This window comes from Chitinophaga rupis, assembly GCF_900109685.1.
GTDB classification, from domain to species: Bacteria; Bacteroidota; Bacteroidia; order Chitinophagales; family Chitinophagaceae; genus Chitinophaga; species Chitinophaga rupis.
In genome coordinates, this window is record NZ_FOBB01000012.1 from 230,686 (window position 1) to 273,476 (window position 42,791).

The window sequence follows — 42,791 nt, forward strand, 5'->3', positions numbered from 1 at the left end:
TGCTACATCATTGGTAACAGTACCTGTTTTCGGGTTCGGCATCAGGTTACGGGGACCCAGGATCTTACCCAGCTTACCGATCTTAGGCATCACAGACGGGGTTGCAACGATTACGTCAACATCCGTCCATCCAGCTTCGATCTTCTGGATAAATTCATCCAGCCCTACATGGTCAGCGCCGGCAGCTCTCGCCTCGGCTTCTTTATCCGGGGTGCAAAGCACCAGCACTCTTTTGGTCTTACCGGTACCGTGGGGAAGCGTTACAGAACCACGGATAGCCTGGTCAGCCTTCTTAGGATCAACGCCTAAGCGGATATGCAGATCAACAGAACTGTCGAACTTAGTACAGTTAATATCTTTTACAAGCGTAGACGCATCCTTCAGGGTATAGACTTTGTTCTTGTCTACCTTTGAATTAGCCGCTTTTCTTTTTTTAGTTGCCATTTGTCAATGTTTTTGAATGGTTACTCCGTTAGAGCGGAGGTTTGACAGAATTAGTTTTCCCAGGGAGCTTTACCATCTACAGTGATACCCATACTGCGTGCAGTACCGGCTACCATGTTCATAGCACTTTCCAGCTTAAAGCAGTTCAGGTCGGACATTTTATCTTTAGCGATAGCCTCGATCTGTGCCCAGTTAACTTTACCTACTTTAACGCGGTTAGGCTCTTTGGAACCACTTTGCAACTTGGCAGCTTCCAGTAATTGTACTGCTGCGGGCGGCGTTTTAATAACAAAGTCGAAGGATTTGTCGGTGTACACGGTCAGCAATACAGGCAGTACCTTTCCCATTTTATCCTGGGTACGGGCATTGAACTGTTTGCAGAACTCCATGATATTCACACCTTTGGAACCTAAGGCAGGTCCGATTGGAGGTGCAGGGTTGGCTTGGCCGCCTTTTACCTGCAATTTCACGTACGTTGCAATCTCTTTTGCCATAAATGTGTGTTTTAATTTGGTGAAAACGTCCCGCGCAGGGCGGAACTCCCAAACTAAAAGGTGTTAAAATCTAACTGATTAATTAAATTTTGCCTTTTAAAGGGGATGCAAAGGTAGCTAATATAATTATTATGGCAAAAAGTTTTTGAAGTTGGGCACTCTTTTTGCTTAGGATATAAATTTTTTACAATTCTATTGCAATTCTCCACTTTTCGCCTCCCCTGGAATTTATTTTTTGTCTCCGTTATAGCTAACAAACCGGCTGCAAAAATACAAAATATTTCCCGGTTTTATACTGGCCTTCAGGTCCCCCTCCCCCGAAACAATTTCTTCATTAATGATCATTGTCCCGGATCACTCTCCTCCCACGGACTACTCCGTATTAATTATTAATCATTAATTCCCCGCCCGTCCTCCGGTCACCCTGTTGATTTTCAGTATCTTTAATATAAATACCACCTTTATGAAATGTCTATTGTTAACAGCCACCCTGCTGGTCCTGCTGCTACACCATCCCGCGCAGGCACAATCCGCAGATCAACAGGCTGCCCAAAAAGCATGGATGGATTATATGACCCCTACTGCTATGCATCAGATGCTGGCCAAATCAGACGGTGAATGGACCTTTACCATGAACTCCTGGATGGACCCCAATGCCGAACCCATGAAAAGCACCGGCAATGCAACCTACCACATGATCCTTGCGGCCGCTACCAGGAAATGCGCTGCACCGGCACCGTAATGAACATGCCTTTTGAAGGTATGGGCACCACCGGGTACGACAATGCCAAGAAGATCTTTGTGAGCTCCTGGGTTGATAATATGGGCACCGGCATGATGTACATGGAAGGCAAGTGGGACGAAGCCTCCAAAGCCGTTCACTTTACCGGCAAAATGTTAGACCCTACTACCGGTAAGGATTGTGATGTGAAAGAAATTTATAAGTGGGTAGATGACAATACCCAGCAAATGGAAATGTACACCGTAGTAAATGGTAAAGAAGTGAAGAACATGGAAATTACCTTTACACGGAAGTAGCTAAAAGTTTTAAAATGTAAAAGTTAAATGCAGCGGCCGTTAACCGCTGCATTTTCATTATTCATTTTTTAGCGGCGGCGGCGTGGCCCTGAAGCTGCTCAGCACTTTCGGCAGCAGGGGCAGTAAAGTGCTGAGGGTGGTTAACAGCACCAGCAGCTTCTTGGAAATATCTTCCTGCGTAGTAAAAATAAATAGTCCCACCAGCGCTACTATCACCAGCAAAGGCGTACGGATGGATTCCCACAGGCTGCGGGCATTATACTGCTTACGCAGTTCTACCGATTCTGCTGTATGGCGCTGCTCCAGCAGGAACTGCCGGAACACCGGGTCCCGGATCACGATCAGGCCATTATAAATACCCAGGGCGCCTTCTGCTCCCAGCAGGGTGCTGATCTCCATCGCATTTTTATAGTTCACCAGCCCGTCTGCCGCCAGGTCCAGCAAAATGATCTTCTGGCTGCCGGAAAGCCGGTTCCACTTGCTTTTGAAAAACACGGCCCGCTGGTATTGCTGCTGTATCATGGCTTTGGTTTCCTCATCCGTAAAGGGCAGCGTGTTTTTTTCCAATGTCTTATCCGGCTCAGCATCCCGGAAAATGCGTACAAAATCCAGCAGGAAAATGCGCGACACTGCGCTGCGGATCAAAAAAAAGATGCCCCCCAATAGCAGCAGTACCGGCAGTAACAGCATAGTAATATGCTGCCAGCCACTGAGGAACAGGTAACGTACCGGCGGCCGCGTAATGATCTGTATGGCCTGCACCTTATCCGGGTAGTTACCAGGGGCCATCCGGTAATGCAGCGCCAGCCCGCCCTTTTGCTGATCCCAGTACCAGGCCCCGTCTGCCGCCTGTTGCAGTAACGGCAAACTGGAAGGGTCCTCTTCATTATTCATATTTATCTGCCCTGACAGACTGCTGTAATACAGCTCCGGTACGTTCCGGGTATTAGCGGGCAGCTGGTCCCAGGGTTTTACCGGCATAATATGATCCCGGCCCGTGCTGTAAATACCCTGCTGCCAGCACCAGTGGGTGTAATAACCTTTTATAGGCGCCCCCGTATTGCGGAAGTTCTTTACCAGCCCTAACAAAGCCGGCCTGCGTTTTTCCAGGCAACGGGCCATGCACAGCTGCTGTCTTTTCACCGACTGTACAATTTCCCGGTTATGCGCATACCAGGTGAACACGGCCATGGGCATTACCCCCAGGCACAATGCCAGCAGTAATACAAACCAGCTGTAATGCATTAACGATACCGGCAGTTGCGGCGCAGCGGCTGTAGCTTCATTAGCCTGCGGCCAGCCCCACATGATAACCAGTATCAGCAGCAGCACACTCTGGAACAGCCAGAAGGCAGCCCCTCCCCCGCTTTGCCCAATGGCCAGCAGCCAGTATACAAACACACTGTAGCCCAGCATCAACAGCAGGTAAGCGGCTATTTTCCAGGAGTGGCTCCGGCGCCCGGGTTGCGAACAGGAATGGTAGGCATACAGCAGTATGAGGATATTTAGCGGCGAAATGAGGCCCAGCGCAAAGGTTACATAATCATCAAACCACTTCCCAAACACACCGCAGGTAAGCAGCACCACCAGGTAAAGCGCCAGGAACCATAAACCTTTGCGGTATATGGCATCATCTGCCTCCCGGGGAATGATCCAGGTGAAACGCGCCGCCAGCGGATCGCGGTACAGCAGCGAACGTTTGGAAAACCCATGGTGCAGCAGCAGCCAGCCGCACACCAGCAGAAAAGTAAAGAACGTGCACACCAGGGAAAACAGCAGTATGCGCAGGTTAACCGGCGTTATATAACCATTATTATAAAACGTAAGCAGGTAAAAGGAACGGCCTGCTACCGGGTGCATAACCAGGCGTTGCGACAGCGGATGTATATATAAGGAGTGGGTTTTGCCATAACAGTGCACATTGTTCAAAGTAGTATCCTGCCGGCTGTTAATGGCATCGTGTAAAGACCCTGCTTCAGCGGCTTCGTCAAAAAAGTTCTCTTTCAGGTTGCGGTCTGCTTCTGAATGAATGTATACCTTGCCCTTACTATCAATAATACAAAAGCCATAGCCCGGCGGCATTACGGTATTTAATAAGGAATACATGCGAGCTGAAAGAGACACCAGCGCCATAGAATCTATCCGGCTGCTTTCTACCAGGTTAATTACAAAATCGCCCCCGGACCAGCTATACACGGGATCCATCAGGGAAATGCCGGTATCTGCTCCATTGCCGGCCTGCTGCGCAAAAAAGCGGTAATAGTCCCTTTCCTTTACGCTGATAAGGTACAGGCTGGAGGTATCTGGCAGCTGTACGCGAAAACGCTGCATGCCCGTTCTGCTCACCCAGTTAATACGCTCAAAATTATAATAGGGCTTTCCGGATGGCGGCGTGAGTGGAATTGCGTAACGTGACTTTTTACTTCTTACCTGCACCACCAGTTTATTGGTTGTTCGTATACTATCGTTGTGCTGCAGCACACGCAGAAAAGAAGTGTCAAAGAAGCGCATTTGCTGCCGCATTTGCTGCACCTCTCCTGTCATACTCTGCTCAATCTGGCCGGAGAGGGTTCTTAACCCGATATTGGCCGTCATATATCCCCTGGCCAGCAGCAATACCTGTATCACGATCATGGTGATCACCGTAATCCCGCCGAAGATAGCCAGCGCCAGGTTTACCAGGTCGCTGAACTTTACCTGCTCATAAGCTCCCATCAGGTATATTTTCAAAAAGGGCAGGCTAATAATGATGAGCAGCAGCACAATAATAAGCGGGTACACCAGGTACACCGGAATGCTGCCCAGGCGCTGGCGGTAGTCTGTGTTCTTTATTAACCCGCCTAGCACCAGGCGCTCCTGCCCCATCACAAACGGGAAGCAGAACAGCTTGTAGGAAATGCCCTGTATGCTGATATCTATGATCTGTGAAAAGGTAGTGCCACGGTAATGCATCAGCAAACTATCCGGCTGCACCTGGTTATCCAGCCCCAGGCGCTCATCATAATACACCATGGTGCCGGGGCCATGATCCAGCTTTATCAGCAGGTAAGAGGTGAACAGCTCATGCCGGTAGTCAATAATGGGCTGTATCAGTTTTTCCACCGGTAGTACCAGTTTTATTGCATCCTGCTTTTTAGGGATAATGTGGTATTCCAGCAGGCTGCCTTTAATGTAAGTGCCGGCCCGTGTGGTATCCGCGTTCCGGCTAAAGCTGGCTTTTACCTGTTCCGGTAAGGCCTCCAGCGCCTTTTTCATGGCGGCGGAATCCTCTTTTGTCCTGGCATCGCGGAACTCACCGTTCACCAGGTTGGTGTAAAGTTTCAGCAGGTCGCTGTTGCGGGCTTTCATGTTCGCAGAAATACCGCTCAACACCTGGAAGGCGTACTGGTGCAGTCTTTGCCGGTTACCCGGAATGTAATAGAAATAGTAGGTGGCAAAGGCGGTGCCCAGCACAAATAATATAACGATCACAATAAAGGTATTGCGCCGCTGGGGTAACAGCGATTTTAACGGGGCGGCCATATGTGACAGAATTTTTGGGGTTATGAATGTCCTTGGCTACGCTCTAAAAGTTGATATAACTGGTATAAAGATATGGTTTTTTGATGAGAGGTGTATCAGTACGCTGTTTGGGGTTGTTTCTCCGTATTGTTTCTCCGCGATGAATTATTCTTATTATTAATTAGTTTTAATCAATAGCTCACCGGAAAAAAACTTTTTCTGTAACTCCAGTAATTCTGTCTTCCTTGTATTTACAAGTTCTTCATACTCTTTGGTAGTATTATTAAAAAAGTCGGGGTGAGAAATAGTACCCACCAGGTGATTTAATTGAGAAGTAAAGAACAGCATCACTGGTACCGGCATCAGGTCCGTATCCTTATAATCATCAATCACAGCCAGTAGCAGGGTTATAAATCGATGGTATTCATCATCATCCCATTCCCCTTCCATTCTTACTTTGTAAGAAAATTCATCTTCTGATCCCACATATTCAACATATTGTTTTAATGATTCTTTCATATTCATATACATGGTATGCGTTTCATTCGCCTTAGAAGTTACCATTCGCGATTTTATGACTTCGTTACGTTGTCTTTCATTTTTTTCAACCGTTCAGTCCAGAAACCATGCGGTAATAATGTATCCCTTCCAGACTGCACAAGCTGCAGTTTGGCTTCTCCATTATAAAAAGGATGCGAGAAAAGAATAGCAATCATTTTTAATTGTACACGGGGTTTGCCTGCAAAAAATGTGATCAGGCCTTCCAGCTCTGCCGGCTGCCGGAGCATATAAAAAACATACAGGTCTATAAAAAACTCTACCAGATACTTCTTTTTGGGGAACAACCTGGAAGGCCGGTCAAAATAGCTCTCAATCGCATCATTTTTAGTAGCCCCATAATATACGGATGCCTGAAGCTTTGCGTCGTTATCCCAGCTCTTTACAATATACTGGTCTATATTTTCCTCCAGCAGGCGGAAGAATTTTTTCTGGTCATGCTGATAAAGGTCAAAGAAAAGGGCAGGTGTTGTAAAAATCCTTGCCAGTAGATCTTTGTTTTTCCCCATATCCAGAAAAGATATGCAGGGGCTTGGATATAATATGCTTTGCAGTAAGGATAACACAATATCCCGGCTAAGGGACAAGGATTGTTCTGTAAATCTGCTCAAAGAGGGGAAATGACTTTTTTTATTAAAGATGGCTTCAAAAAGTATTTTTATCTGTTGATGAAGATCAATCTGTTCGCCTTTGTATGCAAAACCTTTACTATTTAGAACAAATGATCTTAGAAGATCTTCTTTACAGGGGTGAAAAAATAAAAAGAACCGGAATAGATCTGTTCTGTATAACTCCTGCTCATTTGGCAGATGCAACATCATGTTCTTAAAACAGAATAGTTTCAACCTGCGGTTAATAGCTGAAGGTTTTTTACTGTAACTAAGCGTATTCAGCACTATTTCTGTTAAAAACAGGTAATCACTATAGGCCTGGTCATGGCTGAAGCCTGCCAGTTCATCATATAATTCAGCCGATATAAAATCGTCAATAGCAGTATCTTCATAATAGCAGGAAAAAATCCCCTTTTGTTTTTTATTAACTAGCAGGCCGGCTTCCATTGGCTCTTCATGACCGATAGCGCGTAGATCTCTAAACGAAAGTAATGTGTTGATGTCCGGCCAATTATTACTGCTCAAACTCATCTCCAATAAAATATTTTCTGCATACAGAACCTGGGAATATTTGACATATTACTTCCAGAGGGGTACTCATTCAAGGAAAGCCCGGTAGCGCTTTTCATCAGGGTGCGCGTTCCTTTTCTCACTGAATATTTTTAAAGCTTCGCTAAGTGTTTTCCTGTTTGCGCTGCTGTAGCTGTCAGGTTCGCGATTGCCATCATCTTCCCATTTGCACACCCGGCAGATCTCATACTCGCCTTTTGTTTTAAGTGTTTTAAATCCACAGCAGGGACATTTATACAATTCTTCCTCTAAGCCCTCCACTTGTACTGTGATCCCGGTCAGATCAAATATTTCCTGTGAAAGAAAATCATTTTTTACGCCAATGTTTATTTCATTATAATAGGCTAAGACCTGTTCATTATAAGCTGCAGAAGCAGCATTACTTTCATCAAGATCTTCTACCATATCCAATAGAACATTTTCCCGCTCTTCATCCGTTAGCTTTATCAGGTAATGGAGTGATAAGAGCGTTAATGCTTCTTTTCTGTTTAATATAACCATGGCTATTGTTTTTTATTATCATGGACATCCACCGCCGCCTATTTCTCCTGCTAATTTTTTGGCGTCTTCAAATGCATCTGCACTACGTCCGTCATCAATATAATAGGTTCGTATTTCCTTTTGCTTTATATGCCCTACAAAAACTTCACCCGATGCAGGATCATGTTTGATCACAAAATTCCCTACCTGCTCTTCCTTCAGATGGTCGCCGGTTGCTGCTCCAAAGGCTTTGGCTCTTTTTAAGTATTCCGCTTGTGTAATATCACCAAATTCCTGCTGATCAATAACATGTTTTTGGAAGTGTTCTGCCAATTGCCCTTTAGAAAATCCTTTCCATTTTACAGCACTGGAAATAGCGCCATTCAATCCAAAAGGATCTATCCAGCTTATGGTATCAGGTACATACCCATAGAGTATAATACCTCCCTTCAACCCGATAGGGTCTTTGCTTATATACACTCCTTCTTCCGGGCTATAATACCGGAACCGGTTATAATACAAACCTGTTTCCACATCCTCATACTGACCGGGATAGCGGAAAGGTATCAATGTACGGTCGCCTGCTAACTTACGTACCTTACCATAAATATCCAACTCACAAGTCCATACCTGTTCACCAGCCTCATTATATGCTTCACAGGGCGTTCCAAGATGATCCTTTATAATAGAATATTGCTGTCCATTAATGATCTTAGCCGCCGGAGCAAAAGAACCTTCTTCAAACACCCAGGTGGTAAGCGTTTCAGCTGGCACTGGTTCCGGGTGGCTTTGTTGTATATCTCCCAGCTCGTCAATGGTAATAACAGGTTTTTCTTTTACCGGATAATACCATTCATGCAAGGGTACATTTCCATCCCAGACAAAACGGGTAATCTGGTCGCTGTATTGTTTCTCAATACGCCGGCCCAGGGGATCATAACGGAATGCTACCTGTTTACCATCCGGGCGCACTACTGTTTTTAAGGTACCATTGCCGTTCCATTCATATTCCCAGGTTGCATTTCCTGCCGGTGCAGCGGTTACTATTTTCTTAAGCAGGTTCCCTTCGTCATCATAAATGAAACGGGCATCCTGGGTTCCCAGTAGTTTCCCACCGGTATCATATTTACGGTCCTTACGTTCCTGTGTTTTATACAAGTTGCCGGTTTTATCAGGCAGCCGGTAATCATATTCCCCATCCTCATACTGTGCCCAGGCCAGGTTATCAAATTCGTCATGCCCGAATTTTAGGGTGCCGTTGCTTACTCCGTTAATGATCTGTTTTAACCGCTGGTTAGGATCCCAGCGATAATGCCGGCGGCGGCTGATACGCTGCTCACTGCTTACCGTATGACTTTCCGGCATGCCAGCTTTGTCATAGGTCCAGCTGCTTTTAATACCACCTGGCAACGTACGTTCTATTTCTAATCCCAGCAGGTTGCGTTCAATATGAGCGGTCCAGGGATTGTGCAAGCCGGTAGCCTGTGCATTCATGCCGGTTATATCACCAATATCATTTCGTTGCAGCTTTATATGCGCCCCTAAGCTGCTTTGCAGTCCGCTACGGCGGCCATAAAGTGAGTAAGTGCTATTCACTATATAACCATTCTGCCATTCCTGTGTTACACGCCCCATAATGTCGCGCTGCAGTTTAAGGGTGGCATGTTCGTTAGCAGCTTCTGTTAGCAAACCAACACGGTCATAGCTATACGTTTCCCAGCTACCGTCACTATATTCAGCACGGGCCAGAAGTCCATTGAGGTCATATTCATATTCCGTCCAGCGTTTGCCTGGCCGTTGCACTTTAATGACTTTACCGGCGGCATCCCGCTCATACCGTCTTACCAGGCCATCGAAACCGGTTTCCTGAATAATATCGCCACGATCATTCCGGGAGAACCGATACATCTCACCATGCTCGTTTACTACACCGGTAAGTTGTTCCGCTTTATTATATACATAATGTACCCGGATGCCATTTTCTTCACGCATCTTCATACTGCCTAATGGAGTATAGTCAAAACGTACGTTATGATGCTTATCCTGCGCCTGCAATATTTCATCATATGCATTATACTGGAATTGAATATGGTTCCCATCCGGTAAATCAATTGCGGTTGGCCTTCCCAGGAGATCATATTTAAAATGCTGTTCCTGTTGCAGTGGGCTGCTGGTTTGTGTACAACGGCCTAGTGTATCATAGCTCCATGTAGAACGTCCACGATCTGGTAAGGTTAATGCAGCAAGATTATGATCTTCATCATAGGTCAGTAATGTTTGCCGCCCCTGCTCATCTTCCACCCTGCTTACCAAATTCTCCTTATTATACCTGAAGATCGTGATCGCCCCATCTGCCTCCGTGATCGTATGCAGCAATCCCTTATGCTCCTCCTTCTTATAATAAATATACGTCCGGCCTGCGCCTTGCGGGTCTGTAGCCAATACCAGCCGGTCTTCTGCATCATAGCTGAATGTATATGTGCTGCCGTCGGGCTGTATCATCCCTGTACGGTTCCCTCTTTCATCATACGTATACCCGGTAACGTTAGCTTCTTCATCTATCTCCCGGTATATCTCAAAGTCCTCTGTGTATTCAAAGAATTGCGAATTACCCAGCGGATCCTTGATCTGTGTAACCACAAAATCCGGGGTATAGTAATAAGTAGTAGAGTGGCCTAAAGCGTTGGTAATAATGTTATATCCTTTTTCCGGGAAGTATTCCAGCCAGCCTTCCAGCAAGCCACCATCGCCCCAGGTGTGCACGCAGCGGGCCTTTGCACCGGCGCGTTCATACTCCCAGTAAAAACTTTGGCCGTTACGGTCGGTTTTAGCAATCATTAAATGATTGCGGTACTGGATACGGGTGGTTTGGTTCAGCGCATCGGTGATCTCTGACAGGTCGCCGGCTTCATTGTAAGCATAACGGATCATAACCTGTTCAGCACCGCGATGTTTGGCTGTTACGCTGGTCATACGGCCTTCGGTGTCATTGCTCACATGCAGGTGACGGCCGGCGCTGTCTATTACCTGTACCAGGTGGCCTTTATGATTGTGGTGAAAGCTGATCATAAAACCCGCCTCACTGCGAATAGAATACAAACGGTACTGTTCATCCAGCGGATGCAGCTTACGGAAGCTGTAATGCAAACGTTCTGTATGATCAAACAATCCGTATTCATCGTTGTCGGTACGGGTAAGCGTTAGTTTCTCATGCCGGTTATACTCACGGTCACCCACATACGGCAATTGATCAAACACTGCACTGCGGCCATCTCCCAGCAATACAACCGTTGCATCTTCCTCAACAAATTCCTGTACGCGCAGGTCATAGTTAAAATGCGTGCCATGGCCTAATACACCGGTATATTCACTATCGCTGTTCCAGGAGCGGGCCCATTTCAGTGGAATAGGGCCAGGCAGCTCAAAGTCAGTACCATCATAAATTACAATGCCCTGTACCAGATCTACCGGTTCAAAACCTTTTTTACACAGGGCCCTGCTCAGCTTATTACTGCCTATTTTTCCTTTCAGCGCATGATTAAATTTAGTGAGCGCCTTTTTGCCCACCTTGCCCAGTCCTTTCATCAGCGCGCCAAAGCCAAAGCTCATTACCAGGTTCAGTAAAGCGCCTGCCCAATCCGGCACATAAGGCCCGCCTACCATTACCGGTTTGCCGAACGACAATGGAATGGAGAATGAGGTGGGTAGGTACATGCTGGGAATGGGTTTCATTTTCTTTCCCGGCTGCAGAGATAAGGGTATGCCGATATCATTACAGGTCATCAGCATATGGCCGGAAGGGCTGAAGAGGTTTCCTTCCACTTTGGTGGTCTTACTGCCAAAAAAGTTCACAGAATCATGGCCTATCATTGGCGCCAGCAGAAAAGGCCCGCCCATGGGAATATGAAAGAGGATAATGAAGATACCACTGGTATCGCTTTTACCGCGGGGTACATGATTCACCTTGGTAGTAGCGCCAATAAAAGGAATATAATCCATGGGATCAACTACAAATCCAATATATGGGTGTGGTAAGGGTATGGGAAAACCAAACAATATAACGATATGGATATCCAACCCTATAACTGGCGTAAAATGCTTGTTGCTTACGAGCATGTCTTCGGCTTGTAGGTTAACGGTACGGGGTAAAAGGAACTAATAACTACAGTACACAAATATAGCAAAACGCCACAACCAATTGCTTGATTGTGGCGTTGCAAATAATATTCCGGCTCGTTTTTTTAGCTAATCTTTTCTACCTGCATGAAATTCAGCTCAACAGGGGTAGCACGGCCAAAGATCTTCACCGTTACTTTCAGCTTCTTCTTATCTTCTATCACTTCTTCGATCATACCGTTAAAGTCGTTGAACGGACCATCAATGATCTTAATGGTTTCGCCAACAATGAAAGGCTCGCTCATGGTAATACCCTGGTCGCTCATTTCATCTACTTTACCCAGCATTTTATTTACTTCTGCCTTGCGCAGCGCAATAGGATGTTCTTTTCCTAAAAAGTGTATCACACCGGATACATTACGTATAGACTGGATCACCTCATCGGTCATTTTACCATCTATTGCTTCGATCATCACGTAACCGGGGTAAAAATTCTTTTCGCGCATCACTTTCTTCCCTGCCTGTACTTTGTACACTTTCTCCACCGGCAGAAAAACCTGGGTAATTACGTTGCCCCAGTCGGAACGGCGCACCTCAATATCCAGGTACTCTTTCACTTTCTTTTCCTTGCCGCTAACAACACGTAGTACATACCACTTTGTTTCCTGGGTGGGTGCGGTATTGGTATTGGATGCATCCATTGTTAAAATAATTTATAGTATTGAGTTAGCACTACGTTGGAAAGTGCATCCATACCCCATACCAACAGGGTGATGATAACCGTAGCTACCAGCACGATCATAGTAGAGGATTGCAGCTCTTGCCAGGTAGGCCAGGACACCTTATGTACTAATTCATGATAAGATTCCTGGAAATATGTTCTGATCTTGTTCATGGTATAAAGTTAACCGTTATGGGTTATTGTAATGGTGAAAAGTGAACGGTAAAAAGTGAAGGTTTTTTGCTAATACCATTCACCCCTTACTATTCACTCTTTCATTGCTGTTTTTTAGCACGGGCAACAGGATTCGAACCCGTATCAACGGTTTTGGAGACCGCTATTCTACCATTGAACTATGCCCGTAAGAAGCCGTAAGTTGCAAATTGTTAGAAATGTAAGTTAATTTATTATTATGTAATTACAAACTAACTCCTAACGACTTGCAACTTACGGCTATATTAGAATTAGATGCTTATTTGATGATTTCAGTCACCTGACCAGCACCTACGGTACGGCCACCTTCGCGGATAGCGAATTTCAGACCTTTATCCATAGCGATGGGCTGGATCAGTTTAACGGTCAGAGACACGTTATCACCAGGCATAACCATTTCAACACCAGCAGGTAATTCAACTTCACCGGTAACATCAGTAGTACGGAAGTAGAACTGAGGACGGTATTTGTTGAAGAACGGAGTGTGACGGCCACCTTCATCTTTGCTCAGTACGTAAACTTCGCATTTGAATTCAGTGTGCGGAGTGATGGAACCGGGTTTGCAAATAACCATACCACGACGGATCTGGGTCTTTTCAATACCACGCAGCAGCAGACCAGCGTTATCGCCAGCTTCGCCTTCGTCCAGTATTTTCTTAAACATTTCCACACCTGTACAGGTAGAAGTCATTTTTTCTTCCTGGAGACCTACGATCTCAACGTTCTCACCCACTTTGATACGACCGCGCTCGATACGACCGGTAGCAACGGTACCACGACCTGTGATAGAGAATACGTCTTCTACAGACATCAGGAACGGCTGATCAACCGGACGAGGAGGCAGCGGAATGTAAGAATCCACAGCGTCCATCAGTTCGTCGATAGCACCTACCCATTTAGCATCGCCAGCCAGTGCGCCGGTTGCAGAACCTTTAATGATAGGAGCGTTATCACCGTCAAAGCCGTTTTTAGACAGCAGTTCGCGGATTTCGATCTCTACCAGTTCCAGCAGTTCCGGATCATCTACCAGGTCAACTTTGTTCATGAAAACAACAATACGAGGTACACCTACCTGCTTAGCCAGCAGGATGTGCTCCCTTGTTTGCGGCATCGGACCATCTGTAGCGGCAACCACCAGTATAGCACCGTCCATCTGCGCAGCACCTGTGATCATGTTCTTCACATAGTCAGCGTGGCCCGGACAGTCAACGTGAGCATAGTGACGGTTAGCTGTCTGATACTCAACGTGTGCTGTATTGATGGTAATACCTCTTTCTTTTTCTTCAGGAGCCGCATCGATCTCGTCATAACCTTTCTTCTCTGCCAGACCCTTGTTTGCCAAAATGGTTGTAATGGCAGCAGTTAAGGTAGTTTTACCGTGGTCCACGTGGCCGATGGTACCAATGTTTACGTGGGGTTTATCCCGCTTAAAGGTTTCTTTTGCCATTTTATTTTCTTTTTAGATGGTTTGTAAAGATTGTATTAATAGTTGTTAAAAACTGTTTTACAAACTTGCGCAGTTGATGAGAATTGAACTCATGTCTTTTTCCTGGCTGATTGAGTGACCCGGAACTTGCTCTGCCACTGAGCTACAACGCTTAGTTATAAAAACTTTGATCAGCAGGCCGTAAGGAATTACTGAAACAATGTTGGAGTGGTTGATGAAGAATTGAACTTACGATTTTCCGGTTCTCACCGAATGCGCGCAGATCGCAAATTAAACCCTGTTTCAAAGATGCCGGGTTAGGAGAAGGAACCCAATCCCCTGATACAAGGCAACTCTGTTTTATCAAAGACTCTTGAGCTGTTGATGAGAATTGAACTCACGACCTCTTCCTTACCAAGGAAGTGCTCTACCCCTGAGCTACAACAGCGAAAAAATTAATTTCAAAATTCCAATTACGAATGAAGGAATCGCTTCACATTTCATAATTGAAAACTCTGGGAGCGGGAGACGAGGTTCGAACCCGCGACCTACAGCTTGGAAGGCTGTCGCTCTACCAACTGAGCTACTCCCGCATAATATTTTCAAAAAACTATTTCCAAAGAACAATGCCTTTCAACAACTAAGTTCCGCCTCTGCGGGAAGCAAAAGCGGAACTCACCTTTGTCGGTGGGCAGGATAGGATTCGAACCTATGAAGTCGAAAGACAGCGGATTTACAGTCCGCCCCATTTGGCCACTCTGGAACCTGCCCAATTATTTTCTCCCAATCCATCCCGCCGGCTGCGGGAAGATTATCAGGAGCCAGCAGAGGGATTCGAACCCCCGACCCACTGATTACAAATCAGTAGCTCTGGCCAACTGAGCTATGCTGGCATACCAAGTAATTTATGCTTAGGTGTCCGTAAAGGAAGCGCAAAAATAACAGCTTTGTTGAATTCTCAAAATTGTTTTTTCAGCACCCGGAACCGCCAATAATTCTACCTGATGTGTTTTGGCTAAAATGCCCTACAGTAAAGAACTTTACTACCTTCACCAATCCCTTTTTGAATCGGGATGGCAAAGGTAGTAAAGAGGTTATTAACTTCAAAATATTTTTCAGGATTTACTGAAATTTCTTCTCTTTTTGGCGTTTGATCTGGGTTACAGCGGCATTGAAGGCGAGATCGAAGGATTCTTCAAAGGATTTTGTCTCGTACTTGACGAAAAGATCTTGGCGGGGTATTCGGATCTTAATCTCAGCTATTTTGTCTTTGATCTGGTGTGCTACATTGTCTAGCTTCAGGAAAACATCTACACTAACAATCCGGTCGTAAAAATTAGTGAGCTTTTGAACTTTTTTGTTAACATGATCAATCAGTTTTGAATCCGCATCGAAATGCACAGTTTGAATTTGAACGTTCATGACACTTAATTTTTTAATATTTAACAATCTCGGTTAGAATTGGTAAACATTCACTTCATAGGCTTTTTTTGTTTAAATGTGTGGGAAAGAACTCTATTACTAATGTAGTGCTTTTTATCTGCTTTTGCATTTTTAAAGCATAATAATTTGTTAATACCGCAAAAAAAAATGGTGACCGGGAGTTAGTGCTGGGCGCGCTTTTAGAAGTAAAAAGGTAAAAGGTAAAAAGCAAAAAAGGAACCGCGCAGCTGAAAGCGCAAAGCAGAAAGCGGAAAGCCTGAAGAAAGGCCTGAAACTGCAGCTGAAAGCCCAACTGAGGGCCCAATGGGGATAACGGGGTAAAGTACAAGCCTAAAAGAAGCCCAGGAACGGAGCCGAAAGCGCAAGGGAATAGGAGGCATAAAGCCCGGGAGAAACCAAACAGAAAACGCAAAGTAGAAAAGAAAATCAAGGAAGAGCACCAAAAAATCCGGGCAAAAGGCCCACAACGCCGAAAACACAGAACCCCGGCCCCTCATGCCTCCATCGCCATTTTGAACCTCCCCGCCAATCCTTTTTAATTTTTACTTTTTTACTTTTTACTTAAGATCACGCTTTCGGGTGCGCCTGTTTAAATACATTCTTCAGCTTTTCAATGGTATTATGCGTATACACCTGGGTAGCAGCCAGGCTGGAGTGCCCCAGCAGCTCTTTAATGGCATTAATATCTGCCCCGGCATTGGTAAGGTGGGTAGCAAAGGTATGCCGCAGCACATGCGGGCTTTTGCGTGTAATGGTGGTGATCTGGTGCTCCGTGAGATAGCCCCGTACCATATTATATACGTATTTGGGATATAGCTTACGGCCGCTTTTAGGGTGCACCAGCAGTACCACCCCTTCCGGCTGCTCCAGCTCCCGGCGCTTGCGGGCATTGTAGTCCTGTACCTGCTGCAGCAGCTCCCGGCTCACCGGAATGATCCTTTCTTTATTGCCCTTTCCCAGCACTTTAATGGTCAGGTTGCCGGTATCTACATTGCGCTCCTGCAGGTTGATCAGCTCCGACAAGCGGATGCCGGTATTATACAGCAGCTCAAAAATAAGACGGTGGGTATCCCCTTCCAGGTCATCGGCGAAAATAGGCGTTTCTTCCTGGCCACGGCGCAGGCTTTTATTGTCCTCCACGGCCTGCATGCCCTTTTCATCAATAAACCCGGGCAGGCGACGGCTTATTTTAGGCGCAGCAACTTTCACCATGGGGGTTTGTTTTACCCAACCCTGGCGAACAGTATATTTAAAAAAAGATTTAAGGGCGGAAATTTTGCGGTTAACCGTACGGGCCTGCTGTTTTTCTGCCATCAGGCTGGCCAGCCAGGAACGGATATGTAAATGCCCAATGGCTGTAAGTTCAGGTACGCCATCATATTGGGTCTGTAAATAATCAAAAAATTGACGGAGATCCTGCTCGTAGGCAACAGCTGTATGATCGGAATAACGTTTTTCCAGCTGTATGTAAGATAGGAACTTGGCTACGGCAGGGTGAAGTGGCTGCTTGCTCAAATACAAAAAATTTGATGATTGTAAAGTTATACAAAACCTTACAATCATCAAGTATTTTGAACGGATACTTTTATCCGATTAATCTTCAAATTTACCGCTGGCTAACTGCTGTTTGTAAACAGCTTTCAGCACCTGGTTACGACGCTTTACAGAAGGCTTGGTGAAAGACTGACGGGTGCGCAGCTGCAGCAGAATGCGCGCCTTCTCAAACTTCTTTTTATACTTCTTCAGCGCCTTGTCAATGTTTTCGCAATCTTTAGAATCGATGATTAACATAGTAAAAACTCCTTTAATAATTTTAGGGAGAGCAAAGATAAATCAATGTTTTAAAAATACCAAATGCAATCAGGTTCACTATTTCACATTTCCGGAGCCTGGAAAGCAAAGGTAAAGGTAATTTAACCGGTGTTCCATTCGGGTGTAACTGGTACCCTCCCCTCCTAAAACAGCCCCGTAATCCGTGTGCAACCCGTGCGCAACTCCTCCCCCCTACATAAAACCCTACCCATAACCCTCCCCTATCATTTTCCCATGTCCTTCTCATGTCTTTCTCGTGTCTTTCCCTACTGGATCCCATGTTTTTCCCTGGTCCATCCCTGGTGAAGTCCATGTCAAAGCCCTGATCTGATCAGTCTGAATAGTTCCTTGATCAGGCTGGGAGCCTCTTCTATATCATACCTCTTACTTCTTCCCTCCTTTTTCCTCCAAGTTGCTTACTTTTAAATACTAAAGTAAACGTTATGTTCACCGGTATCATAGAATCATTAGGAGAAGTAGTATCCACTAAAAAGGAAGGCAGCAACCTGGTTATCAGCATACAATCCAACCTAACGCCGGAGCTGAAGGTAGACCAGAGCATTGCCCACAACGGCGTATGCCTGACCGTAACCGGCCTGCAGGACAACACCTACGAAATAGTAGCCGTGGCTGAAACCCTGCAAAAATCCAACCTGGGCCAGCTAAGCCCCGGGGACCGGGTGAACCTGGAAAGGGCTATGGTGTTCAATGGCCGTATAGATGGGCACCTGGTACAGGGCCATGTAGACGGTGTGGGCGAATGCCTGTCCAAAACCTCACAAAATGGCAGCTGGGAATACCGTTTCCGGTACCCGGCCGATTTTGCCGCCCTGCTGGTGGAAAAAGGCTCCATTTGCCTGAACGGCATCAGCCTTACCATCTTTAACGTAACGGACCGGGAGTTTTCCGTGGCCGTGATCCCCTACACCTATCAGCACACCAATATATCTGCCGTAGCACCCGGTCATACCGTTAACCTGGAATTTGACATCCTGGGAAAATATGTGGCAAGGCAGCTGGCAGTAACCGCGAAGAATTAATTACGAATTGCATGCTCAACTTCACCCAGGCATTCCACGTCCGTTACCCTATTATCCAGGCGCCTATGTTCCTGGTAAGTAATGAAGCTATGGTTAAAGCCGCCATGGACAATGGCATTGCCGGTACCTTTCCATCCCTCAACTTTCGTAAGGAAGGCGAGCTGAAAGCCCTGCTGGACCGGTTAAATGAACACATTACTACCCATAACCCTGCCGGCAGCTATGGCGTAAACCTGATCGTTCAAAAAACAAACCCGCTATATGTAAAGCATTTACAGGTTTGTGCAGCAGCTAAAGTGCCCTTATACATCACCTCCCTGGGTAATCCGCGCCAGGTAATTGATGCCGCCCACAGCTATGGCGGTAAAGTGTTGTGCGATGTAACCAACCTGCAGCACGCAGAAAAGGCCGCCAAAGAAGGCTGCGATGGCTTTATTGCCGTATGCGCAGGCGCAGGCGGGCATGCAGGCCCCTACCCTATGCACGTGCTGGTGCCAGCCCTGCAAAAAGCCTTCCCGGATAAATACCTGGTAGCGGCCGGCGGTATTGCTACCGGCCAGCAAATAGCCAGTGCAATGATATTGGGGGCGCAGGCGGTATCCATCGGCACCCGTTTTATTGCCAGCATAGAAGCCAGCGTAAGTGATGAGTATAAGCAGGCCATCCTGGAATATGGCATGGAAGATATTGTGCTTACTGAGCGCCTGTCCGGTACGCCCTGCAATATCATCAATACCCCTGCCGCAAAAAAAATAGGCTATAAGCAGAACTGGATGGAAAAAATGCTGAGCCACAACCCGCGTACCCGCAAATATTTTAAAATGCTGGTACAGCTGCGCGGCATGAAAAAGCTGGAGCAGGCCGTACGCCCCGGTACTTACCAGCAGCTTTGGAGCGCCGGGCAAAGCGTGGAGATGGTGGAAGATATTGTGCCCACACAGGCTATTGTTCAAAAGCTGGTACAAGAATTGAACGAAACGCTGCAAGCCGCGTCACAGTTAGGATCTGTATGAACAACGCGCAATGGCTGGTGAATGTATAAGTAAGCTAATGGATAATGAAAGGATACCTGTTCCTCACTTTTTTATGGCTGCCGTTTATGCTGCATGCTCAAAAGCATACGGTAAAAAGCATTGTGGCTTATTATGATACTACTGCAGTAGTGGAGCTGTATAACCAGGCGCCTATTGGACTGGAGATCACGTATACCAATGGCGAGATACGCTCAACAGAAGGTTTCCTGAAAGGCGATTACCGCTGGAAATATATTAAAGTAACCTCCCCCGATGGTACCTGCCGTAACGGAGTACTCACTTTTGACCGCAGCTACCTGGCACAAAACCGTTACCAGGTAAAGCTATTGGTTACCCTGCCCGATGCGGAGCAGCCCATAGAAGCGGCTTTACAGCTGCCTTATGTTACCGGCATCCGTTTTCACCATTACGCTGATAGCTTAAAACGCGATATCCATTTTTACCTGAATGTAGAAGGCCGCTTTAACACCGGTAAAATATACCCGCTGGATACTGCCAGTATACAGTTTGAGACCTCTGCCGGCCAGCTGCTGGGGCAGGATCTGTTATTAAATAAAACAGATACCACCCGTTTCATTAACGTAACAGCTACCTACCGGGATAACCCTTCCCTGGTGATACACTCCGTGATCCCCGTAAAACAAAAACCGGATGATGATTCCATGATCATCAACGACGAGCGGCAGCTTTACAATAATAATAAAAAGAAAAAGCGGGGGTAGTTGGGCAGTCCATGGTCCATACTCGATGGTCCATGGCATATAATCATATAGCAGTTTTACAATTCATTACTGGTACCATTACCACCGTTATAGGCAATGGACTATGGACCATCGACCATGGACCCTTAAATCAGCATTCTCGCCTTTAGCTCCAGGTACTTATTAATAACCTGTATGGTAAGCTGCTGAGGCGTACATAAGAGCGACATAATCCCGTACTGCGATAGCTCCTTTGCAATTAATTTCTTCTCATAGGTGAACTGCTGTGCAATTACCTGCTTATATACTTCTTCTACATTCGTGGCTTCCTGTTCCGTAATCTGTTTCAGTGCTGTGTTTTCAAAGAATACTACCAGCACCAGGTGATACTTTGCCAGCCGGCGCAGGTAAGGCAGCTGCCGGCGCATACCGGTGGTAGATTCAAAGTTGGTGAAGAGGATCAGCAGCGAACGTTGGGATAATGCGCTGCGTAAGCTGATGCTCAGCCGTTCATAATCACTCTCCTGCCATTGGGTTTGCTGCGCATACAGCATTTCCAGGATCTTGTTAAGATGTGTTTTTTTATTGCTGGCCGGTAAAATATCTACCTGTTGTGCACCCAGTGTGGTTAAGCCGGCTTTATCGCCTTTTTGTAATACTACGTTGCTGAATACCAGCGTAGCGTTAATGGCATAATCCAGCAGCGTTAATCCTTCAAAAGGCATTTTCATATTACGCCCTTTGTCTATTACACAGTACACCTGCTGGGAGCGTTCTTCCACATAGGTATTTACCATCAGGTTACCACGGCGGGCAGTGGCTTTCCAGTTCAGCATGCGCACATCATCGCCACGGCTGTATTCTTTTATATGATCAAACTCCATGCTGTGGCCAATAGTGCGTTTTTTATGCACTCCCAGCTCATTCAGCCGGTTGGTGAAAGACAGCAATTCATAATTGCGCAGCTGCAAGTAGGATGGATAGGTTTTTACCGCCTGCTCATTTTCAAACACTACCCGCCGCTTTACCAGGCCAAAGGGGCTGGCAGCAAATGCATTGGTATTACCAAATTCATACACGCCTCTTTCCAGCGGGCGTAGCGTAAAGTTGAAAACGTGCGTAGCGCCGGGTTTCAGCCAGGTTTTTAATACATGATCCCGCAGCTGGAACTGGAAGGGCAGCTCATCGATCACAGACAGGCTTACCGGAAAGCGGAAGCTGCTTTGCACTGTTATCCGTACCTCATTATCATCTCCATTGCTGAAACGTGCCGCCATACTGCGTTCCAGCTGCAAGGGCTTGGATGCGCCAAACAGCATGCTGATATCCAGCAACAGCAGCACCACCAGCACAGCAAACACCAGCTGCGCAATAACATACAGTGCCGGGAAAAAGAAGGCTGCTATAAACAGCAGTACATTCCCACCCAGGCACAGGTAAAAGCGATTGCCGAAGAAAAAGGCGCGGTATATTTCTTTGATGGACATTCTTTAAAATTTAATGAGCATAAAGCACAAAGCTGAAAGCATAAAGCTTTCCCACATTGTATATAGCCCTTATCCGAAAGCATTGCCCGGCGCTCTGCATTGCATTAAGCTTTATGCTTTGCGCTTTCTGCTTTCCGCTTATCTGGGTACTTCCACAGCCTTAATAATCTGTGCAATCACTTCATCCGTAGCAATACCTTCCATTTCGCGTTCCGGCGTTAGCATAATACGGTGGCGCAGCACATGCGGCAGCATTTCAACAATATCATCCGGTGTTACAAAATCACGGTCGCGCATGGCGGCTACGGCTTTGGCACAGTTCATAACGGCCAGGGATGCACGTGGCGATGCGCCCAGGTACAAAGAGGCATTCACACGGGTTTCCTGTACCAGCGCTGCAATGTAATGCAGCAGCTTTTCTTCAATATGGATCTTGCGTACCAGCGCCTGGTATTCCATTACCTGGGTGGCCGTGATTACACGGTTCACCAGCTGTGTAATGTCCTGTATATTGTTATGCTGGTGCATAGCCTGCAGCATGGCTACTTCCTCTGCAACAGCCGGGTACTTCACCTCTATCTTAAACAGGAAGCGGTCCAGCTGAGCCTCCGGCAGGCGGTACGTACCTTCCTGCTCAATAGGGTTTTGCGTGGCTATTACCATAAACGGCAATGGCAACGGGTGTGTAATACCGTCATTGGTTACCTGCCGTTCTTCCATTACCTCAAACAGCGCCGCCTGTGTTTTGGCAGGTGCACGGTTAATTTCATCTATCAGTACCAGGTTGCTGAAAACCGGTCCCCGCTTGTATTCAAACTCCCGGCTCTGGGGGTTGAATACGGAGGTGCCCAGCACATCGGCCGGCATAATATCCGGGGTGAACTGTATACGGGAAAAGTCCGCATCCACACAGCGGGCCAGCAGCTTGGCAGTAAGTGTTTTAGCCACGCCGGGCACGCCTTCTATCAGCACATGCCCCTGCGTAAGCAGCCCCGTGATCAGCAGGTCTATCATTTCATGCTGGCCGGCTATTACCTTGCCGATCTCCGCACGGATAGCCTCCACTGACTGATGCAGTGAGGATAGGTCTGACCTGGGTTCAAATGTATTCACGTCCATCTATTTCGTGTTTTGGTAAAACTGATGTATGTTCTTATAAAATTGTTCTAAATATTTATCATTGATCTGTTCCGACAGCTGTATATGATGTATGCTGTCCACAATTTCCTGCACAGCTGCATAAGGCAAGCCCGACTTGCGCACCAGCGTATCTATAAATGCCTGGTTCAGGTAAGTGGTGTTCAGGTAAAAACGGGTACGGATATACTCCGTCCAGTGCAGCACCATTTTATGCGCCAGGTTACGGTTGTTGCCCTGCTGGTAATACAGCTGCCCCAGTGTTTCCACAAACTCCAGCGAGTTATTGGTAAGCACTTCCTTTTCCGGTATAATGCGCTGCCGGCGTTTACCTTCAAACAGCACATATAACAGCAGCAATGCCACTACTAGCCACAATGCCCAGCGAATAGCGGGGTAGCGCATCAGCACCTGCCACTCGCTGAAATCGCCCCGGGGCCCGTTCAGGTATTTATAATATTCATCCCAATAAATAGCAGTGGGAATGTTATAGGTATAAGCCAGCTGTTTTTCCAGCGATGCCATGTTAGGCTCATGCATCAGGAAATAATTGGTAAGCGTAGAAGGGTTCAGCAGCAGGAACACCGCGCCCTTGCCATAAGCAATACGTATAAAGTTAGGCTTTGCCCGGCCGGTGCTGCTATCCGGTACAATACCGGTACCTAAAATAGTGGTAGCGCTTGTATCATAGCTGGTAAAATAACGGCCAGCAGCAATGCCCTTGCGGGAAAAAACAGTATCCGGCGCCAGGTTCGGATTTATATAATGCTGGGTGCTTACCGGCATGCCAAAACCACCGTCCAGCGTATCTGCTTCAACGGCCAAACGGGCCTGCAGCAGGCTGTCAGGCTCTGTTGTGGCTATAAACAGCTGGTTGCCATTGGCGGCAAACTGCAGCATATCCGTTACATCCTGTTCGCTGGCGTATAGTTTTTTCGTTACCAGTATATACAGACTTTCCTCCCCCATTGCAAAGGATTGATTTTTCTTGTAGGTAAGACTAAAGGGTTTGGTCACCACCTTTACCGGCTCATTGGTATACAGGTGCGGCAGCACCTGGAACAACGCATAACAGCCGCCCGGCTTTTTATCCTTGTAGGAAAAGCTTTGCTTGGTAAGGTCCTGGATCTCATCCTCCACCGACCGGGTACCCGCCACCAGCAGCAGAATGATGCACACCACCACCAGCACTACTATAATTATGGAAAACTTTGATTTCAACTAACAAGATTTTTATGCAGGCCTGCATGGCTTTCGCCCTGCAGCCTTAACTAAAGATGATTCAGTTCTTTTTGAAATTCCCGGAACCGCCCGTACACCAGCGCAAACTGTTCCTCATTCACCGCTATTTCCCCGTACCAGATATACTCATAATCCCGGGTAAGGCGTGCAAAGGGTTGGTACCATTGGGTTTTAGATAACACCCGCAGGTAATCCGTATTGGTTTTATCCTTGCTTAAAGTGATCAACTGCTGCTCTGACAATAAGTGCAGCGCCTGCAAATGCAGCAGCCGCACGGCCTGCCTGAAGCGCGCTCCGCTAATGGCCTCCTGTATCAGCTTTTCATAGGCGGTAGCCGCAATGTTCTCTGCTTCCACTTCCGGCAGCTCAAGGCCGCCTTTCCGCCGGGAAAAACGAAAGCCCTGCTGCCGCATAAAAAACAGCACCAGCAATACCAGCCCTATTATCAGCAGGGTATAAATAATATAACGAATGCTCTGTAAAAAAGCCGCCAGGGCCACTAATGCCACTGCCAGCCACCGGAAATTATCGGAGGGTGGTTTTATTTTCTTATCATACTGCAGCTTTTTATCAGCCCTTAGTTTTTCCATTACTGTAGCCGGTACTCTGCGTAGCACCAGCCCATTGTTCTCCCACCATTCCAGGGTATCGGCATCAGCCGGTACGGCCTGGTCCCACAGGTAATGCGGAGGTACCACAACGGTATCTTCCATTACATCTTCTGAATCGCTATCCGCATCGGGAGCATTATAGGTGTCCTCATTTACCCCGGCTTCCTTTGCCGGCCCGCTCATATCCTCTACACTTAATGGAGCGTATATGGTATCCTTTGCATCCTGCGCATGCAGTAATGCCGGCAGCATAAGCAATATGCAGGCAGTTAACCAACAGTAGCGTGTATACCTATCCGTTATTCGCATATAGTTATTTTTCTGAAAACCTGCCGGATCTGATCAATCCTTTTTATCCGCAGGTTTTATCAATGTCCCGTCGATCGTCAGCCGGTAGCCTTTGCGCTGCACGCGTATGGGGTATATTACAAAATAGCCCACAATAAAAGTGAGTGATAACACCAGGATGGAGATACTCAGCCACATAGGCATTGCCGTGTGGCGGGTTACAAACCCTTCCAGGAAAGCCGCTACAATAAACACCGGCACCAGGCTAACAATTACTTTTACACCGTCTTTGGCGGCTCTTTTTAATGAATCTACCCGCTTGCGCGTACCGGGAAAAAGCAAACCGCTGCCCATGATCATACCTGCAGTACCGGCAATTACAATGGCCGATATTTCCAGCGTACCATGGATCCATATTACCAGTACCGATTGCCAGCCCAGTCCTTTGGCAAAAAAATAATACTGGAAAGATCCCAGCATAATACCATTCTTGAACAGCAGCCATAAAGTGCCCACGGCAAACATAATCCCGCTCACAAAACACATAAAGGCCACGTTAATATTGTTGTAGGCAATGGACAGGAACATGACCCATTCATTACCGCTTTTATATACGCCAAACGGATCGCCGTTGCTGATGTTCTGCTCCGTCATGTTCACATACTCATCTCCCAGTACCCCGCGTACAAAACTTTCATCATGCGCCGCAGAAAAAGCGCCTATGATGCTGAACAGTAAAAAATAAGAGAAGGTGAACAGCAGCAACCGGTGGTGCCTGCGCAGCAGCAAAGGCAGCTCGTATAAAAGGAACCGGCGCACCCGCCCTGCCTCTTCCCGGCGGTTGCGGTAAATATACTGGTAAATGGCCGCCGCCATGCCATTGATATACAGGGTTACTTTGCTGAAACTGTAAAAAGTTTTCGCATAGGCAAGATCATCCAGCAAACTGGTGAACCGCTCCGCCATCACATCCGGGTCTTCACTGGGCTCCTCCTGATACTGTTTCCAGCGGGCCAGGTTCTTTTTAATGAAAGTAGATTCTCTCATATCGAACAAACATATGCATTAATTAGTAAATTTGTAATATGGCTGCTATAAAAATACCAACTGCTTTTAACATTGACCTGGAATTTGAGGCTTCCGACATTGGCCAGCGTATTGGCGCCTGGTTTATTGACCTGCTGGTGCGGGGCGCCTACCTGTGCCTGGTGCTGGTAGTAGTGTCGAATGTTAACTGGCCCAGCGATGGCAAAAACATTTTTGCTTTCTGGAGCATCCTGATCCCCATTAGCTTTTATTTCCTGTTAATGGAAATGTTCATGCGCGGACAAACACCGGGTAAAAAAGCTGTTGGTATCAAAGTAGTAAGCCTGCTGGGTAACCCGCCCAGCTTTAGCCAGCATATGATCCGCTGGTTATTCCGTATCCTGGAAACGCCGGTGATCATATGGGGTGTAGTACCTCTTGTGTCCATCATCCGCTCCAAATACAACCAGCGCCTGGGCGATCTGGTAGCCGGCACCATTGTGGTGAACACCAAAAACAAAAGCAAGCTAAGCGACACTATTTTCCGGGAAGTATCCCAAACAGACTACCAGCCCCATTTTCCACAGATCCTGCGCCTTTCGGATAAGGACCTCAATAAAGTAAAAGAGCTGATGGACCTGGCACTTAAATCCAATAACCAGGAATTAAGCGCCAAGGTGGCCTACCGGGTAAGGGATGTACTTAAGATTGAAACGGAAATGGAACATGTGCAATTCCTCGAAACCCTTTTGAACGATTATAATTACTACGTTACAAAAGATTAACCCGCCTTATTTTTTCACTACAGTAGTATCCGTCCACTTGTCATGCCAGGGCGCTGCGCCAAAACCGGAAAACGGTTCAAAAGGTACAATGCGGCTAAAGCTGCGTTTAAGCGCAGTACCAAAATCCAGGGGTTGCCCGTCATTCTTTACCGCATAGGTGCCCGTGATCAGCTTACCAATAGTACGGCCCTTGTTAAAGGCTTCCATTACGCTGGTATAAAGGATCAGGGAAGAGTACACAGCCAGGTAATACAGCCCCGTTTGATCCGGCAGGTCTTCCGTATCGCCGCCGTTCAGGCTAATGCCCACACCCAGCAGGAACAGCAGGCCAAACGCAATTAAATAGGTAACGATCAGGTCAATCAGGTAATTGGCAAAACGCTGCCCCTGTGTAGCATGATTTAAAACTACAATTTCGTCAAGATCAGCCAATAGGTCTTGCTGGCCGGAGGATGGATGAATTGTTTCCATAGAGGTATAGTTTTGATGTCCCTTTTTCAGGCTTTTAAAATTACTGCGCAGGGCCGGCAAATCCATGACCCGAAAGGGGCATTTTCAGGATAAAAAAAGGTGCTCCGCCTTTGCGGAACACCTTCAGTTAATACTTTTCCCTTGTGAAGAGCTTTCCAGCCTATCTAATGTCCGCGCCAATGCTCTGGATCTGATCGCCCAAACCGGCAGAAGGGTTACCGGCAGGTCCCTGGTACACGATAGATTTGTCAAATGCCAGGATCGGGAAGAAAACAATACCCAGTAATACCAGGCCAACGGTAAAACCGGTGTCCTTACCGAAGCTTTTGCTGAGCAGGTTATAAGCCCAGATCATGAAAATGATGTTCAGGTAAGGAATGATCATTAATAAAACCCACCATCCTGGTTTACCAATGATCTTGGTAAGGATGTATAAGTTATAAATAGGCACAATGGCGGCCCAGCCAGGCTGTCCGGCTTTTTCAAAGATCTTCCACATACTGGCAACTATCAGCACGACAATAGCCAGGATGATAATACCAAAAACAATGAAGAAGGATGACATTGCAGAATCCATAAAATAACTGGTTTTTAAACAGAGGTTTTAAAATAGGTTAAAGAATACATCACAAATAAACCGTATTTCTATGGAAATGTTCACTAATTTATATTATTTTTTAAAATATACGTATAACTACGTGTGAACCAATATGATTATTTCTACAGAAAGTTTGCATTTTTCCTCAATTCCCTTACCTTTGCAACCGGCAAGTCTTATACGACCAGCTCCTGCTGAACTCCCCCAGGACAGGAATGTAGCAAGGGTAGGCGGTTGTAGCGGTGCGATGTAAGTAACTTGCCGTTTTTTTTTCCTTAAGTTCCAAGTTCTTCCAGCGTCATTAGTGCCATCAAATAGTCATCCGGTGGCTATTTTCTTCCTCCACCGCTAATGACCAATACCGGCGCTCAATGACCTGATCCATCTAACAACTGCTCCTGTTATCATTGTACTGCAAATGCACGTAGGCATCTAATCCTGAAAAGTATTATCCTGCTGCAAAAGCGTCATGTGAAGCAGATCAATAACTCAATTAAAAGACAAATACTTTATTATATGAAATTCTTTATAGATACAGCTAACCTTGCACAGATACAGGAAGCGCACGACCTGGGAATTTTAGACGGGGTAACCACCAACCCTTCCCTGATGGCCAAAGAAGGCATTAAAGGCGAAGAAGCCATCATGAAGCATTACGTAACCATTTGCGATATGGTAAAGGGTGATGTAAGTGCGGAAGTGATCTCAACCGACTTTGACGGTATTATTGAAGAAGGTAAAAAGCTGGCGGCCCTGCACCCCCGCATTGTGGTAAAAGTGCCCATGATCAAAGACGGGGTAAAAGCCATTAAATGGTTCACCGAAAATAAGATCAAAACCAACTGTACCCTGGTGTTCTCAGCAGGGCAGGCTATACTGGCTGCCAAAGCCGGCGCTACCTATGTATCGCCTTTCATTGGCCGTATAGATGACAGCGCATGGGATGGTGTGGACCTGATTGCCCAGATCGCCAACATTTACAGCTTACAGAGCTTTAAAACGGAAATACTGGCTGCCTCTATCCGCAGCGCTTTACATATTGTAAAGTGCGCAGAAGCCGGCGCCGACGTTTGTACCTGCCCGTTAGATTCAATCCTGGGCCTGCTCAAACATCCGCTTACCGATATTGGCCTGGCCAAGTTCCTGGAAGATGCCAAGAAAACCAGGTAAAGATTGTATACTTTTTAAGATGGTGTCCCGGTACAATGCCAGTTGTACCGGGATTTTTTTTAGGCTGAATGCTAAACGCCGAACGCATAACGCTTTCCCACATTATATTCAGCCCGTTCCCTTATTGCACCGCATTAAGTGTTCGGCGTTCAGCATTCAGCGTTTAGCATTTAGCAGATTTCAGTATTTTCCCTCATTTCCCCCAACACGTATTTATACGGGTACGCATATAGGAAAATGCGTATTTATACCAGCCTCTTCTTAGTTTTCCACACGATTTATATCAGGGATTAAACATATCTTTCATTATTTTCTGAAAGTTTTGTAATTTTGATATGTAATTTAAACCTAAAAGCACTATCGCTGGTACAGCATTTGTCGCCTGTTGTAGTGCAGTACTAAAGATTGTCTCATCAATAAATAATTTGTTATGATGCAGCCCAATATTCCGGAAACCAGCTTGCCCCGTGTAGTGATCGTAGGTGGTGGCTTTGGAGGCGTTAACCTGGCCAAAAAGCTCCGCAAAGCCCCGGTACAGGTGGTTTTGCTTGACAGGAACAACTATCATCTTTTTCAACCTCTTTTATACCAGGTATCTACTGCCGGGCTGGAGCCGGATAGTATTGCTTTCCCATTACGTGGCATTTTTGGTACTCAAAAGAACCTGCATTTCCGCATGGCCGAAGTAAAAGGCGTGCGGCCCGCAGAAAATATACTGGAAACCGGCATCGGAGATATCCGTTACGATTACCTGGTAATAGCCACCGGCAGCAATACCAATTTCTTTGGCAATAAGCTGATAGAAGAGCATGGCATTGGTATGAAATCACTGATAGAAGCCGTTCAGATCCGTAACTACGTAATAAAACAGTTTGAGGAAAGCCTGCTGCTTACTGATGAAGCAGAAGTAAAAGCCAAGCTCACGTTTGTAATAGTGGGTGGCGGCCCTACCGGCGTGGAAATGGCCGGCGCCATTTCCGAGCTGCGTAAATACATTCTGCCTAAAGATTATCCCGAGCTGCCCCTTGACTGTATGAAAATTTACCTGGTAGAAATGGGCCCCCGCCTGCTGCCTGCCATGAGCGAGTTCTCATCCGGCAAAGCCCGGGAAGGTTCAGAGCGTTTAGGCATTAAGGTATTGGTGAATACCACGGTAAAGGACTATGATGGGCAAACATTACTGCTGGGCAGCGGCGAAAAAATAGCTACCAAATCTCTCATATGGGCCGCCGGTGTTAAAGGCGTGCCTATTAATGGTTTTGAAAAAGATATCATACTGCCTAATGGCCGTATTATGGTAAATGAGTTTTGCCAGGTAAAAGGATATGAGAACATACTGGCTATTGGCGATATTGCTCAAATGACCAACGATCCTAAATTTCCCCGGGGTTACCCCATGGTGGCGCAGGTGGCCATACAGCAGGGTAAGCTGGTAGCAGAGAACCTGACCAAACGTTTAAGAGGCACCAACATGCTGCCTTTTAAATACAAGGATCTTGGTAACCTGGCCACCATTGGGCGCAACAAAGCCGTAGCAGAAATTGGTAAAACAAAGTTAAGCGGGCGTTTTGCTTGGTTTATCTGGGCAGTTGTGCATCTTATGAGCCTGCTGGGTTTCCGTAACAAGATGGTGGTACTGATCAACTGGTTTTACCGCTACTTTACGTTTGACCGCGGTACCCGCATCATCATCAAGCGCGGCGCTGCCAATATTGTAAAACTACGGCAAAGCGTGCTGCAGCAGGAAGCTGAAGTACACCAGCCGGAACATATCTAGGGGCTGAATAACCTTTATTTCCTGTTAAGTATGCTGTTCAGGTTCACCATTCCTACCAGTTCATCAGCACGACCGCCCAGGGCACGATAGTATATGAGGATGGTATAATTATTTTCTGCCTCCCAGCTGTCGCCTTCCGTATATTCCGTACTGAACTTGCTGTTGGGTACCGTTTTATCTATCAGGCCATAGATATAATTGTAATAGCCCTGCTTCAGGAACAGGGTGCCTTCATACGCGCCTTTATCAGGGTTGTATACCATTTTATTGCTCTCATTGAACTCATAGCTGGTTAGCTCGCCGAAAATGTACATGTCGTATCCCGCATATGGCTCCCGTGAAGGGAATGTAAAATGCACCGCCGCATAATCCCCTTCAAAATTAGGATCGTAATCATCCAGGGTAGCCAGCTGAAAACGGCCGTTAATGTCTTTAATAAACTGGTACATGGTGTTGGCCCGCGCTATATCCGGCCGGACATAAATATCGGTACCGTTACGCCGGTAGTCCGATTTCTCTACCCGCTCCGTTTGCAGGCGAAAGCTGCGCAGGTCTACCCAGCGCCATTCCTTACCCGCCGGGAACACGCAGTCCACCTCCGTATTATAAACAATTTCCGATCCCTTCAGGAACATGGGTTTAATATTACTGATAGCATTATCCCAGCGGTAGTTCTGCAATATGTATATCTTGATCTGGTCAAAAGGATTGTTGATATTCAGCCCGCCGGTAGTAATGGAAAAGTTCACCTTTTGGCTGGTGCGGAACAGTTTGGGACTTACCGGCTGCTGTATAAAACCGGCTACCCCCGCCTTATTATCCGCCACCATCATACGGCGGGTAAAGGCCAGCTGGCTGGTATCGCTGTCCAGGTATACCATCAGCAGGTAGTTGCCTGATTTTTTCGGGTAGCTGTTGCTGTTAGGTACAGATACGCTGTAGTGCGTATACTTCTGTAACGCAATGCTGGAAAAGCGGTAGTTCTGTATACGGTTCTCTGAAAAACCCTGCAGGTAATCAAAGGTATTTACCTGCGCCCGGCTCCAGTCGGCATTGCATAAAACAAAGGAGTAGTAATAGTTCTTGGTATCGTTATCCAGGTCATCAAAGCTCAGCTCCAGTTTCTCGCTGGAGTTAAGCTGTATCACCGGGAGGCTCAGCGGATCGCCGTTGGCACTGAATTTCACCGATTTAATGTTGTTGTAGTAAATATGGTCCGGTGAGGGGGACGTTTCCTGTGCAGCAGCAGGGTAGGTGGCCAGCAGTTGTCCTGCCATCATCAGCAGGAAAAGGCATTGTATCTTCATAACACTTGAATAGAGGGTTTAAGTTACAACTATTCCTTCATCATTTCCCCATTACCTTCCCGCTCAATTTCTCCTCTTTTTTCCGTTTCTTCGTACCATCATGCGTTTATCTTTCTTTATCGCCAGGCGGATCGCATTCAACAAAGGATCTTCCTTTTCAAGGTTCATCATCAACATTGCCATTATTGCCACTGCCATCAGCGTAGCGGTAATGATACTGGCTACTGCGCTGGTGAACGGCTTTCAGCAGGTGATACAGGAAAAGATCTTCAGCTTCTGGGGCCACATTCATGTAACGCAGTACCAGGTTAATGCAGGGCCGCTTACAGAACAGATCCCTTTTATGGCAGACAGCTCCCTGGCCGATAGCATTAGCCGTATACCCGGTGTAACCGCCGTAAATGCCTACGCCACCAAATCGGCCATCCTTAAGGCAGAAAAGGATATTGAAGGCGTGATCTTTAAAGGAGTGGATGCCCGTTATAACTGGCAGCACCTGCAACGTTTCCTGGTGCAGGGCCGGCCTATTCATTATACAGACAGCAGCTACGCGCCCGAAGCCATTATTTCCGTAAGCCTGGCTAAAGAGCTGCAATTAAAGCTGAACGATAAGATCATTGTATACTTTATACAGGGCGGCGGCCAGGCCCCCCGTGCACGTAAGCTAACGGTAACGGGCATATACAAAACCGGCATTGAGGAATATGATAAAACCTACATCATTGGCGACCTGGGACTGATCCGCAAGCTCAATAACTGGAACCCCACGGATATCGGGGGATACGAGATCTTTGTGAAGCGCTACCAGGAGATGGACGATGTTGGGCAGGTGATCTATTCCCAGATCCCGGAAAAACTGTTCGTACGCACCATCCGGGAAATATATCCCAACATCTTCGACTGGCTGCGCTTACAGAATAAAAATGAGGTGATCATAGTAGTGATCATGACTATTGTAGCCGTGATCAACATGATCACCGCCATCCTGATCCTGATACTGGAACGTACCAACATGGTGGGTATTGTAAAGGCATTAGGCATGCGCAACTGGCATATTCAAAAAGTATTTATTTACCAGGCAGGGTATATTGTATTAAGTGGTTTATTGCTGGGGAACCTGCTGGGTCTGGGTTTGGCCTTCCTGCAAAAAGCAACCGGCTTTTTTAAACTGCCGGAAGAATCCTACTATATGTCTGTAGCTGCCATTGACCTGCGCTGGTGGGAAGTAGTGCTCATTAACCTCTCTACCTTTGGTATTTGCATACTGGTATTACTTATCCCTTCTCTCATTATTCGCCGGATCACACCTGTAAAAGCAATCCAGTTCAAGTAATTAATAATTAAGAATGAACAATGAACAATTATAATAAAGAATACCATCACTTCACCTGCCTTAAGGGCAACCACATAGCCGCGTTCTAAAAGCCTTGCGATTATTAATTCTTAATTATTCATTATTAATTCAAAAGCAATCGACCACAAATAATCCCCGTCGCCACTGCGGCATTCAGGCTCTCTGCGCCGCCCAGCCTGGGAATAGTGATCCGGTATTTACAAAGGTCAATTACCGGCTGACTAAGGCCACGCGACTCGTTGCCAATGAGTATGATCCCTTCTTTAATAGGTGAAAATTCAACAATATTCTTTCCCTGCAAAGTGGCCGCATAAGCAGGTACATTGGCCTGGTGCAGCAGCGGGATAATATCATGCTCCACTACCTGCACACGTGCAATGCTGCCCATGGTGGCCTGGATGGTCTTAGGGTTATAGGCATCCACGCAATCTGGTGAGCAGATCACCTGCGGAATACCAAACCAGTCGGCTATACGAATAATCGTACCCAGGTTGCCCGGGTCCTGTATGGTTTCCAATGCCAGCGCTATTGTACCGCTCAGATCACCGGTTGCCTTTGCAGGCGGTATAGGCAGCAAGGCCATGGCGCGGTTAGGTGTGGTGAGTGCAGACAGCTGTTTTAGCAACTGCGGCTCCACTTCATGCACCTTAGCAGCAGGAAGTGTGGCTACTAAAGCATGCTGCTCTTCCAGCCAATCAGCCGTTGCATATACTTCCTGTACAAGCCCTGCCTGCAGCAGCTCCTGCACAATCTTATCGCCTTCCGCCATGAACTGACCGTATTTTTGGCGGTATTTTTTCTGCTGTAATGATTGAATATGCTTAATTTGCGCCTTTGACAACATGGTGTCAAAACTATTTAAAAAATATCATAATTGTTTTCACCGAGATGCAGCCGCCACATAGTTCCCATTCTTTTAACCTGAACTATACAACAGTACTACTGATTGCCCTGCTAACGCTGGCGGCTTGCTCCAACACCAAATACCTGCAAAAAAATCAGGCCCTTTATGTTACCAGCGATGTAAGCGTAAAAGGGGAAGGCCTGGTATCTGCCGACCGGCAGGACCTCCGTAGCTCTCTCAGCTCCAAGCAGCTAATGTTGCAACAGGCCAATACCAAGTTTGTAGGCACCCGCATCAAAACATTCCTGTACAACGAAAAGTATAACGAAAAAAAATCCAACTGGTTCTGGAGCCTGATCCTGGCTCCGCGCAACCTGGAAGCGCCGGTGGTGTACGATTCCCTTAAAACAAAAGAATCCCTGCAGCGCATGGTAAGCTACCTGAATAACCAGGGTTACTTTTATGCCACGGCCACTTATACCGAAAAGATCAAACGCCAGAAAGCCAGTGTTACCTATTATGTAAATACCGGTAAGAACTTTATAGTGAACAACATTTATTACGATGTTAAAGATTCTTCCATACATAAGCTGGTAACAGATGCAGCCGCCTTTTCCCTGATCAAGAAGAACACGCCTTATAAACAGGATGCCCTGGTAAGTGAGCGGGAACGCCTGATGCGCCTGGTAAAAAATGCCGGTTACTTTAAGTTCAGCCGCGATGCCATTGAGTTTGAGATAGATACCCTGCATAAAGCGCTGTTCCGCAACCCGCTGAACCCTTTTGAAGGCATCACCAATATTTTTAATGAGCGTAAAGGGCTTGAAAAGCCTACCATGGATATTACGGTGCGCATCAAGAACCCGGAAGATACACTCACGGCCTGGGAACGTTATTACATAGATTCCATTTACGTGTACCCGGATTTCCCGATCAATGGCAACCCGGCCGATACCGGTTTTAAGACCGATAACCGCAAATACATCACCATCCGTTCCAAACAGGAAATACTGAAGCCCAAAGTGTTGTCACGCTCCGTGTTGTTACGCAGTGGTGATCTGTATTCCCAGCAGCAGCAAACCAGCGCCATTAACCGCCTGTACGATCTGAACATCTGGCAGTTTGTAACCCTGCAGTATAAGGAGAAGAAGGATACCGCCAATAAGCTGGATGCCTTCCTGTACATGACGCCTAAACGTAAACAGGAGCTGGGCGCCAACTTTGAGGTAAGCACCAGCAGCGATTACCTGGTGGGTAGCGGTGTAAGCTTTAACTACCGGCACCTGAATGTGAACCGCGCCGCCAACCAGTTAGGCGTAAGCTTGAATGCAGGATTGGAAATGATCCGCAACCAGGACGATGCCTTTGTGCTACAGGCCAAACAGCTGGGCGGGCAGGTAGACCTGATGTTTCCGCGCTTTATTACGCCGTTCCGCATCCGCAGCAGTAACCGCGCCACCATCCGCACCCGCCTGAGCGCCGGCTGGGATTACCTTTCCAGGATCGATCGTTTTAAGATCAATAACATCAATGCCTCTTTTGGATATGAGTGGAATGAAACCATTTACAAACGCTGGATCGTAAAACCCATTTCGCTTAACTACGTGGGTGTAAGCCTGAACCCTGATTTCCGGGACACGGTAGTGGCCCAGAACCCTTACCTGAAAAGGAGCTTTGAACCGGCATTCATTGGCGGCGAAAATATTACCTACATTTTCAGCAATAACGATGTGCTGCATAAATGGCATAACTCCTACTTCCGCGCTAATATCGAAGAATCCGGCCTGTGGCTCAATGGCATTAACAGTATTATGAACGGAATTACCGGAAATAAAAGCAACCTGGAATCCGTAACCGGGTTAACGATCTCCAACTTTGTAAAGCTGGAGGCCGATTACCGGCACTACTGGAACATAAATCTGCACAATACCGTGGCTACCCGTGTATACGGCGGCGTAGGCATTCCATATGGCAAGTCGGATGTATTGCCCTATATACGGCAGTTCACGTCAGGCGGCCCTTTAAGCATACGTGCCTGGCGCCTGCGTACCCTGGGCCCCGGCTCTTATAAAGACTCTTCTGCTATTGCCAGGATCTTCCCCGACCAAACCGGTGATATGAAGCTGGAGGGCAATGTGGAGTTCCGCTTTGACATGCTGCGCATGTTTAACGGCAGCGTAAACCTCAAAGGCGCTACCTTCCTGGATATTGGTAACATCTGGATGCTGAGTAAAGATGACCTGCGCCCCGGCGGCGAGTTCCGCCTGAACAAACTGTATCACGACCTCGCAGTAGGTACCGGCGCGGGTTTGCGCCTGGATTTCACCTTCTTCCTGGTGCGGCTGGACTGGGGCATTCCCCTGAAAGTACCCTACTTTACCGGCCAGAAAAGCGGCTGGTACATTGGTGAATGGAACCTGGCAGATTCCAAATGGAGAAGGGAAAATATCATCTGGAACGTAGCGATCGGATACCCGTTTTAATTACAAATTATTTCTTGTGTTGTTCTATAAACTCACTCACCTCTACCGCATCTTCCAGCTTAAATTCCCCGATGCGCGTTCTGCATAAGCTGCTCAGATAAGCGCCACAACCCAGCGCAGCGCCGAAATCATTAGCCAGTGAGCGAATGTAGGTACCCGTGCTGCACACTACGCGAAAGAACACCACCGGCATTTCAATTTTAGTGAGCTCAAATTCTTTGATGAAGATATTGCGGGGCTCCACCTTTACCTCCACCCCCTGCCGGGCCAGGTGATAAATGGGCTTACCGTTTTGCTTAATAGCGGAGTGAATGGGCGGCAGCTGCTGCTGCTGTCCCATAAAACGCTGCGTGGTGGCGTGCAGCAGCGCTTCATCAATACCAGCAGTATCTTTAAATTGTTCAGGGGCAGATTCCAGGTCAAATGTGGGGGTAACAGCGCCTAATGTAAAAGTACCGGTATATTCTTTTTCCTGTGCCTGGTATTCATTGATCTTTTTAGTCATTTTACCGGTACAGCAAATAAGCAAACCGGTAGCCAGCGGGTCCAGCGTGCCGGCATGTCCTATTTTGGCTTTGGTGGTATTACGGATCTTGCGCACTACATCAAAAGAGGTCCAGTGCAGGGGTTTATTCATCAACAGCACCTGTCCTTCCTCGTAAATATTTTTTTCCTGGTTCTGATTCATGGCGCAAAGATAATGAACCATGCCACCCCACAACTTGCACCTTGCCGCTTTTTTATTATTTTAGCGCCTTATGGCCTTACAACAGCATAAAGACGCCAACCTCCGGTATCAGCAACAGGTAGATAACTCGCGCACCTACGTACTTCCGTTCATTGAACAGGCCATGCCTTTAGTGCCTGGTATGCGCGTAATGGAAATAGGCTGCGGGGAAGGCGGTGTGTTAACACCCCTGCTGGAAAAGGGCTGCCAGTGTGTAGGGGTTGACCTGGATCCCATCCGTATTGAGCTGGCCAATAATTTCTTAAGTAATTATGTACAGAACGGGCAGCTGCGCCTGATCTCCAAAAATATTTACGACGTTGATTTCCTGGGCGAGTTCAGAAATTCTTTTGATCTCATCATCCTTAAAGATGCTATTGAGCACATCCCGGATCAGTCAAAGATCATTGGTTATCTGAAAAACCTGCTCACACCCAACGGGCAGGTGTACTTTGGATTTCCGCCCTGGTATATGCCGCATGGCGGCCACCAGCAGATCTGTAACAGCAAGGTATTAAGCATGCTGCCTTACATACATTTGCTGCCACGCCCTTTATACCGCGCATTGCTGAAAGCAGGCGGTGAGCATAGCAGCACCATACAGGAGCTAATGGAAATAAAGGATACCGGTATTTCTATTGAACGTTTTGAGAAAATAGTGAAGCAGCAGGGGTTTACGGTAACACTTAAAAAACATTACCTCATTAATCCTATTTATAAATATAAGTTCGGGCTGCAACCCCGCACCCAGTGGGGCCCTGTAACACATTTACCTTTTGTTCGGAACTTTGTAACTACCTGCGTATACTACCTGATCAAATAATGCCGGCAGGTACTTTAATTACGAATTATCAATTACGAATTACGAATGTTTGATGTTTTGCTACTTTTTACGTTTTCCCTTCTATCGCGCAAACCAGCCCATTAATTATTAATTAATTACTGCTTCTCATTCCAGATCTCCCAGCTGGCCTCTGCCTGCAGCACCAGCATTTCATGGCCGTTCTTGGTAACAGCTCCCTGTGCCGCACCTTTTTGCAGGAACAATGTTTCAGCAGGATTATAGATCAGGTCATATAACAAATGATGCCGGGTAATAGCATCATACGGCAGTGCAGGCGCCGCATCTGTTTGCGGGTACATGCCTACGGGCGAGGTATTAATGATGATCGTATGCATTTCAATAACAGCAGCGTCCAATGCTTCATAAGCCACGGTACCGGGTTGCGCGCTGCGGCTTACGACAGTAAAGGGTATATTCAGCTCTTCCAGCACAAACATTACGGCTTTGGCAGCGCCGCCTGTACCCAGTATCAGCGCATGGGTATGATGCGGTTTTATTAACGGCAGTAAGGATCTTTTAAAACCAATTACATCCGTATTAAATCCCTTTCTTTTACCGGCATGAAAGCAGATGCAGTTCACCGCTTTTATTTGCTCTGCGGCAGGGCTAAATTCATCCAGGAAAGGTAATACCGCTTCTTTATAGGGAATGGTAACATTAATGCCATACAGGTCTGTACGTTCCAGCAATGCCGGCAGCTCACTGATGCTGGTAAGTGGAAAGTTTTCATACACACAGCCGGTGATCCCTTCCCGCTGGAATTTTTCGGCAAAAAATCCCTTGGAAAAAGAATGGCTCAACGGGTAACCGATTAGACCGTATACTTTCATAAATTTTCAATTAGGAATTACGAATTACGAATTGTGTACCTCAAAAGGCAGATTTCCTGCATAAAAGTAAGGATACCTATTTTACCGCAGTACTCAATTCGTAATTCGTAATTGACAATTCGTAATTATTCCTGGTCCAGGAACAAATGGAACGTATCGCCACGCAGGCCAATACGCATAGCTTCCAGGGCTATTACTTCATGCGGGGCCAGGTTGCCCAGGTTCACATTACACCCTACCAGCTCCAGGAAGTAAAGCTGCTGCGCTTTTTGCGGCGCTTCCCAAATGATCTTTTCAGCCGGGATCTGTGTTAGTATTTCCTGTACCAAACCTTCACGTACCTCACCACTGCCGCGGTAAATGCCTACGTTACCGCTTTCGCGGGCTTCGGCAATTACATAGGTGGCGCCGGCTTCCAGCTCTGCACGCATCAGCTCTATCCATTTATAGGGAGGAATGATATGTTCTGCATCTTTGGATCCTACTTCACTCAGCACCAGCCCGAGTTTGGACAGCTTTTCAATATAACCGCACTTTTCCGCATGCGGTATGGTAATGGAACCGTCAGACACCTCCATGTAGGTAATGCCATAGTCCTGCACCACTTTAATATATTCATCCAGCTGGTTGCGGATCAGAAAGGCTTCAAACAGGGTGCCTCCAAAATACACAGGTATGTTATGCGATTGGTATAGTTCTATTTTTTCACGCAACCGGGGCGTAACAAAAGAAGTGCCGAAGCCCAGCTTCAGTATATCCATATGAGGTGCCGCCACTGACAAAAAGTTGCGGGCTTCTTCCACGCTAAGGCCTTTATCCATTACCATGGTTAACCCATGGGTGCGGGGCTGCTTTGTACGGTCCGGGAGCTGAGTAAGATTGAAATTCATGCTGTCTGTTATTTATGCCAAGTCAAACCAAAGTGGAAAACCGGCGCAAAAATAAGAACTATCTCTAATTTATAAACTGCTTTTCGGCAGGGCAGCCAAACAATAGGATTAATTTATGATTATGCATCCCCGTACTATAGTTGGCAGTCTTTAGCCGGCAGTTGGCAGTCCGCTGATTTATACCTACACATCCACCGCCTTCTAAACGGTGTTTCAACACATTTCCCTAAAAAACAAAAACCTGTCCCAATGGATCGGAACAGGCACTTATCTTAATTTTTCACTATTTACTTTTTCTTTTTTCTATACCGGGCTATCAGCTCTACCACGCTGGTATGCTGCAAAAGCGTAGGGTCCAGCTCCACCATCTTCTTCAATTGGCGGGGGGCCAGCTGCAGCGCGGTTTCCAGCTGTATCAGGCCTTCTTTGGTACGGCCGGTGGTGATCAATACCGCCGCACGGAAATAAATAAATACCGGCTTGCGGCCCAGCTTCTGCTCGCCCTCATCCAGCTGCACCATGGCTTCATCAAAAAAGCGGGCTACATACAGCGCGCGGATGAACTCCTGCCAGGTGGTAACGCTTCGCGGTTTAATACGCAGGGCGCTCATAAACTGGATCAGCGCATCTTTATTCTTGCCCAGCTCCAGGTAACACTGGCCCAGGGCTATGAAATATTCAGAGCTGCCTTTGTTGATCTTAAGCGCGCTGGCGATGGATTTTACCGCATTTTCCCAGTTAGCCTCCATCATATAGGCAACAGCTATCTTATAATACAGCTTATCATCCTGCGGGCTTAAGTGCGATGCCTTGCGATAGTAATAGCGGGCCTGGGTGAATTTACGCATCTTCTCGTAGCAGTGGCCTATGGCTTCATAGATCACATCTTCCGGCTTGGCTATTTCCAGGTGTTTCTGCAACACTTCAATAGCTTCCTGGAACTTACGGAGGCGGATATACGCATCGCCCATATTGCGGTAAGCGTAGTCGAATTTTTCATCAATGGCTACAGCGTACAAATAGGCATCTATGGCCTTTTCATACAGCTTTAGCCCCTGGTAGGCAGTACCCAGGTTAAACCAGGCCAGCTGGTTATACGGGTGGTCGTTAATGATCTGGGTATGCAGGCGTATGCTTTCTTCATTGCGCCCGGTATACTCTGTCCAGAAGCAGATCTTATGGAGGGCTTCCTCGTTATTAGGATCATGCTCCAGGGCTATTTTCAGACAGTCAAATACGCGGTCAAACTCCTCCCAGTCATCATATACGTCCGCCAGCTCCAGCAGCAGCTCCGTGCGGTCATCCCCGTCAAACTGTTTGATCTGCTCCTCCAGTACCGAAGCAGCTTTTTCGTGCTGGTTCAGGGCCAGGTAAATATCCGTTTGCAGGATGTACAGGTTAATATCCGTACTGTCCAGGATAGCAGCCTTTTCCAGCAGCTCCAGCGCATCCGGGTATTTCTTGGTTTCTATAAGGAGGTTTGCTTTTTTCAGTAAAAGGGTGGATGAGTAAGGAAATTGTTCGATAGCTATTTCTGCAGCCTGAATTGCATTCGGCAGCTCGTCATGCTCATCGTAGTAGTCGATGATCTGCTCAAAGGAATCTTCGTCTAAAAAGGAATGAGACTGGCCAGCTCTGAGGTTTTCAAACTGCTGCAACAAGTCTCTAAGCTCCTCAAAATCCTCGTTAAATAATGGAAAGTCTTGATTCATTATTGTAAATATAATACTTTTATTGAACCACGCAAATGCAGACAAAAGGACGCCATTCATGGAATTTTTAACAGATTTTTAGGAAATAGTTGTAAATTGCGTTAAGAATTTGTTATATGATATATTGAAAAGTTTGTACATTTGTAGATACAATGAAAACGAGAACCTTCATATTGCAGTCTTTTTCATTGACCTGTTTATTGGCAGGCATGTTGATTTGCTGCGTGCTGACCGCACGGGCAAACGACCTGGCGCTTAACAGTGATAAAGACAAAGTGGCTAAAAAAACGGAAAACCGTTTTTTACTGGGGGCCATGCCCAAAACTAACCTCAGCCTGGATGGTTTCCGCTACAGCGGTACCTTAAGCTCTGAGTTTAAGCTAATATCCCCTACTTCCTGGAACATAAAGTCCGTAATGACCTATAAAAAAGGGAATGTAACGTTTGTACTGCCGTACAATGTTCAGGTACAGCAGCCTACTAACATGCAGCAGTTCCATAAATTGCGGATCCTGTTGCCTTTAAAATAGCGCTAATAAGTTTTAACTTATAAAAGAAAGCCTGGAACCATGTTCCGGGCTTTTTTATTAGTACAAACTGCCGTTTCAGTGCCATCCTGCCCAGCGCCAATCCCTTCCAGCCAGCCCAACACCTTTATTGCAAACCCTGTATTGATTCAGAATTGACTTTACATGTTGGGGGTTAATTAAGGATTAATTAAATTACTAACATGAAAGGAAAATCATTAGGACCACCTCCTATCTACGCCGAGACCTTGAAAATCAGCGTTGCCCGGGAATATCTATCGACAGATCAAAGCTATGGAGAGTTGGCAAAGAAGTACGGCCTTAAAAACAGAGAGGTCGTTAGGAGTATGGTGTCCTGGTACGAAAGGCATTACAGCCAGGATCAGCTGCCAGTAGTTAAAAAAGATCCAGCAGTTGGCTCACCGGACCTAAAAGCAGGAGCCCCCAATACAGATAAGGAAAAACAATTAAAGGAAGCC

At 46.7% G+C, this 42,791-nt stretch carries 39 protein-coding genes, 6 tRNA genes and 1 other RNA gene (1 of these 46 running past the window's edge); 14 read left to right on the forward strand and 32 right to left on the reverse strand.

Annotated features, from left to right (window positions below; translation table 11 throughout):
* Together rplA and rplK are read right to left on the reverse strand one after the other, a co-directional pair.
* Nucleotides 1-444, reverse strand: the 5' portion of a protein-coding gene (gene rplA / locus BMZ54_RS30680) for a 50S ribosomal protein L1 (RefSeq protein WP_089920790.1). Its footprint begins 246 nt before the window's first position; 444 of the gene's 690 nt are visible here — the first part of the coding sequence; its start codon is at nucleotides 442-444; its stop codon lies beyond the left edge, outside the window.
* A 50-nt stretch (nucleotides 445-494) separates the two neighbouring features.
* Nucleotides 495-938 carry a 50S ribosomal protein L11 gene (rplK, locus tag BMZ54_RS30685; protein WP_089920792.1) on the reverse strand — a complete coding sequence of 148 codons (444 nt, stop codon included), beginning with the start codon at nucleotides 936-938 and terminating at the stop codon, nucleotides 495-497.
* Between the two features lie 463 nt (nucleotides 939-1,401).
* Here rplK and BMZ54_RS33500 point away from each other — a divergent pair, with 463 nt between their 5' ends.
* Together BMZ54_RS33500 and BMZ54_RS33270 are read left to right on the forward strand one after the other, a co-directional pair.
* Nucleotides 1,402-1,680: a DUF1579 family protein gene (locus tag BMZ54_RS33500; RefSeq protein WP_202909401.1), complete on the forward strand. Its 279-nt coding sequence runs from the start codon at nucleotides 1,402-1,404 to the stop codon at nucleotides 1,678-1,680.
* Entirely contained in the window at nucleotides 1,680-1,976 is a 297-nt protein-coding gene (locus tag BMZ54_RS33270) for a DUF1579 family protein (protein WP_202909402.1), read from the forward strand. Before BMZ54_RS33500 ends, BMZ54_RS33270 begins: the two co-directional genes overlap by 1 nt.
* A 57-nt stretch (nucleotides 1,977-2,033) precedes the next feature.
* Here BMZ54_RS33270 and BMZ54_RS30695 read toward each other — a convergent pair whose 3' ends face one another.
* From BMZ54_RS30695 to rpsU, 17 genes are all read right to left on the reverse strand, one after another.
* Nucleotides 2,034-5,498: a cache domain-containing protein gene (locus BMZ54_RS30695; protein WP_089920794.1), complete on the reverse strand. Its 3,465-nt coding sequence runs from the start codon at nucleotides 5,496-5,498 to the stop codon at nucleotides 2,034-2,036.
* A gap of 156 nt (nucleotides 5,499-5,654) precedes the next feature.
* On the reverse strand, nucleotides 5,655-5,996 hold the full coding sequence (locus tag BMZ54_RS30700) for a hypothetical protein (protein WP_143081192.1): 342 nt from the start codon (nucleotides 5,994-5,996) through the stop codon (nucleotides 5,655-5,657).
* Between the two features lie 53 nt (nucleotides 5,997-6,049).
* On the reverse strand, nucleotides 6,050-6,544 hold the full coding sequence (locus BMZ54_RS32850; RefSeq protein WP_143081193.1) for a hypothetical protein: 495 nt from the start codon (nucleotides 6,542-6,544) through the stop codon (nucleotides 6,050-6,052).
* 699 nt (nucleotides 6,545-7,243) lie between these two features.
* Entirely contained in the window at nucleotides 7,244-7,717 is a 474-nt protein-coding gene (locus BMZ54_RS30710) for a CPCC family cysteine-rich protein (protein ID WP_089920800.1), read from the reverse strand.
* An 18-nt stretch (nucleotides 7,718-7,735) separates the two neighbouring features.
* A complete protein-coding gene (locus BMZ54_RS30715) occupies nucleotides 7,736-11,812 on the reverse strand; it encodes an RHS repeat-associated core domain-containing protein (protein ID WP_089920802.1) in 4,077 nt (1,358 codons plus the stop codon).
* A gap of 125 nt (nucleotides 11,813-11,937) precedes the next feature.
* Nucleotides 11,938-12,513 (reverse strand): transcription termination/antitermination protein NusG, encoded by a 576-nt coding sequence (nusG, locus tag BMZ54_RS30720; RefSeq protein ID WP_089920803.1) that lies wholly within the window; start codon nucleotides 12,511-12,513, stop codon nucleotides 11,938-11,940.
* 2 nt (nucleotides 12,514-12,515) lie between these two features.
* The gene (secE, locus tag BMZ54_RS30725) at nucleotides 12,516-12,707 is read right to left on the reverse strand and encodes a preprotein translocase subunit SecE (protein ID WP_089920805.1); all 192 of its coding nucleotides are present in this window, start codon (nucleotides 12,705-12,707) and stop codon (nucleotides 12,516-12,518) included.
* A gap of 118 nt (nucleotides 12,708-12,825) precedes the next feature.
* Nucleotides 12,826-12,896, reverse strand: a tRNA-Trp gene (locus BMZ54_RS30730).
* A gap of 109 nt (nucleotides 12,897-13,005) precedes the next feature.
* Nucleotides 13,006-14,193: an elongation factor Tu gene (gene tuf / locus BMZ54_RS30735; protein WP_089920807.1), complete on the reverse strand. Its 1,188-nt coding sequence runs from the start codon at nucleotides 14,191-14,193 to the stop codon at nucleotides 13,006-13,008.
* 68 nt (nucleotides 14,194-14,261) lie between these two features.
* Nucleotides 14,262-14,344: transfer RNA gene (locus BMZ54_RS33035), tRNA-Leu, on the reverse strand.
* A gap of 204 nt (nucleotides 14,345-14,548) precedes the next feature.
* Nucleotides 14,549-14,620: transfer RNA gene (locus tag BMZ54_RS30740), tRNA-Thr, on the reverse strand.
* A gap of 72 nt (nucleotides 14,621-14,692) precedes the next feature.
* A tRNA-Gly gene (locus BMZ54_RS30745) sits at nucleotides 14,693-14,765 on the reverse strand.
* A gap of 95 nt (nucleotides 14,766-14,860) precedes the next feature.
* A tRNA-Tyr gene (locus tag BMZ54_RS30750) sits at nucleotides 14,861-14,943 on the reverse strand.
* Between the two features lie 48 nt (nucleotides 14,944-14,991).
* Nucleotides 14,992-15,065: transfer RNA gene (locus tag BMZ54_RS30755), tRNA-Thr, on the reverse strand.
* Between the two features lie 229 nt (nucleotides 15,066-15,294).
* Nucleotides 15,295-15,594 carry an HPF/RaiA family ribosome-associated protein gene (locus BMZ54_RS30760; RefSeq protein WP_089920809.1) on the reverse strand — a complete coding sequence of 100 codons (300 nt, stop codon included), beginning with the start codon at nucleotides 15,592-15,594 and terminating at the stop codon, nucleotides 15,295-15,297.
* A 588-nt stretch (nucleotides 15,595-16,182) separates the two neighbouring features.
* Nucleotides 16,183-17,130 (reverse strand): tyrosine-type recombinase/integrase, encoded by a 948-nt coding sequence (locus BMZ54_RS30770; RefSeq protein ID WP_238386738.1) that lies wholly within the window; start codon nucleotides 17,128-17,130, stop codon nucleotides 16,183-16,185.
* Between the two features lie 78 nt (nucleotides 17,131-17,208).
* Nucleotides 17,209-17,406: a 30S ribosomal protein S21 gene (gene rpsU, locus BMZ54_RS30775; protein WP_089920815.1), complete on the reverse strand. Its 198-nt coding sequence runs from the start codon at nucleotides 17,404-17,406 to the stop codon at nucleotides 17,209-17,211.
* 464 nt (nucleotides 17,407-17,870) lie between these two features.
* Here rpsU and BMZ54_RS30780 point away from each other — a divergent pair, with 464 nt between their 5' ends.
* The 3 genes from BMZ54_RS30780 to BMZ54_RS30790 are packed head-to-tail and all read left to right on the forward strand — an operon-like array spanning nucleotide 17,871 to nucleotide 20,223.
* Nucleotides 17,871-18,467 carry a riboflavin synthase gene (locus BMZ54_RS30780; RefSeq protein WP_089920817.1) on the forward strand — a complete coding sequence of 199 codons (597 nt, stop codon included), beginning with the start codon at nucleotides 17,871-17,873 and terminating at the stop codon, nucleotides 18,465-18,467.
* A gap of 11 nt (nucleotides 18,468-18,478) precedes the next feature.
* A complete protein-coding gene (locus BMZ54_RS30785) occupies nucleotides 18,479-19,480 on the forward strand; it encodes an NAD(P)H-dependent flavin oxidoreductase (protein ID WP_089920819.1) in 1,002 nt (333 codons plus the stop codon).
* 44 nt (nucleotides 19,481-19,524) lie between these two features.
* Nucleotides 19,525-20,223 carry a hypothetical protein gene (locus tag BMZ54_RS30790; protein WP_089920821.1) on the forward strand — a complete coding sequence of 233 codons (699 nt, stop codon included), beginning with the start codon at nucleotides 19,525-19,527 and terminating at the stop codon, nucleotides 20,221-20,223.
* Nucleotides 20,224-20,348: 125 nt separating this feature from the next.
* Here BMZ54_RS30790 and BMZ54_RS30795 read toward each other — a convergent pair whose 3' ends face one another.
* The 5 genes from BMZ54_RS30795 to BMZ54_RS30815 all read right to left on the reverse strand — a co-directional run bounded on the left by BMZ54_RS30795 (nucleotide 20,349) and on the right by BMZ54_RS30815 (nucleotide 26,014).
* Entirely contained in the window at nucleotides 20,349-21,689 is a 1,341-nt protein-coding gene (locus tag BMZ54_RS30795) for a DUF58 domain-containing protein (RefSeq protein ID WP_089920823.1), read from the reverse strand.
* Nucleotides 21,690-21,827: 138 nt separating this feature from the next.
* The gene (locus BMZ54_RS30800) at nucleotides 21,828-22,808 is read right to left on the reverse strand and encodes an AAA family ATPase (RefSeq protein ID WP_089920824.1); all 981 of its coding nucleotides are present in this window, start codon (nucleotides 22,806-22,808) and stop codon (nucleotides 21,828-21,830) included.
* Entirely contained in the window at nucleotides 22,809-24,047 is a 1,239-nt protein-coding gene (locus BMZ54_RS30805) for a DUF4350 domain-containing protein (protein ID WP_089920825.1), read from the reverse strand.
* Nucleotides 24,048-24,097: 50 nt separating this feature from the next.
* Nucleotides 24,098-24,988 carry a DUF4129 domain-containing protein gene (locus tag BMZ54_RS30810; RefSeq protein WP_143081194.1) on the reverse strand — a complete coding sequence of 297 codons (891 nt, stop codon included), beginning with the start codon at nucleotides 24,986-24,988 and terminating at the stop codon, nucleotides 24,098-24,100.
* A 33-nt stretch (nucleotides 24,989-25,021) separates the two neighbouring features.
* Nucleotides 25,022-26,014 (reverse strand): stage II sporulation protein M, encoded by a 993-nt coding sequence (locus BMZ54_RS30815; RefSeq protein WP_089920828.1) that lies wholly within the window; start codon nucleotides 26,012-26,014, stop codon nucleotides 25,022-25,024.
* A gap of 38 nt (nucleotides 26,015-26,052) precedes the next feature.
* Between BMZ54_RS30815 and BMZ54_RS30820 the strand changes: the two genes are divergently transcribed.
* The gene (locus BMZ54_RS30820) at nucleotides 26,053-26,778 is read left to right on the forward strand and encodes an RDD family protein (protein ID WP_089920830.1); all 726 of its coding nucleotides are present in this window, start codon (nucleotides 26,053-26,055) and stop codon (nucleotides 26,776-26,778) included.
* 6 nt (nucleotides 26,779-26,784) lie between these two features.
* On the opposite strand, the gene BMZ54_RS30825 is transcribed toward BMZ54_RS30820, so the two are convergent.
* On the reverse strand, nucleotides 26,785-27,249 hold the full coding sequence (locus BMZ54_RS30825) for an RDD family protein (RefSeq protein ID WP_162277722.1): 465 nt from the start codon (nucleotides 27,247-27,249) through the stop codon (nucleotides 26,785-26,787).
* A 160-nt stretch (nucleotides 27,250-27,409) separates the two neighbouring features.
* Nucleotides 27,410-27,826: a DUF5684 domain-containing protein gene (locus BMZ54_RS30830; protein WP_089920833.1), complete on the reverse strand. Its 417-nt coding sequence runs from the start codon at nucleotides 27,824-27,826 to the stop codon at nucleotides 27,410-27,412.
* A gap of 188 nt (nucleotides 27,827-28,014) precedes the next feature.
* Between BMZ54_RS30830 and ffs the strand changes: the two genes are divergently transcribed.
* The 3 genes from ffs (at nucleotide 28,015) to BMZ54_RS30845 (ending at nucleotide 30,794) form a co-directional block, all read left to right on the forward strand.
* Nucleotides 28,015-28,114: signal recognition particle sRNA small type (gene ffs, locus BMZ54_RS30835), an RNA gene on the forward strand.
* Between the two features lie 249 nt (nucleotides 28,115-28,363).
* Nucleotides 28,364-29,017 (forward strand): fructose-6-phosphate aldolase, encoded by a 654-nt coding sequence (gene fsa / locus BMZ54_RS30840; RefSeq protein WP_089920834.1) that lies wholly within the window; start codon nucleotides 28,364-28,366, stop codon nucleotides 29,015-29,017.
* A gap of 430 nt (nucleotides 29,018-29,447) precedes the next feature.
* Nucleotides 29,448-30,794: an NAD(P)/FAD-dependent oxidoreductase gene (locus tag BMZ54_RS30845; protein WP_089920836.1), complete on the forward strand. Its 1,347-nt coding sequence runs from the start codon at nucleotides 29,448-29,450 to the stop codon at nucleotides 30,792-30,794.
* Nucleotides 30,795-30,808: 14 nt separating this feature from the next.
* Here the strand turns inward: BMZ54_RS30845 and BMZ54_RS30850 are convergent, their stop codons facing one another.
* Nucleotides 30,809-32,101 carry a type IX secretion system plug protein gene (locus BMZ54_RS30850; protein ID WP_089920837.1) on the reverse strand — a complete coding sequence of 431 codons (1,293 nt, stop codon included), beginning with the start codon at nucleotides 32,099-32,101 and terminating at the stop codon, nucleotides 30,809-30,811.
* Between the two features lie 100 nt (nucleotides 32,102-32,201).
* Here BMZ54_RS30850 and BMZ54_RS30855 point away from each other — a divergent pair, with 100 nt between their 5' ends.
* Nucleotides 32,202-33,434, forward strand: a complete 1,233-nt coding sequence (locus BMZ54_RS30855) for an ABC transporter permease (RefSeq protein ID WP_089920839.1) — start codon at nucleotides 32,202-32,204, stop codon at nucleotides 33,432-33,434.
* A gap of 124 nt (nucleotides 33,435-33,558) precedes the next feature.
* On the opposite strand, the gene BMZ54_RS30860 is transcribed toward BMZ54_RS30855, so the two are convergent.
* Complete coding sequence (locus tag BMZ54_RS30860) at nucleotides 33,559-34,299, reverse strand: TrmH family RNA methyltransferase (RefSeq protein ID WP_089920845.1); 741 nt, start codon at nucleotides 34,297-34,299, stop codon at nucleotides 33,559-33,561.
* A 44-nt stretch (nucleotides 34,300-34,343) separates the two neighbouring features.
* On the opposite strand from BMZ54_RS30860, the gene tamL reads away from it, so the two are divergent.
* Complete coding sequence (gene tamL / locus BMZ54_RS30865) at nucleotides 34,344-36,782, forward strand: translocation and assembly module lipoprotein TamL (RefSeq protein ID WP_089920847.1); 2,439 nt, start codon at nucleotides 34,344-34,346, stop codon at nucleotides 36,780-36,782.
* A gap of 7 nt (nucleotides 36,783-36,789) precedes the next feature.
* Here tamL and truB read toward each other — a convergent pair whose 3' ends face one another.
* On the reverse strand, nucleotides 36,790-37,470 hold the full coding sequence (gene truB, locus BMZ54_RS30870) for a tRNA pseudouridine(55) synthase TruB (protein ID WP_089920919.1): 681 nt from the start codon (nucleotides 37,468-37,470) through the stop codon (nucleotides 36,790-36,792).
* Nucleotides 37,471-37,540: 70 nt separating this feature from the next.
* On the opposite strand from truB, the gene BMZ54_RS30875 reads away from it, so the two are divergent.
* Nucleotides 37,541-38,332 (forward strand): class I SAM-dependent methyltransferase, encoded by a 792-nt coding sequence (locus BMZ54_RS30875; RefSeq protein WP_089920849.1) that lies wholly within the window; start codon nucleotides 37,541-37,543, stop codon nucleotides 38,330-38,332.
* A 116-nt stretch (nucleotides 38,333-38,448) separates the two neighbouring features.
* Here BMZ54_RS30875 and BMZ54_RS30880 read toward each other — a convergent pair whose 3' ends face one another.
* The 3 genes from BMZ54_RS30880 to BMZ54_RS30890 all read right to left on the reverse strand — a co-directional run bounded on the left by BMZ54_RS30880 (nucleotide 38,449) and on the right by BMZ54_RS30890 (nucleotide 41,785).
* Complete coding sequence (locus tag BMZ54_RS30880; RefSeq protein ID WP_089920851.1) at nucleotides 38,449-39,183, reverse strand: shikimate dehydrogenase family protein; 735 nt, start codon at nucleotides 39,181-39,183, stop codon at nucleotides 38,449-38,451.
* A 125-nt stretch (nucleotides 39,184-39,308) separates the two neighbouring features.
* Nucleotides 39,309-40,073, reverse strand: a complete 765-nt coding sequence (locus BMZ54_RS30885; protein ID WP_089920853.1) for a phosphosulfolactate synthase — start codon at nucleotides 40,071-40,073, stop codon at nucleotides 39,309-39,311.
* A 287-nt stretch (nucleotides 40,074-40,360) separates the two neighbouring features.
* Nucleotides 40,361-41,785 carry a tetratricopeptide repeat protein gene (locus tag BMZ54_RS30890; RefSeq protein ID WP_089920856.1) on the reverse strand — a complete coding sequence of 475 codons (1,425 nt, stop codon included), beginning with the start codon at nucleotides 41,783-41,785 and terminating at the stop codon, nucleotides 40,361-40,363.
* 152 nt (nucleotides 41,786-41,937) lie between these two features.
* Between BMZ54_RS30890 and BMZ54_RS30895 the strand changes: the two genes are divergently transcribed.
* Together BMZ54_RS30895 and BMZ54_RS32855 are read left to right on the forward strand one after the other, a co-directional pair.
* The gene (locus BMZ54_RS30895; RefSeq protein WP_143081195.1) at nucleotides 41,938-42,315 is read left to right on the forward strand and encodes a hypothetical protein; all 378 of its coding nucleotides are present in this window, start codon (nucleotides 41,938-41,940) and stop codon (nucleotides 42,313-42,315) included.
* A gap of 200 nt (nucleotides 42,316-42,515) precedes the next feature.
* The coding region (locus tag BMZ54_RS32855; protein ID WP_143081196.1) for a transposase at nucleotides 42,516-42,791 on the forward strand (276 nt) is incomplete at its 3' end.

What these genes read in the sequence shown, in the direction of transcription:
- secE (WP_089920805.1), bottom strand. Translation starts at nt 12,707, where the DNA reads ATGAACAAGATCAGAACATATTTCCAGGAATCTTATCATGAATTAGTA.
- BMZ54_RS33500 (WP_202909401.1), top strand. Translation starts at nt 1,402, where the DNA reads ATGAAATGTCTATTGTTAACAGCCACCCTGCTGGTCCTGCTGCTACAC.
- BMZ54_RS30895 (WP_143081195.1), top strand. Translation starts at nt 41,938, where the DNA reads ATGAAAACGAGAACCTTCATATTGCAGTCTTTTTCATTGACCTGTTTA.
- BMZ54_RS30880 (WP_089920851.1), bottom strand. Translation starts at nt 39,183, where the DNA reads ATGAAAGTATACGGTCTAATCGGTTACCCGTTGAGCCATTCTTTTTCC.
- nusG (WP_089920803.1), bottom strand. Translation starts at nt 12,513, where the DNA reads ATGGATGCATCCAATACCAATACCGCACCCACCCAGGAAACAAAGTGG.
- tuf (WP_089920807.1), bottom strand. Translation starts at nt 14,193, where the DNA reads ATGGCAAAAGAAACCTTTAAGCGGGATAAACCCCACGTAAACATTGGT.
- BMZ54_RS30825 (WP_162277722.1), bottom strand. Translation starts at nt 27,249, where the DNA reads ATGGAAACAATTCATCCATCCTCCGGCCAGCAAGACCTATTGGCTGAT.
- BMZ54_RS30830 (WP_089920833.1), bottom strand. Translation starts at nt 27,826, where the DNA reads ATGGATTCTGCAATGTCATCCTTCTTCATTGTTTTTGGTATTATCATC.
- BMZ54_RS30850 (WP_089920837.1), bottom strand. Translation starts at nt 32,101, where the DNA reads ATGAAGATACAATGCCTTTTCCTGCTGATGATGGCAGGACAACTGCTG.
- BMZ54_RS30875 (WP_089920849.1), top strand. Translation starts at nt 37,541, where the DNA reads ATGGCCTTACAACAGCATAAAGACGCCAACCTCCGGTATCAGCAACAG.
- BMZ54_RS30855 (WP_089920839.1), top strand. Translation starts at nt 32,202, where the DNA reads ATGCGTTTATCTTTCTTTATCGCCAGGCGGATCGCATTCAACAAAGGA.
- BMZ54_RS30820 (WP_089920830.1), top strand. Translation starts at nt 26,053, where the DNA reads ATGGCTGCTATAAAAATACCAACTGCTTTTAACATTGACCTGGAATTT.
- BMZ54_RS30890 (WP_089920856.1), bottom strand. Translation starts at nt 41,785, where the DNA reads ATGAATCAAGACTTTCCATTATTTAACGAGGATTTTGAGGAGCTTAGA.
- rpsU (WP_089920815.1), bottom strand. Translation starts at nt 17,406, where the DNA reads ATGTTAATCATCGATTCTAAAGATTGCGAAAACATTGACAAGGCGCTG.
- BMZ54_RS30815 (WP_089920828.1), bottom strand. Translation starts at nt 26,014, where the DNA reads ATGAGAGAATCTACTTTCATTAAAAAGAACCTGGCCCGCTGGAAACAG.
- BMZ54_RS30845 (WP_089920836.1), top strand. Translation starts at nt 29,448, where the DNA reads ATGATGCAGCCCAATATTCCGGAAACCAGCTTGCCCCGTGTAGTGATC.
- BMZ54_RS33270 (WP_202909402.1), top strand. Translation starts at nt 1,680, where the DNA reads ATGAACATGCCTTTTGAAGGTATGGGCACCACCGGGTACGACAATGCC.
- truB (WP_089920919.1), bottom strand. Translation starts at nt 37,470, where the DNA reads ATGAATCAGAACCAGGAAAAAAATATTTACGAGGAAGGACAGGTGCTG.
- BMZ54_RS30760 (WP_089920809.1), bottom strand. Translation starts at nt 15,594, where the DNA reads ATGAACGTTCAAATTCAAACTGTGCATTTCGATGCGGATTCAAAACTG.
- BMZ54_RS30810 (WP_143081194.1), bottom strand. Translation starts at nt 24,988, where the DNA reads ATGCGAATAACGGATAGGTATACACGCTACTGTTGGTTAACTGCCTGC.
- BMZ54_RS30790 (WP_089920821.1), top strand. Translation starts at nt 19,525, where the DNA reads ATGAAAGGATACCTGTTCCTCACTTTTTTATGGCTGCCGTTTATGCTG.
- BMZ54_RS30780 (WP_089920817.1), top strand. Translation starts at nt 17,871, where the DNA reads ATGTTCACCGGTATCATAGAATCATTAGGAGAAGTAGTATCCACTAAA.
- rplK (WP_089920792.1), bottom strand. Translation starts at nt 938, where the DNA reads ATGGCAAAAGAGATTGCAACGTACGTGAAATTGCAGGTAAAAGGCGGC.
- BMZ54_RS32850 (WP_143081193.1), bottom strand. Translation starts at nt 6,544, where the DNA reads ATGGGGAAAAACAAAGATCTACTGGCAAGGATTTTTACAACACCTGCC.
- BMZ54_RS30700 (WP_143081192.1), bottom strand. Translation starts at nt 5,996, where the DNA reads ATGAAAGAATCATTAAAACAATATGTTGAATATGTGGGATCAGAAGAT.
- BMZ54_RS30695 (WP_089920794.1), bottom strand. Translation starts at nt 5,498, where the DNA reads ATGGCCGCCCCGTTAAAATCGCTGTTACCCCAGCGGCGCAATACCTTT.
- BMZ54_RS30710 (WP_089920800.1), bottom strand. Translation starts at nt 7,717, where the DNA reads ATGGTTATATTAAACAGAAAAGAAGCATTAACGCTCTTATCACTCCAT.
- BMZ54_RS30800 (WP_089920824.1), bottom strand. Translation starts at nt 22,808, where the DNA reads ATGGACGTGAATACATTTGAACCCAGGTCAGACCTATCCTCACTGCAT.
- fsa (WP_089920834.1), top strand. Translation starts at nt 28,364, where the DNA reads ATGAAATTCTTTATAGATACAGCTAACCTTGCACAGATACAGGAAGCG.
- BMZ54_RS30785 (WP_089920819.1), top strand. Translation starts at nt 18,479, where the DNA reads ATGCTCAACTTCACCCAGGCATTCCACGTCCGTTACCCTATTATCCAG.
- BMZ54_RS30885 (WP_089920853.1), bottom strand. Translation starts at nt 40,073, where the DNA reads ATGAATTTCAATCTTACTCAGCTCCCGGACCGTACAAAGCAGCCCCGC.
- tamL (WP_089920847.1), top strand. Translation starts at nt 34,344, where the DNA reads ATGCAGCCGCCACATAGTTCCCATTCTTTTAACCTGAACTATACAACA.
- BMZ54_RS30860 (WP_089920845.1), bottom strand. Translation starts at nt 34,299, where the DNA reads ATGTTGTCAAAGGCGCAAATTAAGCATATTCAATCATTACAGCAGAAA.
- BMZ54_RS30795 (WP_089920823.1), bottom strand. Translation starts at nt 21,689, where the DNA reads ATGTCCATCAAAGAAATATACCGCGCCTTTTTCTTCGGCAATCGCTTT.
- BMZ54_RS30715 (WP_089920802.1), bottom strand. Translation starts at nt 11,812, where the DNA reads ATGCTCGTAAGCAACAAGCATTTTACGCCAGTTATAGGGTTGGATATC.